Origin of the sequence: Photorhabdus aegyptia (assembly GCF_000612035.1) — a bacterium.
Lineage (GTDB): Bacteria > Pseudomonadota > Gammaproteobacteria > Enterobacterales > Enterobacteriaceae > Photorhabdus > Photorhabdus akhurstii.
The window spans coordinates 1-57,671 of sequence record NZ_JFGV01000030.1; the positions used below are offsets into that span (position 1 = coordinate 1).

The 57,671-nt window shown below is 42.3% G+C and carries 43 protein-coding genes and 2 pseudogenes; 17 read left to right on the plus strand and 28 right to left on the minus strand.

Going from position 1 to position 57,671, the window contains the following annotated elements:
• Positions 1-116: 116 nt before the first annotated feature.
• Entirely contained in the window at positions 117-530 is a 414-nt protein-coding gene (locus BA1DRAFT_RS10915; protein WP_036778840.1) for a CoA-binding protein, read from the minus strand.
• Positions 531-651: 121 nt separating this feature from the next.
• Between BA1DRAFT_RS10915 and BA1DRAFT_RS10920 the strand changes: the two genes are divergently transcribed.
• A complete protein-coding gene (locus BA1DRAFT_RS10920; protein WP_036778843.1) occupies positions 652-1,110 on the plus strand; it encodes a methylglyoxal synthase in 459 nt (152 codons plus the stop codon).
• A gap of 123 nt (positions 1,111-1,233) precedes the next feature.
• Here the strand turns inward: BA1DRAFT_RS10920 and helD are convergent, their stop codons facing one another.
• Positions 1,234-3,288 carry a DNA helicase IV gene (gene helD / locus BA1DRAFT_RS10925; RefSeq protein ID WP_036778846.1) on the minus strand — a complete coding sequence of 685 codons (2,055 nt, stop codon included), beginning with the start codon at positions 3,286-3,288 and terminating at the stop codon, positions 1,234-1,236.
• Between the two features lie 214 nt (positions 3,289-3,502).
• Here helD and BA1DRAFT_RS10930 point away from each other — a divergent pair.
• A pseudogene (locus BA1DRAFT_RS10930) lies at positions 3,503-4,167 on the plus strand (YccS family putative transporter); the annotation flags it as partial.
• 113 nt (positions 4,168-4,280) lie between these two features.
• Here the strand turns inward: BA1DRAFT_RS10930 and BA1DRAFT_RS10935 are convergent.
• On the minus strand, positions 4,281-4,883 hold the full coding sequence (locus tag BA1DRAFT_RS10935; RefSeq protein ID WP_036778848.1) for a TfoX/Sxy family DNA transformation protein: 603 nt from the start codon (positions 4,881-4,883) through the stop codon (positions 4,281-4,283).
• A 247-nt stretch (positions 4,884-5,130) separates the two neighbouring features.
• On the opposite strand from BA1DRAFT_RS10935, the gene sulA reads away from it, so the two are divergent.
• Both sulA and ompA read left to right on the plus strand, forming a co-directional pair.
• Entirely contained in the window at positions 5,131-5,694 is a 564-nt protein-coding gene (gene sulA, locus BA1DRAFT_RS10940; RefSeq protein ID WP_036778850.1) for an SOS-induced cell division inhibitor SulA, read from the plus strand.
• A gap of 562 nt (positions 5,695-6,256) precedes the next feature.
• Positions 6,257-7,357, plus strand: a complete 1,101-nt coding sequence (ompA, locus tag BA1DRAFT_RS10945) for a porin OmpA (protein WP_036778853.1) — start codon at positions 6,257-6,259, stop codon at positions 7,355-7,357.
• A gap of 126 nt (positions 7,358-7,483) precedes the next feature.
• Here ompA and matP read toward each other — a convergent pair whose 3' ends face one another.
• A complete protein-coding gene (gene matP, locus BA1DRAFT_RS10950; RefSeq protein ID WP_036778855.1) occupies positions 7,484-7,939 on the minus strand; it encodes a macrodomain Ter protein MatP in 456 nt (151 codons plus the stop codon).
• A 206-nt stretch (positions 7,940-8,145) separates the two neighbouring features.
• Here matP and BA1DRAFT_RS10955 point away from each other — a divergent pair, with 206 nt between their 5' ends.
• A complete protein-coding gene (locus BA1DRAFT_RS10955) occupies positions 8,146-9,876 on the plus strand; it encodes an AAA family ATPase (RefSeq protein WP_036778936.1) in 1,731 nt (576 codons plus the stop codon).
• 84 nt (positions 9,877-9,960) lie between these two features.
• The gene (gene fabA, locus BA1DRAFT_RS10960) at positions 9,961-10,479 is read left to right on the plus strand and encodes a bifunctional 3-hydroxydecanoyl-ACP dehydratase/trans-2-decenoyl-ACP isomerase (protein WP_036778857.1); all 519 of its coding nucleotides are present in this window, start codon (positions 9,961-9,963) and stop codon (positions 10,477-10,479) included.
• A 1,124-nt stretch (positions 10,480-11,603) separates the two neighbouring features.
• Here the strand turns inward: fabA and rmf are convergent.
• From rmf to rlmKL, 6 genes are all read right to left on the minus strand, one after another.
• Entirely contained in the window at positions 11,604-11,771 is a 168-nt protein-coding gene (rmf, locus tag BA1DRAFT_RS21955; RefSeq protein ID WP_071647033.1) for a ribosome modulation factor, read from the minus strand.
• 248 nt (positions 11,772-12,019) lie between these two features.
• A complete protein-coding gene (pqiC, locus tag BA1DRAFT_RS10970; protein ID WP_036778862.1) occupies positions 12,020-12,586 on the minus strand; it encodes a membrane integrity-associated transporter subunit PqiC in 567 nt (188 codons plus the stop codon).
• Positions 12,583-14,232, minus strand: a complete 1,650-nt coding sequence (gene pqiB, locus BA1DRAFT_RS10975) for an intermembrane transport protein PqiB (RefSeq protein WP_036778864.1) — start codon at positions 14,230-14,232, stop codon at positions 12,583-12,585. Before pqiB ends, pqiC begins: the two co-directional genes overlap by 4 nt.
• 20 nt (positions 14,233-14,252) lie before the next feature.
• Entirely contained in the window at positions 14,253-15,500 is a 1,248-nt protein-coding gene (gene pqiA, locus BA1DRAFT_RS10980) for a membrane integrity-associated transporter subunit PqiA (protein ID WP_036778867.1), read from the minus strand.
• Between the two features lie 85 nt (positions 15,501-15,585).
• A complete protein-coding gene (locus BA1DRAFT_RS10985; RefSeq protein ID WP_036778870.1) occupies positions 15,586-17,499 on the minus strand; it encodes an ABC transporter ATP-binding protein in 1,914 nt (637 codons plus the stop codon).
• A 5-nt stretch (positions 17,500-17,504) separates the two neighbouring features.
• Positions 17,505-19,622 (minus strand): bifunctional 23S rRNA (guanine(2069)-N(7))-methyltransferase RlmK/23S rRNA (guanine(2445)-N(2))-methyltransferase RlmL, encoded by a 2,118-nt coding sequence (rlmKL, locus tag BA1DRAFT_RS10990; protein ID WP_036778873.1) that lies wholly within the window; start codon positions 19,620-19,622, stop codon positions 17,505-17,507.
• A gap of 100 nt (positions 19,623-19,722) precedes the next feature.
• On the opposite strand from rlmKL, the gene BA1DRAFT_RS10995 reads away from it, so the two are divergent.
• From BA1DRAFT_RS10995 to BA1DRAFT_RS11005, 3 genes are all read left to right on the plus strand, one after another.
• On the plus strand, positions 19,723-20,838 hold the full coding sequence (locus BA1DRAFT_RS10995) for a YcbX family protein (protein WP_036778875.1): 1,116 nt from the start codon (positions 19,723-19,725) through the stop codon (positions 20,836-20,838).
• A gap of 273 nt (positions 20,839-21,111) precedes the next feature.
• Positions 21,112-22,395 carry a glycosyltransferase gene (locus tag BA1DRAFT_RS11000; RefSeq protein ID WP_082303669.1) on the plus strand — a complete coding sequence of 428 codons (1,284 nt, stop codon included), beginning with the start codon at positions 21,112-21,114 and terminating at the stop codon, positions 22,393-22,395.
• A gap of 241 nt (positions 22,396-22,636) precedes the next feature.
• Entirely contained in the window at positions 22,637-23,932 is a 1,296-nt protein-coding gene (locus tag BA1DRAFT_RS11005) for a glycosyltransferase (RefSeq protein ID WP_082303670.1), read from the plus strand.
• 393 nt (positions 23,933-24,325) lie between these two features.
• On the opposite strand, the gene BA1DRAFT_RS11010 is transcribed toward BA1DRAFT_RS11005, so the two are convergent.
• The 3 genes from BA1DRAFT_RS11010 to pepN form a co-directional block, all read right to left on the minus strand.
• On the minus strand, positions 24,326-24,871 hold the full coding sequence (locus BA1DRAFT_RS11010; RefSeq protein WP_036778877.1) for a cell division protein ZapC: 546 nt from the start codon (positions 24,869-24,871) through the stop codon (positions 24,326-24,328).
• A gap of 191 nt (positions 24,872-25,062) precedes the next feature.
• Entirely contained in the window at positions 25,063-26,073 is a 1,011-nt protein-coding gene (gene pyrD / locus BA1DRAFT_RS11015; RefSeq protein WP_036778879.1) for a quinone-dependent dihydroorotate dehydrogenase, read from the minus strand.
• 737 nt (positions 26,074-26,810) lie between these two features.
• Positions 26,811-29,423, minus strand: coding sequence for an aminopeptidase N (gene pepN / locus BA1DRAFT_RS11020; protein WP_036778882.1), 2,613 nt, complete (start codon positions 29,421-29,423; stop codon positions 26,811-26,813).
• 346 nt (positions 29,424-29,769) lie between these two features.
• Here pepN and pncB point away from each other — a divergent pair, with 346 nt between their 5' ends.
• The 5 genes from pncB to BA1DRAFT_RS11045 all read left to right on the plus strand — a co-directional run bounded on the left by pncB (position 29,770) and on the right by BA1DRAFT_RS11045 (position 37,144).
• A complete protein-coding gene (gene pncB, locus BA1DRAFT_RS11025) occupies positions 29,770-30,984 on the plus strand; it encodes a nicotinate phosphoribosyltransferase (RefSeq protein WP_036778885.1) in 1,215 nt (404 codons plus the stop codon).
• A 207-nt stretch (positions 30,985-31,191) separates the two neighbouring features.
• Positions 31,192-32,592, plus strand: coding sequence for an asparagine--tRNA ligase (gene asnS, locus BA1DRAFT_RS11030; protein WP_036778887.1), 1,401 nt, complete (start codon positions 31,192-31,194; stop codon positions 32,590-32,592).
• Between the two features lie 337 nt (positions 32,593-32,929).
• Positions 32,930-34,066 carry a porin gene (locus BA1DRAFT_RS11035; protein WP_036778889.1) on the plus strand — a complete coding sequence of 379 codons (1,137 nt, stop codon included), beginning with the start codon at positions 32,930-32,932 and terminating at the stop codon, positions 34,064-34,066.
• Between the two features lie 505 nt (positions 34,067-34,571).
• Positions 34,572-35,732, plus strand: coding sequence for a porin OmpC (ompC, locus tag BA1DRAFT_RS11040; RefSeq protein ID WP_036778892.1), 1,161 nt, complete (start codon positions 34,572-34,574; stop codon positions 35,730-35,732).
• 221 nt (positions 35,733-35,953) lie between these two features.
• Positions 35,954-37,144 carry an amino acid aminotransferase gene (locus BA1DRAFT_RS11045; protein ID WP_036778895.1) on the plus strand — a complete coding sequence of 397 codons (1,191 nt, stop codon included), beginning with the start codon at positions 35,954-35,956 and terminating at the stop codon, positions 37,142-37,144.
• 147 nt (positions 37,145-37,291) lie between these two features.
• Here the strand turns inward: BA1DRAFT_RS11045 and BA1DRAFT_RS11050 are convergent, their stop codons facing one another.
• The 4 genes from BA1DRAFT_RS11050 to BA1DRAFT_RS11065 form a co-directional block, all read right to left on the minus strand.
• Complete coding sequence (locus BA1DRAFT_RS11050) at positions 37,292-37,939, minus strand: MBL fold metallo-hydrolase (protein ID WP_036778897.1); 648 nt, start codon at positions 37,937-37,939, stop codon at positions 37,292-37,294.
• A 45-nt stretch (positions 37,940-37,984) separates the two neighbouring features.
• On the minus strand, positions 37,985-38,533 hold the full coding sequence (gene mepK / locus BA1DRAFT_RS11055) for a peptidoglycan L,D-endopeptidase MepK (RefSeq protein ID WP_036778900.1): 549 nt from the start codon (positions 38,531-38,533) through the stop codon (positions 37,985-37,987).
• Between the two features lie 133 nt (positions 38,534-38,666).
• Complete coding sequence (gene ldtD / locus BA1DRAFT_RS11060) at positions 38,667-40,409, minus strand: L,D-transpeptidase (protein ID WP_036778903.1); 1,743 nt, start codon at positions 40,407-40,409, stop codon at positions 38,667-38,669.
• Between the two features lie 332 nt (positions 40,410-40,741).
• Positions 40,742-41,416, minus strand: coding sequence for a TetR/AcrR family transcriptional regulator (locus BA1DRAFT_RS11065; RefSeq protein WP_036778905.1), 675 nt, complete (start codon positions 41,414-41,416; stop codon positions 40,742-40,744).
• Positions 41,417-41,569: 153 nt separating this feature from the next.
• Between BA1DRAFT_RS11065 and BA1DRAFT_RS11070 the strand changes: the two genes are divergently transcribed.
• Positions 41,570-42,883 (plus strand): FAD-dependent oxidoreductase, encoded by a 1,314-nt coding sequence (locus BA1DRAFT_RS11070; RefSeq protein ID WP_036778908.1) that lies wholly within the window; start codon positions 41,570-41,572, stop codon positions 42,881-42,883.
• Positions 42,884-43,562: 679 nt separating this feature from the next.
• Here the strand turns inward: BA1DRAFT_RS11070 and BA1DRAFT_RS11075 are convergent.
• The 11 genes from BA1DRAFT_RS11075 to BA1DRAFT_RS11125 form a co-directional block, all read right to left on the minus strand.
• Complete coding sequence (locus tag BA1DRAFT_RS11075; protein WP_051560741.1) at positions 43,563-44,678, minus strand: ATPase, T2SS/T4P/T4SS family; 1,116 nt, start codon at positions 44,676-44,678, stop codon at positions 43,563-43,565.
• Positions 44,679-44,691: 13 nt separating this feature from the next.
• Complete coding sequence (locus BA1DRAFT_RS11080; RefSeq protein ID WP_036778911.1) at positions 44,692-45,789, minus strand: type II secretion system F family protein; 1,098 nt, start codon at positions 45,787-45,789, stop codon at positions 44,692-44,694.
• Between the two features lie 6 nt (positions 45,790-45,795).
• The gene (locus tag BA1DRAFT_RS11085) at positions 45,796-47,352 is read right to left on the minus strand and encodes a GspE/PulE family protein (protein ID WP_036778913.1); all 1,557 of its coding nucleotides are present in this window, start codon (positions 47,350-47,352) and stop codon (positions 45,796-45,798) included.
• A 22-nt stretch (positions 47,353-47,374) separates the two neighbouring features.
• Positions 47,375-47,917 (minus strand): type IV pilus biogenesis protein PilP, encoded by a 543-nt coding sequence (gene pilP / locus BA1DRAFT_RS11090; RefSeq protein ID WP_051560742.1) that lies wholly within the window; start codon positions 47,915-47,917, stop codon positions 47,375-47,377.
• Positions 47,904-49,172 carry a type 4b pilus protein PilO2 gene (gene pilO2, locus BA1DRAFT_RS11095; protein WP_235201038.1) on the minus strand — a complete coding sequence of 423 codons (1,269 nt, stop codon included), beginning with the start codon at positions 49,170-49,172 and terminating at the stop codon, positions 47,904-47,906. The genes pilP and pilO2 overlap by 14 nt, the downstream gene beginning before the upstream one ends.
• A 51-nt stretch (positions 49,173-49,223) precedes the next feature.
• Complete coding sequence (gene pilN / locus BA1DRAFT_RS11100) at positions 49,224-50,834, minus strand: PilN family type IVB pilus formation outer membrane protein (RefSeq protein WP_036778918.1); 1,611 nt, start codon at positions 50,832-50,834, stop codon at positions 49,224-49,226.
• 4 nt (positions 50,835-50,838) lie between these two features.
• Complete coding sequence (locus BA1DRAFT_RS11105; protein ID WP_036778921.1) at positions 50,839-51,180, minus strand: toxin co-regulated pilus biosynthesis Q family protein; 342 nt, start codon at positions 51,178-51,180, stop codon at positions 50,839-50,841.
• Between the two features lie 119 nt (positions 51,181-51,299).
• The gene (locus tag BA1DRAFT_RS11110; RefSeq protein ID WP_036778922.1) at positions 51,300-51,824 is read right to left on the minus strand and encodes a hypothetical protein; all 525 of its coding nucleotides are present in this window, start codon (positions 51,822-51,824) and stop codon (positions 51,300-51,302) included.
• Between the two features lie 64 nt (positions 51,825-51,888).
• A complete protein-coding gene (gene pilV / locus BA1DRAFT_RS11115) occupies positions 51,889-53,475 on the minus strand; it encodes a shufflon system plasmid conjugative transfer pilus tip adhesin PilV (RefSeq protein ID WP_036778924.1) in 1,587 nt (528 codons plus the stop codon).
• Positions 53,476-53,583: 108 nt separating this feature from the next.
• Positions 53,584-54,381, minus strand: a complete 798-nt coding sequence (locus tag BA1DRAFT_RS11120; protein WP_036778926.1) for a prepilin peptidase — start codon at positions 54,379-54,381, stop codon at positions 53,584-53,586.
• A gap of 173 nt (positions 54,382-54,554) precedes the next feature.
• The gene (locus BA1DRAFT_RS11125; protein WP_036778928.1) at positions 54,555-55,127 is read right to left on the minus strand and encodes a type 4 pilus major pilin; all 573 of its coding nucleotides are present in this window, start codon (positions 55,125-55,127) and stop codon (positions 54,555-54,557) included.
• A gap of 779 nt (positions 55,128-55,906) precedes the next feature.
• Here BA1DRAFT_RS11125 and BA1DRAFT_RS24650 point away from each other — a divergent pair.
• Both BA1DRAFT_RS24650 and BA1DRAFT_RS11135 read left to right on the plus strand, forming a co-directional pair.
• A pseudogene (locus tag BA1DRAFT_RS24650) lies at positions 55,907-56,326 on the plus strand (IS30 family transposase); the annotation flags it as partial.
• Between the two features lie 343 nt (positions 56,327-56,669).
• Positions 56,670-57,128: a tail fiber protein gene (locus BA1DRAFT_RS11135; protein ID WP_036778931.1), complete on the plus strand. Its 459-nt coding sequence runs from the start codon at positions 56,670-56,672 to the stop codon at positions 57,126-57,128.
• The last annotated feature ends 543 nt before the right edge of the window (positions 57,129-57,671 follow it).

Below are 57,671 nucleotides of genomic sequence, written 5' to 3' on the forward strand. Positions count from 1 at the left end.
ATAGCCTGTTCCTCCCCGGAGCTGTTTCGGCGTGCACCAAAACATTGCTCCTGGAACAGGCTTCATGTCAATTTCTTATCCAGAATTCGGGTTAAGTAACTACAAACTGAAAAATATTATTTTTCGAGTCCCAATCTTGGAATTTCAATTTTTGGGCAGCGATCCATAACAACTTCCAGACCTGCTTCCTCTGCTAATACTTTTGCTTGCTCATTAATAACACCAAGTTGCAACCAGAGCACTTTTGCTTTGATATCTATAGCTTCTTGCGCAATGTCATATGCAGCTTCCGCATTACGAAATACATCAACTATATCAACAGGTTGTGGAATATCTGCCAGTTGTGCATACACTCGTTGCCCAAGCAATGTTTGTCCGGCAAGCTTCGGGCTGACAGGGATCACCTGATAGCCTTGTTCCAGTAAATAAGCCATAACTTTATAACTTGGACGCGTAGTTTTTTCACTTGCTCCTACCAGAGCAATAACTTTTACTCGTTTTAGTATGTCTGCAATTTGCTGGTCACTCATTTACTCTTCCTCAAAATTCGGTGTTTTACTTTGTTTATTTATTACAATGTATATGATAAACATTGTTATCAATTGGACTAACTACGTTCGAAAACACAATAACGATTACTAAAGGCATCTCATGGAATTGACAACTCGCACAATGGCAACCGCTAAAAATATAGCGCTTATTGCACATGACCACTGTAAAATTTCGCTATTAACCTGGTCCAAAAAACATAAGAATTTACTCAAGAAACACCATTTATACGCTACCGGCACAACCGGTAATCTGATTCAGAACGAAACCGGATTACCCGTTACTAATATGCTTAGTGGCCCAATGGGTGGAGATCAACAAATTGGTTCTCTAATCTCAGAAGGGAAAATTGATGTGTTGATATTTTTCTGGGACCCGCTTAATTCCGTACCTCATGATCCTGATGTAAAAGCACTGCTACGCCTTGCTACAGTATGGAATATCCCCGTAGCAACCAATCTGGCGTCTGCGGATTTTATTGTTAGTTCTCCTCTGTTTTCTGAATCAGTAAGTATTCAAGTGCCTGATTATCAGAATTATTTAAATGAACGTCTGAAATAAGTCTTTGCAACATATACCTACAACTACACGTTTTCTCCAAGTCAGACACTAGGAAAAAACAAGAGTGAGATTTCCAGCAAAGGTATCCCATGATAGCCCTGAATATTTCAGCCAGGCAAAACCTCAAGGTTTACGTTGAACAGGCACATTTAGCCGCTCTAATTGACGCACAAACACCGATGGATTCTTCTTATCCTGCATCAACCACACCTGCTTCTTCGCCCGTGTTAATGCAACATACAAAAGGCGACGCTCCTCCGCATCCGGAAAATCTTCCAGCGGCGGCAATAAAACCCGCTCCATCACCGATTCCCTTGCCGGTGCAGGAAAACCATCTTTCCCCTGATGCAAGCCAAGAATAATGACATAATCCGCTTGTCGTCCTTTGGAAGCATGAATAGTCATAAACTCTATTTTCAATTTAGGCCAGCGAGTTGCTGCTTTTTTCAGTAATTCAGGTTTCAAATAGTGATAACGTGCTAGTAATAAAATCGTTTCCTGCTCAGTGACATAGCCACTCATTTTATTCAATAAAGATTCAAGCTGATCTTCTGGCAGAATGACAATTGATTTTTTATTACCCTTAATCAAACTATTTAGTGGCTTACTTAATTGATTTGGGTTTTGTTGCACAAACTCGTTTGCAACCTCACCAATCCTATCATTAAACCGATAAGAGATATCCAATACACATTCAGCATCTTTACCAAAATAATCAGCAAATACGGTAGTCAACATCGGTTCCGCACCACTGAAACGATATATTGCTTGCCAATCATCCCCTACGGCAAGCAGACAGCTTTGGCTGTTTTGTGCTCGCAATGCAGCGAGCAATTTGGCCCCTAATGGTGAAATATCCTGAAACTCATCCACCAGAATATGCTTCCACGGGCTGATAAACCGCCCTTTATCCAGAATATTCACCGCCTGATGGATTAACCCTGAGTAATCAATAGCACCTTCTGTTTTTAATTCAGATTTCCACACTTTTAATAAAGGCCCCATCAGGCGAATACATTTTTGAAACCGATCCAGATACTCTTCCTGAGCTTGCTCTATCATCGCCTTCTGGCTACCACCATGTATACGCATCAAACCCAACCAACGCTCAAGCCGGTCTGACAAACGGTTAGCAAGTTGTTCATCGTGCCAAAATTCACCTTCCGGCACTTCCCATTTCAACTCTTCCGTCAGACATTCTCGCCAACCTTTGGCTTGCGCTTTCTTTTCACTGCATTGTTGTTGCCAGTGTTTAATCAAAAAATCTCTTCTTTTTTGCCCGTCAGTTTCCAGCTCGCTGATTTTGGATACTTTATTACTTCCTTGCTGAATGATATGCAACGCCAGATCATGAAACGTTTTTACTTTAATATCATTCACACCAAGACGGATATGAATCCGTTCATTCATCTCACTTACAGCCTGATTATCAAACGCTAACAATAATATCTGTTCGGGAATCACCTGTTGGCGAAGTAATAACCAACCCGCTCTCGCAACTAACACCGATGTTTTTCCACTCCCTGCGCCAGCAAGAACCAGAATTGAATTTTCACCGTTAACAACAGACAAACTCTGAGAAAGATTTAACGGAGATGTTTCTACCCGCTGAAAAAAGTCACGATGTTGCTCCAACATACGTTCTGTCCATTGCAGATTCATCTTTTCAACAAGCTTCTCGCCATTCTCAAGCCAGCTCAAACATGTTTGATACCCTTCCCTGCAATTATCAAATTGTTCCAGACGTTGTAACGGCAATGGTAAAGCCTGAAACGCTGCCTGAATCCGCTGTTGCAACTGGAATAAATCCGTTTTTTTAAACCAGCGATTCTGTTGGTCAATTCTGTTAATTTCACTAACCTGAGTTGCCAGCACATTAGCACTAATATCACTCATTTCCTGGCTCCATTTCTGCCATTCACCAAGCAGATAATGGTAAAAACGCTGAGTTTGCCGCCATTCAATGCCATGAAGGCGAACTGCTTGTCTATTGGGCAGTTCAAACTCTAACTCCCCCCAGACAATACCTCGTTTACACTGAATATTAATTAGCTGGTTAAATGGGATAAGGTATTGATGCTTTTCACCACTGACTTCAATACCCGCATTCAGCAAACGCACCCGATTATAAGGATGCTGAGCAAGACGTTGGCCAATTTGTGTTGCTTTAAGTTCCATTATTGAGCGCCATACCTAAAAAATAGTTGAATTATGTCTTATAAGCGTTTTTTATCACTAATAAACCTTTTATCATAATGTTACTTATGACCGTTATTATTACCTCAGGGGTATTTTGTGCTAACTGTTTTCCGGTCCGCACCGTTTTCTTTATAACAGTCATTTTCTCTATTATAACCGTATCGTGACTGCTCCCCGCCGTAAAAAACGGCGAGGCTTCCCACTTCTCAGGCCGCAACCGTCTTTACGACGGATTGACGCTGGCCTACGTGGGCAAATTGTTATTTATGGCGTATTATTCTTCACCTTCCGCAATACCCAGTATGCACATGCAACTCTGTTTATCACATTACTGGTACTATTATGCTTCAACTTGTTAGCGGTAAATTTCATCTGGCAAGACTGGAAATTCCGCCAGTTATCACAAGTGATAAATCGGACGATGAACACCAATTGTCGCTACCTTGATGCCATTTTAGTTCAATATTATCAGGGAAAAGATATGGATTGAGCTATCGAATTGCCCACCGTGATGCCCATAATAGTGACGCAGAACTGGCATCCGTTATTTCAAACATGTCTGCCGAGCCGAAAAGTGACCAGACTGTTCAAGAAAGGGCATTCCGGTTATTGTGCCTAAATCACACCATGCTAAGTTACATCTCTGCGCTGGAAGCACACCGAGATAAATTGGATAATAAAGTTATTCTGGACATTCTTAATGATGCTGTTTGTTATGTCGATACAGCATTAAAACCGGCATTAATAGATGATGATAGAATTAAGCAAATACCTGTCAACATAGTGAAAAAAATTGAGCAAGCTCCGGCAGAAAGAAATAGTAAAGAGCAACTGGTATTGCAACAAACCGGTTTATGAATAGAATTGTCACCTGAAACTGTTAATATCATTAAACAAATTAATCAATTATAACCAGATTGATATACTGGGGCAGTTGACTGCCCCTTTCATTAGCTATTCTCGATAAAGATCTAACAAGCTAGTTCCTTGTGCCAACGTAATAAATCATTACGGATCTGTACCGGTAAAACGGCTGAATGACATCCTTCAATTGCACCAGCCAAAGCAAGCAATAAATTAATATTAGATTTTCTTTTATATTGATGCAGTTTTAAATAACTGGCTTTCGCACCTAACAACCGTAAATCTTCAACTTTACATATTCCAACTTTCCATAACTGGCGTTCTAAAGACATTCCAAGATTAGGCAAATCCTTCAAGCGCTCCGGCATTTTCTTTTTACCCGCCATTTCAATAAATGAGTAGTGATAAGCCAAATACGCATATTGAGATAACAACTCTTGATCTTGCCAAAGTGATTCAACCACTTGGTAATAACGCAAAGTTACAGGCACTCCCTTTTTTGAGTAAATATAGTTTTTCATTCCTCTGGCTTTAAATAATACTTCAGCATGTCCATTTCCTCGTAAATATAATTCTCCATCAGCAATAATAGCGAACATAATCCCATCAGATAACAGGCTGTAACCGCCAAACTGTGGCTTCCTTGTCAATGTTCCAAACGACGAAAAACCATTTTTGAGTTGAGTAAAACGCACCTCAGACAAAAACATACAGATCACTCCATGAGTTTTGTGCAAATAAATCTCTTATCCATAGATTTGACCCAGTTATTAGTAAAATAAATAACAGGAACAAGCAATTAAAAACATACGCAATTCAATTTTCTCTGCCAATGGTTAAATGAGTTTACAGCCATTTACAGTCAATATTTGCGAAGCTCTTTGAAAAAATAGACTTGATCTTAGCCTAATATGAAGATACTGTATATTAATACAGTTAATCATGGCGAGGTTCATTATGGGCATTCAATCATCCTGGGTTTCCCCTTCTAAACATCAGTCAACCAAAAAGCAGTTATCACTCTCTTCGCCTACACAAGATAATTCAGCCAAAAGAGAGGGGGTAGTGAAAGAGGGTAAAGAAGGTATAGTGAGTGAATTGATCTATAGTGATAACCAATATAGCGATAACCAAGCTATCATTAATCGTATATTGCTACCTTTGTTACGCCAATCAGGAAATGAGGCTCGCTGGTTGCTATGGGTTAGTCCACATAAGAAACTAAGCCGTCAATGGTTAATTAACTCTGGATTACCTTTAGATAAGATTGTCCAATTAAATCGCATCAGCTCCATTACAACGGTAGAAGCAATGGAAAGAGCACTGGCGAGTGGTAATTACAGCGTGGTACTTGGCTGGTTACCAAAGTTATCGGAAAAAGACACCGTAAAATTACAGGCTGCGGCACAAAAAGGTAATGCACTGGGCTTTATTATGCGCCCACAAGATGTAAATAAAGAAACCAACTGTGCTGAATCGCGAGCAGATTTACTAAAAATCCATTCCATTTACTATCATTGACCAAAACTAGGAATTATCGCAATATTTATAACACAAAATAACCAATCCAGACCGAAAATCACTAATCACAATTAAAATCAATTAATTAAGGCAAGATTAGTTGTAAAGAATAGTAAATTTTTTAAAAAAATTATACATTACCTTTTAAATTTTTTACTCTATTAATCAAGGGGCACTTGTAACTTTTTAACTTCGTTGTAGACTTTACACCATTAAAGGTTACTGCACTTAGTACCCTTGTATTGTTTAGTCTATCGGTTTTATGAAAAAGTGCAGCATTCCTCTAACTGAGTTTTTAATCAATATGGCTCGACAGCCTATCTTAGTAGATATTAAAAGATGCTAAAATTAGTGCAAGCCATTCTTATGGATGAATAGTGAACATAGAAACGCGCAAAATTCAAAGTGTACACACAATAATGGTACCGGAGAATTTGAGCACAATTCAGTGCTCGCTTTTATTACAAAGAATGGCAAATGAAAGCCTAATGGGATAGGCAGTAAGCAAAAAGGCTTCCAAAGCCAATTGCCTATTGGGTGATGATAATAACGAGGCGTTAAAATGAAAAAGACAGCTATCGCGATAGCAGTGGCAGTGGCCGCTTTCACAACTGCAACGCAAGCAGCTCCAAAAGACAACACTTGGTATACCGGTGGTAAGTTGGGTTGGTCCCAATACCATGACGTAAACTTCTACGGCAACGGTTATACCAGTGCAATCGGTAATGGCCCTACTCATAAAAACCAATTGGGTGCGGGTGCTTTCTTAGGTTATCAAGCCAATCCATACCTGGGTTTTGAAATAGGTTATGACTGGTTAGGACGTATGTCTTACAAAGGCAGCGTCAATAATGGCGCCTTCAAAGCCCACGGTTTCCAATTGGCAACCAAACTAAGCTATCCAATTATGGATGACTTGGATATCTATACTCGCTTAGGCGGTATGGTTTGGCGGGCAGATTCCAAAGCAAATTACGGCGCAACCAATACTCATCTGAAAAATCATGACACCGGTGTTTCTCCATTGGCGGCCATCGGTGTTGAGTATGCGATAACTAAAGACTGGGCTACTCGTCTGGACTACCAGTGGGTTAACAATATCGGTGACGCAGGCTCAGTAGGCGCACGTCCTGATAACGGTCTGTTGAGCGTAGGTGTTTCTTACCGTTTCGGCCAAGATGAAGCAGCAGCCCCAGTTGTCGCTCCAGCTCCGGTTGTTGCTCCAACACCAGCTCCAGCACCCGTTGTTGAAAATAAGCGTTTTACCCTGCGTTCTGACGTGCTGTTCGAATTTGCAAGTTCTGAGCTGAAAACCGAAGGTAAACATACTTTGGATCAACTCTATACTGAGCTAGCAAACATCGACCCAAATCAAGGCAAGGTGCTGGTTTTAGGCTACACCGACCGTATCGGTAAAGACGTGTACAATCAGAAACTGTCTCAAAAACGTGCTCAAAGCGTAGTTGACTATCTGGTATCTAAAGGTATCCCTACCGGCAGCATCAGCGCAGAAGGCCACGGTAAAGCAAATCCAGTCACCGGTTCTACCTGTGATAAGGTTCGTAAACCTAACCTAATCAACTGCCTGGCGCCAGATCGTCGCGTAGAGATCGAAATTCAGGGCATTAAAGAAGTTGTTACTCAAGCAAAATCCGCTCAATAATAGCCTTTCTTGGTTATAATTAATCATCAAAAGCGCAGAAAACCTCATTGCCAAATGGGGTTTTCTTTTACTTATGTGAATCTACTTTAAGGAGCTTGTTGCGATATCAATCTATAACAACTGAAATTACTCTTTCTTACCCAAAATAGCTTCCAAATCGTGTTTCAAGCTAGACATCTGATTGGCATATTTTTCTTTCCGTTCAGCGTCTTCAATTAACTGGATGATAGTTTCTGACAGCGTATTACCCCGTCGCTGAGAAAGCGCAGATAAGCGATGCCACACGGGAAAATCTAAATCGATGGATTTCTTACGAGTATGCTGATGTTCCGCATTAAAATGCCGTTTACGCCGAGCGCGGATAGTTTGTTTCATTCGGTTGGATAAATCAGGATTCATATGTTGCTCAATCCATTTCAGTACCCTTACCGGCTCACTCTCAAGTTCAATGAGTTTATCAACTGCTGCATGAGCTGCACTGTTTTCAATATATTTAGTAATTAGCTCGCCTTCTTGATGTTTTTTCATCAGATAAGCCCATTTCCAGCCACATTCCAAATTTTCCAGTTGTTGATATTTCATCTTACTTTCTCAGTGACAGCGTAACTAAAAATAAGCATAACAACTATTTTAGTAAATTGCTTATAGCCAAACTGATTAATCTCTGCTTTTTGATCAAATTATGTTTTACATAAAGTGTCTACGATAGCAAACATTCAAGCATGTTGGTTTATATCTTAATCTTGTATAATCGGCACTTTCCTACTTTACAATATATAGCGATCATTTTGACCACTAACAAACTAGACTGGCAGGCATTACTGCCGAATTGCGCGCCTTATGATGCGCTCTTTCATTCTGCTTCCCAACAGGCACCTGCCAGTATGGAAGCCGTTCAATCACGGCTACATAGTGGTTTACAGCTTTTTTGCCGGATGGATTCCCGCCAGCCTTTTATGCTATTGAAAGCTGAAGAATGTGATACTTATTTGTCAGCATTAGCTGAGTCTATCCATCCATTACTCACGAAAGAACTTCCCCAAATTGGTGGCAATTATCACATCCAGCAACAAAAAATTAGCTGGCAACCATCAACAGAAGGCCATTTCACACCTGAGTTACGCGTGGCCTATCGTGAATGGATAGAAGCAGAGCAATTATTTGGCTGCTTCCACTCTCACAACGGAGAAATTCACTTACAACCCGGTCTGATTCATCAGGTAAATGGCGGTGTACTTATTCTGCCATTACGTACCCTACTTTCTCAGCCATTAATGTGGGTTCGCCTGAAACAGATGATTATTCAGCAACGCTTTGAATGGTTGTCTCCGGATAGCAACAAACCGCTACCATTACCTATCCCCTCGATGCCATTAAAGCTACGTCTGATTCTGGTTGGAGATCGTCTAAACCTTGAAGAGTTTCAGGCAACAGAACCTGAATTAGCCAAAAGCGCTCTGTATGGTGAATTTGATCTGGATATGCCATTTCATAATGAGCAGGATTTAAGCCTGTGGTGCAATTATATCAATGGGCTTATTCAACAATGGCAATTGCCTCCGTTGAATCATAATGCCTGGCCTGAGCTTGTCCAACAAGCAACTCGTTATGTAGAAGATCAATACCGTCTGCCTTTGGATATTCTTTGGCTACAACGGCAACTAGCTACCGCTGCGCTCTATCAGCAAGAAAATCAGATTACAGCTCAATCCATTAAACAAGCAGAGGAGAATCGCCGCTGGCGTCACAACTATCTGCCAGAACGTGGTTTAGAGGAAATTCATCAAGGCCAGATTCTTATCCGCACCCAAGGGATGGTCATTGGCCAAATTAATGGATTATCTGTGCTGGAGTACCCCGGCCACCCTGATTCAGTAGGAGAACCATCCCGCATCACTTGCGTGGCTCATATAGGAGATGGGGAATTTATTGATGTTGAACGCAAAGTCGAGTTAGGTGGCAATATCCATGCGAAAGGCATGATGATTATGCAAGCCTTTTTGATTTCCGAGCTAAAGTTGGATCAACCGCAGCCTTTCTCTGCATCTATTGCATTTGAACAGTCTTATAGTGAAGTTGACGGCGACAGTGCTTCTCTTGCTGAATTATGCGCACTGATAAGCGCGCTTTCCCTGCAACCCATTGATCAACAACTGGCGGTCACAGGTGCAGTAGATCAATTTGGTTACGTTCAACCCATCGGCGGTATTAACGAAAAAATCGAAGGTTTCTTTGAAGTATGCCATCGCAGAGGACTAACTGGTCAACAGGGAGTTATCCTACCAGCGGCGAACATCCGTCATTTATGTCTCAATCAAGCCGTTGTAAATGCGGTAAAAGAGCAAAAATTCCATTTATGGTCAGTAAAACATGTTTCTGAAGCGCTGCCTTTATTAACAGGTATCCCTTATTATGATCAACAAGAAACACACTTGTTAGCTATGATACAAGAACGTATAACACAGGCGAATAATCAAGAACGGCCTAAATTCCCGTGGTTTCTTCGCTGGTTGGGTTAATTCAGAATGTCTGATCGGAGTTGTTCAGCGTACAAGTGTACTCTATTATTTACCCTACATTAAATATAAGGCTATCTGATAATTATGGTTGATAAACGTAAATCCTACACAAAAGAAGATCTTATCGCATCTGGGCGTAGCGAGTTATTTGGAAAAAATGGGCCTCCATTACCATCTGGTAATATGTTAATGATGGATCGCATCATTGAAATGACAGAAAACGGTGGTACCTACGATAAAGGTTACATAGAAGCCGAGCTGGATATTACCCCTGATTTATGGTTTTTCGACTGCCATTTTATTAATGACCCGGTAATGCCCGGCTGCCTTGGCCTTGATGCCATGTGGCAATTGGTTGGATTCTTCCTTGGCTGGTTAGGTGGAGAAGGCAAAGGCCGCGCCCTTGGCGTTGGCGAAGTTAAGTTCACCGGCCAGGTATTACCAACGGCGAAAAAAGTCACTTACCGTATCAACTTTAAACGCGTTATTAACCGTAAATTGATTATGGGACTGGCTGATGGTGAAGTGTTAGTAGATGGTAAAGTCATCTATACAGCAACGGATTTGAAAGTGGGCTTGTTTAAAGATACCAGTGCTTTCTAATCAATAATCAGTAACATATCGAAAAGGAAGGTGACTGGCTAATTGCTTTTCACCTTTTTCGCTAAAAGCACACCACCAAGCAAACAGCACATTATTTGAAAAAAATATTTGCTTGAAAAATACTTGGTATTGTTTTTGCTCTTCAAAGGCAATTCCAGTTATATCTTAGAATATGAGATTCAAAATCTAGCTCCAACCTACCTCGGCTAAGAATAGCACAAAACCACATCTCAATAACCTGCAATATAAGCATCTAGTTTATTGCTGGCTAATTAGCATGCAATTGACAAATTGTGCTATGATCAAATTGACCTGATATATCAAATAAGCTCAAAAAGCATATTAGTAACAGGCAAAAACATCAATAAAATTTATTATTATTAACAAACACAACCAAGGGTAATTTATATGAACATCAGAAAAATACTGCTCATAATCGTAGCATTAACTATTACACCAACTGCCACAGCAATAAATAAGATCGAAGGCACCATCGAAATGATAGAAGCATCTAACAGTAATGGAGATTGCTATGGAAAAATAGTCACTCCTACTCGCGCCCGAGGATTTCGGTGGGTATGTACTTATAGTGCCGGGTCGATACTTTTATCATTGCTTCAAACAGCCTATTCAAGTCATGAGAATGTAGCCATAGCAGTCGGGGAAGATGTGCAATATAGCCCTCTCTATAGGGTTCAAATACGTCATAAATGTTTATCAAACCCTGCTTACTGCAATTATCCCTCTCGTTAGTAGATAAATTACTGAATGGCCGCAATATCAGCCATATTGGAGGTTAAATAGGATGTATGAGCTGGCGGCCATGAATTCTATTTCATCAAATTTCGCAAACGGAATCCCAAAAAGAACAATACAAAGAAATAGGAAACCAACACATTATTCACATTAATTGCTATACATACCCTATTTACTACACTCAGTGCATCAGCATATCCATCATATGATGTTTTATTAAATAGGTTAAATAAATTTACCAACAGGATTCAATCTGACAGATATCTGTAATAAGCAATCAGTCACTGTCAGATTAAATTTGGGATATATACACGTCGATTAAGAAATGGTGGTTTTTTCTCACCTAACCTATACATCAGTTTGGCAGACTAAGCCATCATCGCCCTGTCTTCCATAGCCTGGCGCCATCCTCCTAACCAATGAGAACGGGCATCTAATGAATAATAGGGACAATGCTCCCTTGAGCGCCCCAAAATACCTGCATGGTACCCTCTCGATAACGCACGTGCTAAACGATCTCGTTTCTGTCTCTTCATGCTCTTATTTACCTCATAAGCTAGATCAAAAGAAAACAGTGGTCATCATTCATCCAACCACAATTTAGAAATACCCCTATAAATTTTGAAAATCAAGTCAAGAAATTCATATTAATGTAATATTTGTTATATTAGTACAGAGAAAATCAATAAGGTATTAATAATAAAGAGAAATTTTTATCCCGCTGATATGCCAATTTTCTCCGAACGTAAAGGTTTTACACCCGGAGAATGGCAGAGGGTTACAATTAGGAAGTAAATTGATTGGCAATAGCTTGCGCCAATTGACTCCATCCTTTTGCCAATGTACGAACTAAATCATCATAACCATCCTCTTCCTGTTTTAGTTCTATATTAAAGGGCTGTTTAATGACACTTAACTCACGCTCCTGACAAGTTAATGTCCAGTAACCTTGCAAAATCACCTTACCATCATAACGACCATGAAAACTGGTTACTGTTACATCCAAAGTATCTGGTTTATTAACCAATGGTTGGGCAGACACTAAACGCTGTGGCAGCGCTACGGTTAATTCCGCTACCAACACTTGCTGTAACTGCTGTTCAAGTGGACTTGCCCACAAGTGATTCGCCGCACTGATATAACTAACATCACTACTTTGATATACCACACCGGAGGATGACAGATAATCGGACAACATGACTCGTTGTACCCATAATTGGCGATCATGTTGCACAATAGCACTCTTTTGTGATGCTATTGTGACTACCGGCAATTGATAATAAGTTCTTTCTGGCTGACGGCTACAAGCAGAAATAAAAATCACTAAAATTAATGCCACTCTTCTCATCATTTTTTAGCCCTTTTCGGTTCTGGATCTTCAATTGGCTTAGCCTCAAAAACTAACGCATTGCTCTTATTATTCAGCGTTCTCAGCACAGGCCGCAGTTCACTCAACACTTGATCTAATCGCTGCATATTATCCAACATCTTGTTATAAGCCGGTGAGCCAGGCTGGAAACCTTGCATACTGCGGTTAAACTCCTGCAATGTTTTCTGTATGTCTTTTGGCAGATCTTTGGTTTCAGGATTTGCCAGCACTTTATTCAATTCATCAAGAGTCTGCTGTGCTTTTCTGATAGCTTTCTGACTCTCTTCCAAAGTGCGAATAGCCTGATTAAACATTGGCTCAACCGGCATATTATTAATTTTGTCTAACGCTGCAATAACCTTATGTTGAATTTGAGCAAGGCCACCACTGATTGTTGGTAATAGCGGATAGCCTGCAATTTCATACGGGCCAACCCACCCTTTTTCATTCGGATAAAAATCCAAATCAATAAACAGTGCCCCCGTTAACAAATTACCTGATTTGAGAGAGGCTCTCAGGCCGCGTTTGGTTATGCTATTCAGCTCTTTCTCAACATCAAACCCTTCCCCCAACTCCTTCTCAAAGCGCTCCGGCTCAATGGAGATAAGTACTGGAATACGAAAATCATTATCCAGCCGCTGTCTCATTCCCTCAGAGTAGAACGGTACTTTCGCCACAGTTCCCATACGGATACCACGAAATTCCACCGGCGCACCCGGCTGTAATCCTCGGACAGAATCAGAGAAGAGCAACAGATAATCTTTATGTTTGGTATATAAAGAATCTTGAATGCTTCTTTGGTTATCAAAAAGTTTGTAAGTGGCTTTTTCTTTAATTGGCTCACCCAATTCCCAACCCTTAGGTACATCAAAGCTGACACCACCACCAAATAGCGTTGATAAAGAAGCCATTTCAACACGCACCCCTTGGGAAGACATATCAAGGGTAATACCACTCTCTTTCCAAAAACGCACATTGGTTGTCAGCAAACCATCATAAGGCGCATTAATAAATAGCTGATATCTCATCAGATGCGATTTCGGTTCAAATTCGTTGGTTTCAACAGAACCAACCCGATAACCACGAAACAACACCGGATCGCCCGGATTAAGCTGACCGGCTTTATCACTGATTAGGATGACACGGATACCTTTTGCATCAGGCGAGGCCAATGGGGGTGAGTCCAACAAATTAAATTTATCTTCTTCATCACCATTCTTTCCCGGTTGAAGTTCAATAAAAGCCCCGGACAGAAGAGTACCAAGACCAGATATTCCATCACGACCAATCTGCGGTTTCACGACCCAAAAAGCACTATCACTGCGTAATAGATTTTCCATGCCATCATTTAGCCGGGCCTTAATAATAACTTGACTAAGATTATCACTCAGCATGACCTTCTCAACCACGCCGACATCCACACTACGGCTTTTAATTTTAGTTTTTCCGGCTTCAATGCCTTCCGCGTTAGAAGTAATCAACGTTACTTCCGGCCCTTGGTGGCTGAAATGGTAAAACAATATCCAGGCACCAATAAGCACAGTGACAATCGGTACAATCCAGACTGGCGACCAACTTTTAATTTTATCGATTTTAGCCTGACTCTGGTCTTCAACTTTATCCGTCACCTTGACACTCCTTCATTGCCTTATAACGAATGTTTAACGTTGGTTCTATCCCAAATTAAACGCGGATCAAATGTTATTGCCGCAAACATGGTCAGGATCACAACTAAAGCAAAAATAACTGACCCCATAGCAGGGTAGACACTCATTAATTTCCCCATACGTACCAATGATGACAATATTGCGATAACAAATACATCAATCATTGACCAACGGCCAACAAATTCAACAACTTCATAAATAAAATGCATTCGGGCGGAATCTCGTTTACCGTGACCTTTGGCATCCCAACATAACCAACCAATTGCCAGCATTTTCAGTGATGGCACCATAATACTGGCAATAAAAATGACTAAAGCTACCGGATATGAACCTACACTCCACAGTAGTATCACTCCAGCCATAATCGTGGAATCACTCTGATTACCTAATGATTCGGTCACCATCATTGGCATGACATTAGCAGGAATATAAAGCATTAAAGCCGTCGCTATCAGTGCCATTGTCCATTGCAGACTGTTACGGCGGCGGGCATATCCACGAGTATGACAACGTGAACAAACTAACTGATCTGCCGGTAAAATAGCTGTACAGCACTGACATAATCGAACCCCCTGCACTAACCCCGCTTTTCCTGCCTGTAACGATATATTCACCTTAGGTGCGAGCGCTATCTGATTCCATAACCAGTGGCGATCCAAACATTGAAATGCTCTCACCTGGAGAAGGCAGAACAGGCAATATGGCAAAAAACTTAAACCTAACCCAATATCACCATAAGCCATTAATTTAACAAAGCTGACTAATACCCCTGCCAGAAAGATTTCAACCATACACCAGCTTTTCATCTGAAATAAAACCCTAGCCAACCAGATTTTTATCTTCTGAGAAATAACAACACTCTGGCATAAGAGAATAATCGCTACCATACAAAACGCAGGCACCAGTTGAACACAGAGTAAAAAGAATGTTCCCACACTGACGTAATTTTCATTAAACATCACCTGAGGGATTTGAGATAAGGTAATTTCACTGCCAATTCCCGCCACACTCATCCTAACAAACGGAAACAAGCAAGCCATTAACAGCATAAATAATGCACTGACTGCATAACCTGTTGGCTGATGTTTAGGTTCTTTCCACCATGTAACTAATGTCGTCTTACAACGAGGACAAACCGCCTTCGTTCCCTGAACCTCTTCTGGCAATGTCACCAGCAAATCACATTGAGGGCACAATACCATTTCATGATGATGGCTACTGGAACACAAGGTTTTTCTCCTGTAAGGAAATTGGGAATATCCACAGAATCATACTCGGAAAAATTCCGCGGTATGATTCTGCTAATTATGTTAACTATTGGTTATTTTTCAATGTTTCCAATTCATGCCAACGATCAAAAGCAGCTTCTAATGCTCGCTCTTTGTCAGACAACTCAGTCAGTATTTTTTGGGTTACTACATGAGGCTGACTAAAAAAGTCAGGATCACTCACTTGAGACTGTAACTGATCAAGCTCTTCTTCCAATTTCTCCAGCAATGATGGTAATCGCTCTAACTCTCGTAATAAATGGTGGCTCATTTTGTTACGAGAATTTTTTGGCGGTTCCTTAATCTTTTCTACTTTAACTTCCGTTTGCAGTTTTTTCCCATTTTGCTGGCGCAACGATACAACCTGTTCGCGCTGTTGCTGAGCATCGTAATAACCACCAACATAATTATTGATCACACCATTACCTTCAAAAATCCAACATTCAGTCACAGAGTTATCAACAAATTGACGATCATGACTGACCAGCAATACAGTACCTGTATAATTGTCTACCAGCTCCTCCAGCAACTCTAATGTTTCCACATCCAGATCATTGGTTGGCTCATCAAGTACCAACAGATTACTGGGTTTTAGGAACAGACGCGCCAGTAATAACCGGTTCCTTTCACCACCAGAAAGCGCTTTAACCGGTGTCATTGCCCGCTTCGGATGAAACAGAAAGTCCTGCAAATAACCCAGAACATGACGAGGACGACCATTCACCATCACTTCTTGTTTACCTTCAGCCAGGTTATCCATTACAGTTCTTTCCGGATCAAGTGCTATCCGATGCTGATCAAAATAAGCAACTTCTAGTTTAGTACCACAATGAACACGGCCGCCATTAGATTGCAGCTCACCTAACATCAGTTTCAGTAAAGTTGTTTTGCCACAACCATTTGGTCCCACCAGTGCAATTTTATCCCCACGCTGAATTTGCGCACTGAAATTATTGACCAGCTTCTTTTCACCAATTTGATAGTTAACATTTTCCAGCTCAAAGACAATTTTGCCGGAACGACTCGCTTCTTCCATCTGTATTTTAGCGGTTCCCATGACTTCACGACGTTGTGAACGCTCAATACGTAATGCTTTCAATGCCCTGACGCGCCCTTCATTACGAGTACGACGCGCTTTAATCCCCTGACGAATCCACACTTCTTCCTGAGCCAACTTACGATCAAATTCAGCATTTTGCATCTCTTCCACACGCAATGCTTCTTCTTTGCCTTCTAGAAACTTATCGTAATTACCCGGCCACGACACTAACTTACCGCGATCTAAATCGACAATACGGGTTGCCATATTGCGAATAAATGAACGGTCATGGGAAATGAAAACAAGACTACCCTGAAAATCTTTCAGGAAATTTTCCAGCCATTCAATCGTATCGATATCCAGGTGGTTAGTTGGTTCATCAAGCAGCAAGACTTTTGGTGAACTAACCAACGCCCTCCCCAATGCCGCCTTACGCAACCAACCACCTGAAAGAGAAGAGAGCTTCGCTTCCGCAGGTAAAGAGAGCTGTTTCAATACGTCATTAATCCGGCTGTCCAGTGACCATAGCCCGCGGATATCCAGCACTTCCTGCAATTCTGCCAAGCGGTTGAGGTTTTTCTGATTCGGTTCTTGCTCCACCAGACGGGAAACCTGATGAAAAGATTTAATATATTCGGCCTGCTCCTGAACACCTTCAGCAACAAAATCAAAGACCGTCCCTTCCACATCGCGAGGAGGGTCCTGTTGTAAACGAGAAACAATCAGATCCTGTTCGTAAATAACTTGACCATCATCCAACGGCTGCTCTTTTGCCAATACCCGTAACAAAGTCGATTTTCCAGCACCATTACGACCAACCAGACAAACTCTTTCATTTTCTTCTATATGCAATTCTGCATTATCAAGTAATGGCGCATCACTGAACGCCAACCACGCACCAGATAAATTGATCAACGACATAGTAATTATTTTTCCTCACCAGCATGGCGTAATAGCCAGCAGTTGTGAATCTGACGGTTACGGGCAAAATCCTGCGACTGGGTTTTACTGGTGATCTCTTCTGCCACCAAGCCAACTTTCTCCAGCTCAGCAAAATCCATTTTAAAACCTCGTTTATTATTGGAGAACATCAGCGTTCCCCCACGACGCAACAAGCGTTTCAGCTGTTTCATCAAGATGATATGGTCGCGTTGTACATCAAATGCATCTTCCATTCGTTTAGAATTGGAGAAAGTCGGCGGATCAATAAAAATCAAATCAAACTGTTCACCGGCCCGAGCCAACCAAGCGAGACAATCGGCCTGAATCAACCGATGCTGACGCCCTGTTAATCCATTAGCCTGTAAGTTCCGCTCAGCCCATTCAAGATAAGTGCGAGACATATCAACCGTCGTTGTTGAACGCGCGCCTCCCAATCCAGCATGTACTGTCGCAGATCCGGTATAAGCAAACAGGTTCAGAAAATCTTTTCCTTCACTCATTTCACCTAGCATTTTCCGAGCAATACGATGATCAAGGAACAAGCCAGTGTCCAAATAGTCAGTTAAATTAACCCAAAATTTTGCGTCATACTCATTTACCAGAAAGAATTCCCGTTTTTCTGCCATTCTTTCATATTGGCTTTTTCCTTTCTGACGTTGACGAGTTTTAAGTATTAATTGATTCGATGTGAGCCCAAGAACTTGCATCGTTGCACTGATAACATCGAATAAACGCTGACGTGCTTTATTAGCATCAATACTTTTCGGCGGAGCATATTCCTGAATCACCACTTTATCCGCATAACGGTCAACAGCCACATTGTATTCTGGCAAATCAGCATCATACAGACGATAGCAATTAATCCCTTGCCGTTTCGCCCAGTTAGTTAATTTCTTTTCATTTTTGCGCAGGCGATTGGCATAATCTTCCGCCACATTCATCTCTGATGAGTGCGGTTTATCTGACAACTGATAATTTTTCTGCACGCAATCCAGTGGGCCGTTTTTAGCTTTAAACTCACGTTCAGCCCGTAATTGCAAACAACTCAGCAACTCAGGCGACGCACTGAATAGAGACAGACGCCAGCTAGGGAAACGGCTTTTCATTATCCGCCCAAACAAACTGTGTAGTGCAACCAATGCAGGTTCACTTTCCAAGCGCTCACCATAAGGTGGATTACTTAACACTGTTCCGACTGGGCCTTCTGGTAACGGATTTTCCAGACGACTAGCATCACCTTGCTGGAAAGTTATCAACTGTGCAACCCCTGCTCTACGAGCATTTGACCGAGCCATATCCAGCACTCTGCGATCAATATCAGAACCAACAAAACGAGAAGCTGTCTCCTGAAGACCTTTACGAAAGCGGATCTGCGCTTCTGTAGTCACCTCACGCCAAATCTCTTCATCATGTTGCAACCAGGCAATAAAGCCCCAGTGGTTACGATGCAGCCCAGGAGCACGATCAGCCGCCATCATTGCGGCTTCAATCAATAATGTGCCGGAACCACACATAGGATCGACCATCGGAGTACCAATCCGCCAGCCTGAACGTAGAATAATCGCAGCGGCCAGATTTTCTTTCAGTGGGGCTTGACCAGCAAGATCGCGATAACCTCGGATATGCAAACCATCACCACTCAAATCCAATGCAACACTGGCTTTCTCTTTATTCAAAAAAACATTAATGCGAATATCCGGTTGTTGCTTTGCCACATTAGGGCGTTGATCCAACTTACGAATAAAGCTATCGACAATGGCGTCTTTAACCTTGAGTGCGCCATATTGAGTATTCCGTATCTCTTCATTTGCGCCACTGAAATGCACAGAGAAAGTACTGCCTACCGAGAAAATCTGGCTCCAATCGATAGACTGAACGCCAAGATAGAGATCTAAATCGCTATAAACATTAAATTCGTTTAGCGGTAGCAAAATACGTGATGCCAGCCTGCTCCACATCAGACTTTTATACATCACTCTGCCATCACCTTGAAAATGAACTCCGCCTTGCACAATTTTGCATGATTGCGCTCCCAGCATTTCCAGTTCGTTCTTCAATAATTCTTCTAATCCACGCGCCGTGCTGGCAAACAGAGAGTTCATGTTACATATCACCAAAAAGAAAATTGTTACGCATTATAGCTAATCCAGGTGACATGTCATAAAGTTGAGCATGTAAAAAATGTTTCATGGAGATTAACGGATGATCACTCTGTCTCGCTTGTATACCCACCCGGTAAAGTCTATGCGTGGTTTGCAACTCTCCCATGCATTAGTCAGTGAAAGCGGCCTTATCTTTGATCGCAATTTTATGGTCACAACGACAGACGGGACTTTTATTACCGCCCGTAAATATCCTCAGATGTTGTTATTTACTCCAGCTATGTTCAATAACGGTATTTATCTGCGTGCGCCCAACGGAGAAAATGCCACCGTACTTTACAGTGATTTCCTACCTGAACAGCAGCCTACGGAAGTATGGGGCAACCATTTTACGGCCCTAATTGCACCAGAAACAATTAATCAATGGTTAAGTCGTTTCTTTGATATTCCAGTGCAATTACGCTGGTTAAGCCATAAATTAAGCCGCAGAGTAAAAAAACACCCTGACATTCCATTATCATTTGCTGATGGTTATCCATTTCTACTCATTAATGAAGCTTCATTTCATTTATTACAACAACGTTGTCCGGCCAGTATTAAATTAGAGCAATTTCGTCCAAATATTGTTATTACTGGTACTGAAGCATTTGCAGAAGACAATTGGCAATCAATTCAGATTGGCGATGTTATTTTTGATTTGCCCAAACCCTGTAGCCGCTGTATTCTGACAACCGTCAGCATTGATAAAGGCATTAAAAATTCCAACGGAGAGCCATTAGCGACATTGCAATCATTCCGTACAGCAGAAAATGGTGATGTCGATTTTGGTCAGAATCTCACTGCCCGTTCGAGTGGTATTATTAGAATCGGAGATAATGTCACTATATTAGCTAAAAAAGATCCGCGTAAATATGGCAGTGGCGAAAAAGCTGAAGATATTGATTTACCAAAAATAAATGAGCAATCTGTCACTATTGAATATAATGGGAAAACCTTTACAGGTAATAATCAACAAATCATTTTAGAACAACTGGAACAACAAGGAATTAAAGTACCCTACTCATGTCGGGCGGGAATATGTGGATGCTGTAAACTTTCTTTAATTAAGGGCGAGGTTTCTCCTTTAAAAGCCACGGCGATTAAAAACGACGGTCATATTTTAGCTTGCTGTTGTATTCCAAAGAGCAACCTTATTCTTAATAATAGCGAAGAATAGATCTTTAAATTAAAATCAAACTAACGTGCCATAAATTGGCACGTTGAACGCCAATTCCTCTATCCTTCCTTCCCATTGTGGCGCTAACACCGCTTAAAAGGGGAGGAAATCAATAAATTTTATAAATCAATCACAACGGTGATTGTTATAACGAATTTATTATTACAATAATGAATTAATTATTACCATAATGAATTTATAACTACTGTCATAAAATGATTACACTCTAACAGGAGCTTAAGTCACTCAGAAAAAACACCAAAGGAGTAAGTCATGGCACGTATTGTCATTGCAGCGGTCGCAACCCCTGGACATGTCTATCCAATGTTAAAGGTCGCTCAATCACTAATAGCACAAGGACATCAGGTAACCGTATTTACCGGTGCATTATTTCGCCAACAGGTAGAAACTTTAAGCGCGCAATTTGTCCCTTTTGATGAACAGATAGACTTTGACTATCGTCATTTAGAACAGCGTTTCCCCGACCGTGCCCAACTTCCTCCGGGAAATGTACAAATGGCACTGGCATTCAAAAATTTCTTCTCAGCTCCAATCCCAGTTCTTGACCGCCAATTACGGCAGATTATCCGTGAACAACAAGCAGATCTGCTTATAGCCGAGAACTGCTTTTATGGCATATTACCCTTGCTACAAGAAGAAAAAACCCATCGTCTTCCAGTGATAGTCATTGGCATAACACCTTTGGCTTACTCTTCGAAAGATTCAATTTTCTGGGGGCCACGTATCCCACCTGCGGTATTACCACCAGAATTGACACATGAACAACTCGTAGATGAAACCAACCAGCAACTCATAGCCGAAGTACAAGATAGCTTCAATGACGCATTAGTTCAGTCAGGAAGCTCTGCGTTAACCAGACCTTTCAACGATGAAGTGATTATCAGTGCTGATCGCTTTTTGCAACTCTCAACCCTGGCATTTGAATACCCACGAGAAGGGTTGCCTGATACAGTCCATTTTATTGGCCCCCTTCCTAATCCTGCACCGACAACAACATCACCTCAATTATGGGAGGAAGATGATCCACGTCCATTGGTTATAGTTACTCAGGGTACTATCTCCAATACCGATTTAAATCAGTTGATTCTCCCCACATTGCACGCACTGGCTACATTACCAATACGTATATTGGCAACCACCGGTGGCAGATCGGTAGAAACACTGAGTAAAGATCTACCCGAAAATGCACGCATTGAAGAATTTATTTCATTTGAGCACTGGCTGCCAAAAGCTTCATTACTAATATCCAACGGAGGTTATGGAACCATCAATTATGCTCTCAGCCACGGGACTCCGTTACTCATTGCAGATGCAGGAGAAGGCAAGCAGGAAGCAGCTTTTCGTGTTGTATGGGCTGGATGCGGAACTAATCTGGATACAGCACACCCCACTGAATTTCAACTTAAGCAAACAGTGGAAAATATGCTGAGTACAGACTTGTTTAAACAACGTGCGCAAATTGTCCAAAAAGATTACGCAAGACATGATGCATTAGCAGCAATATCCCGTCACGTAGAACAATTAATTCTTGAATAAAGCCGCAGTAACCAAACCCTAGATACCTTCGTCTTTCCTCTCCATTTTAGTGCTAACACAGACTAAAAGGGGGAGGAAATCGGCATATGTCATAACTTCATAAAAAATAAATTACAGTGATTATTGTCATGATAAATTATTATTACTACAATGAATTTGTAACAGTAATCATGAAATGATCACACCCTGAGTCAGGAGCTAACTAGCGTAATTAAATCAAAACAGTACAAAGGAGTAAGTTATGGCACGAATTGTCATTGCAGCGGTCGCAACGCCCGGGCATGTCTATCCGATGTTAAAAGTAACTCAATCACTGATAGCACAAGGACATCAGGTAACTGTATTCACCGGCGCATTATTTCGCCAACAGGTAGAAGATTTAAATGCAACATTTATCCCCTTCGATGAGCAGATAGACTTTGATTACCGCCACTTAAAACAACGTTTTCCTGATCGAGCGCACCTTCCTCCAGGAAATCTACAAATGGCGCTAGCGTTTAAAGATTTCTTCTGTACCCCAATCCCATTCCTTGACCGCCAACTACAACAAATCATCCATGAACAGCAAGCAGAACTCCTTATAGCCGAGAACTGTTTCTATGGCATATTGCCACTGCTGCAAAAAGAAAAAACTCATCGCCTTCCAGTGATCATAATTGGCATAACGCCTCTGGCTTACTCTTCGAAAGATTCAATTTTCTGGGGACCACGTATTCCCCCCGCATTACTACCATCAGAGTTGACACATGAACAACTCGTGGATGAGGAAACACGACAACTAATAACCGAAGTTCAGAATAGCTTCAATGACGCATTAACTCAGGCGGGATGCGCTACGTTAACCAGATTTTTCAATGATGAAGTCATTTTGGGTTCTGATCGCTTTTTGCAACTTTCAACCCTGGCATTTGAGTACCCACGAGAAGAATTGCCTGATACAGTCCATTTTATTGGCCCTCTCCCCAACCCCGCTCCGATAACAGAATCACCGCAATTATGGGAAGAAGATGATCCACGCCCATTGGTTATAGTCACTCAGGGCACCATGTCTAATACTGATCTAAACCAGTTAATTCTCCCCACATTGCGTGCACTGGCTACATTACCTGTGCGTGTATTAGCAACCACCGGTGGTAGTTCAATAGAAATACGGCCAGAAAACATACCTGACAACGCATATATCGAAGAATTTATCTCATTTGAGCACTGGCTGCCAAAAGCTTCATTGCTAATATCCAACGGGGGTTATGGAACCATTAATTACGCCCTCAACCACGGTACACCAGTACTCATTGCCGATACGGGAGAAGGTAAACAGGAAACAGCGTTTCGCGTCGTATGGGCTGGATGCGGTATTAATCTGGATACAGCACAACCAACGGAATCTCAGCTTAAGCAGACAGTGGAAAATATGCTGCGTACAAATTTGTTTAAACAGCGGGCACAAATCATCCAAGATGATTACGCCAGTCACGACGCATTGGCAGCAATATCCCATCACGCAGAACAATTAATCTTCGAAAATCGTGCTAATTAACTTCATTATATCTCCTCCCCATCTCAAAGCTAATGCTATCCAGAGGGGAGGGAATTATTAAAATACTTCTTATCTATTTTTCACACCAACTTCAAACGAGTAAGCTATAGCTATTACTATAACGAACAAGTTTCTGTGATAATAGCCAACAGGAAACAGGAAACAGGAAACAGGAAACAGGAAACAGGAAACAGGAAACAGGAAACAGGAAACAGGAAAAGAATAACTTACTCATAATCAGATGAGAAGATGTGAATGCGGTAAAATTTCCTCAGATGATAAAGAACAATTTTCTCAATTAAAAACAGTGATTATCTTCTGGCTTGTCGTTCTATTTTCAAAAAATGATTTTACTCTTTGGAAATCACGGAACAATGGGATCTTAAACCTAGATCAAACCGCGGTGCCATAAATTGGCATACAAACAGGTTCTACAAATGGCATCAATCGATCATTCATAATCTTAATTGGATCGCAAAAACTCATTACCCGATCGGATAACGTTAATTGTGGTTGAGCTAACAGACAAAGGCTCGCGCTATCTCCAGCTTCTACGACCAAGAATACAGCATCTGTCCCGCAATCCTGGAGCCGTACCTGAATTAGCTCGCCTTGTACCGGCTTTTCTATCATGGCAAAACGGGAAAAATACCAGCTTCTTGGCATCTGCGGCTTAATAAAGCGGAAAGCCACTAACGCATTAAGAATTAATTCAGCCCTGGATTCATCTGAAATATTAATTTGGCGTGTCTGTTCTTCAAAACAATAATAAAGCGTCGCATCTTCTACAGAGAACGAAGTTTCTCCCATTGCATAGGGTGTCAGCATCTTCGCAGGAAAACAGGAACGAAAAACCATACCATTAGACAGGTCGAGCATTACACGGTCATGGTCAGTATCAAAATACCAGCGCCATTGGTCATCGGGTTTAATGTTCATGAGTTATCCTTTTATGCCAGAAAAACTTACATCGCCAAACAGATTGTAAATAACTTGCCCGCTATTCAGTGAAATAAGCCCTGCCATAATTAAAAGACACGTGAAGATACAGATAAAATTTAGATGTTCAGAGCAAATATAGATGAGTTGGGGGCAAAAATAAACCCCCAATGATAAATTAACAGCAAGATTTAGATATGATTGACGATATCTTTGATTAATTTTGGACCATAATAGATAAATCCAGAGAAAATCTGTATCAAAGAAGCCCCCGCCGCTATTTTTTCTCTGGCAGAGACAAGTGAATCTATTCCACCAACACCGATAATGGGAATTTTACCGCTTAATTCCTGAGAGAGCTGATGAATAATCTCTGTACTACGCAACTGGACCGGCCGACCACTTAACCCACCAACTTGTTGGCAATAGTTAAGTCCTTCAACTAATCTCTTGTCTAACGTTGTATTAGTTGCAATAGCACCATCGATATTATGACGAATTAAACTATCTGCAATTTGAATCAACTCTTCTTGAGAAAGGTCTGGCGCAATTTTTACCGCAACAGGGACATATTTCTGGTATTTTTGTTGAAGTTCACTCTGTTTATTTTTAATCGCCGATAATAGATCATCCAACGCTTCGCCGTATTGAAGCGTTCTTAAGCCAGGTGTGTTAGGTGAAGAGATATTAATTGTGATATAGCCAGCATGAGGATAAACTTTATCCATGCAGATTAAATAATCATCTTTCCCATGCTCTACTGGCGTATCTTTATTTTTGCCAATATTGATCCCAATAACTCCGCCATATTTTGCCTTTTTGACATTCTCTACCAGGTTATCAACACCAAGATTATTGAAGCCCATACGGTTAATTAACCCTTCTGCTTCAACGATACGGAATAATCTCGGCTTATCATTTCCTGCCTGAGCGCGTGGGGTTACGGTGCCAATTTCAATAAAACCAAATCCCATTGCGCCAAATGCATCAATACAATCGCCATCTTTATCAAGGCCCGCGGCCAGACCGAGGGGATTTTTAAATGACAGGCCCATACAAGTAACAGGCTTCGTCGCAACTGACTGGCGGATCAGGAACTCAAAAGGACTACCGGTAATACGCTTAAGCTGGCGGAAGGTTAATTCGTGCGCCCGTTCCGGATCAAGTTGGAACAACGCTTTCCTGACTAGTGGGTAGCACATAATTCTGAACCTATTAATTAATTTATAAACATTAAATTATAAAAGTAAAACTATACACATTCATGTGCCACTTAGAAATTTTTGAACTAAAAAACGCTCATTTTTAATCCTAAAAATATTTCGGCAGGTAGAGTAACCGAATAATATGGGATGAATCTACAGAAATATGCTAATTAGGCGCAAATCTCTCCTAGATGTTGCGCGTGAAAGTCGGGAAAATGCATTGATATAACAAGAATACACTGGTGACTACAATCGTTGACTTTTACTTTGCTTCTCTCGAACAACTCAAAGGGGGGTAAACCAATGGATGCTCTTTAATATCTTGAGCAATTTTCATACTACAAGTATCAAGCATCAACCAATAAAAATGTATTTCAATGCCGCAATAACAACAGCAATACCAACTGCTAATGTCAGTTTCTTAATCCAATCTAAATCTGTTTTTATAGTACCAATATCGGTTTTAATGCTCTCAGTGGCAACTGTTAGATCTGCTTTGGCGACAACTACTTATGTTTTGCAGTTCTGTAATAACTTCAACGATTTTTTCAGACTGCTCATCGTTAAAACCAGACGCTTTGAGTGCCTTAACTGCTGTATGTGTATCCATTGTAAGTATTTACTTCCAACCCAATGCTTGCAACAAGAAATTGATTATCCAGAGGATAAATTGGAAAAAATATCGGGCTAAATAACCATTAGCCCGATAACTTGATAATCCAATAAAATAGTTATCAGCTTTCTAATGCCTTGGTAATTTTTTCAAACAGATCACCAGACAAATTTTCCAATGCTTTCAACTGTTCCAACGCACTACGCATCATGTTTTGACGTTTTTCATCATAACGTTTCAGGCGAATCAGCGGTTCAATCAAACGAGAAGCAACCTGTGGGTTACGGCTGTTAAGATCAGTCAAAATTTCTACCAGGAATTGATAACCACTGCCATCTTCAGCATGGAATGCAACTGGATTATTAACAAATGTTCCAATCAGAGCACGCACCCGGTTTGGGTTACTGATACTAAATGAACGATGATTCAGAAGATTACGCACATTAGCCAGCACATCTGCCGCCGGGCTACTTGCCTGTAAGCTAAACCATTTATCCATCACCAGACCATCCTGATGCCATCGATCATCAAATTCCGCCATGAGTTGATCACAGCAAGGCAACTCTGCCAGCACCGAGCCAGATAATGCCGCCAGTGCATCAGTCATATTGTCAGATTGATGATATTGATTTGATACCACTTTATCGGCCTGCTCTTGATGACCAAAAGCCAGATAATATAGACAAATATTACGCAGAGAGCGCTGAGCAATATCCTGATGAGCGACACGGTATGCACCGATATTGATAGCGTTATAAACCACCGCAAACTCATCAGCCATTTCCTGAGCCAAAGTACGAGTGATTACATCCAGAACTTCATGAATCGCTTTAGGATCGATAATCGCAAACAGCTCCGCCATCTCACTTTCTGATGGTAAAGTCAGAATATGAGCCGCCAGAGCCGGATCAATTTCTTCATCCAATAATACCGCTCGGAAAGCATCCACCACATGCATTGGCAATTCGATCGGCTGCTTCTGCTGATAACGGATAACGTTCAATTTGATATAGTTTGCCATCAGCGACTGAGCCGCATCCCAACGTGAAAACGCATTGCGAGCGTGTTTCATCAGGAATGCCAATTGCTGATCACTGAATGTGTAATCCAGTTTCACCGGCGCTGAGAATTCCCGTAATAAAGAGGGAACCGGCAGTGACGGCACATCATCAAATACAAACGTCTGCTCTGCATTAGTCACATTCAATACATGGTGAACCGGTTGACCATCATAACGTAGCGGAATAACATGACCTTTACTGTCATATAACTCAATATCCAGAGGAATATGCAGAGGCAGTTTCTCTTTTTGATCAGCGGTAGGTGGTGTCATCTGACTGACATACAACTTATATTGCTGCTTTTCTGCATCATATTCGTCGCGAACTGTCAGTACGGGAGTACCAGACTGGCTATACCAACGACGGAAAAGTGACAAATCCACATTTGACGCATCCTCCATTGCCTGAACAAAATCATCACATGTTGCAGCACTGCCATCATGGCGATGAATATAAAGCTGCATCCCTGCCTGGAATCGCTCTTCACCTAGCAAGGTATGAATCATACGAATAACTTCCGCGCCCTTCTCATACACAGTCAGGGTATAGAAATTATTCATCTCAATCACTTTATCCGGGCGAATTGGATGGGCCATTGGGCTGGCGTCTTCCGCAAACTGTGCCGAACGCATCACTCGCACATTATTAATACGATTAACAGAGCGAGAGCCAAGATCAGAGCTAAATTCCTGATCACGGAATACCGTCAACCCCTCTTTTAAGCTCAATTGGAACCAATCGCGGCAAGTAATGCGATTCCCAGTCCAGTTATGGAAATATTCGTGGCCGATCACAGCTTCTATATTAAGGTAATCTCTATCAGTCGCAGTTTCAGACTTCGCCAGCACATATTTGGAGTTAAAGACATTCAGCCCTTTATTCTCCATAGCGCCCATGTTAAAGAAATCCACCGCGACAATCATATAAATATCGAGGTCATACTCAAGGCCAAAACGGGTTTCATCCCACTTCATAGAATTTTTCAGGGAAGTCATCGCCCAATCAGCTCGATCGAGATTGCCACGATCAACAAACAGCTCCAATGCAACTTCACGGCCGCTACGCGTCGTAAAAGTATCGCGCAACACATCAAAATCACCCGCGACCAGAGCAAACAGATAACATGGTTTCGGGAATGGATCTTGCCATTTCACCCAATGACGCCCATCATCGGTTTCTCCCTGCTCAACCCGATTACCGTTTGAAAGCAGATACGGATACTTGGCTTTATCGGCTGTGATACGCGTGGTAAAACGAGCCAATACATCAGGACGATCGAGATAGTAAGTAATATGGCGGAACCCTTCTGCTTCACACTGGGTACAAAGCGCATCACCAGAAACATACAGACCTTCCAGCGCCGTATTGTTCGATGGATGGATCTCATTAACAATTTTCAAAGTAAACTGAGCCGGCAACTGTTCAATGACCAGCGTCCCCTCCTGTTCACGATAATGCGCCCACGGTTGACCGTTCACATGAAGACTTTTCAGTGTCAAGTCTTCACCATCCAACACTAATGGCGTTATTTCGTGACTCAGACGTTTTATTTGGCTGATTGCAGTGATTTCCGTGTTATCGGCATCAAGATTAAAATCGAGTTCAATATCAGAAATCGTATAGTCGGGAGCGCGATAATCCCGGCGGTACTTAGCTTGTCGCTGTTGTGTCATAAGAAACCTTTTTATTTCATGCCTGATGGAATTAATTCAATACCAAGCCTTACGCTGCCATAGAAAGAGGTTGAATTTCAAGAGTGAATAACGCACCTTCTGACGTTAAACATTCATTAAGAACGAGTATGATGTTGTGTAAGGAATATGTTTATTCTTTGGTGCTTGTCATCACCTAATGATCAAATAACATGATAATATTTGACCAAAGGCCCTGTTTAGCTTCGATATTTTGGTGAACTATATGATGTTATGTGACTTCAATAACAAAATAATCTCGGTATACTCTTCCCACTTTATCGATTTAGCTAATACGAATACGCTCCGTGAGGATGCATAACGCGCTATGACACTAGACGCTACCCCAATTATAAAATCACTGCTTGATACTGACGCTTATAAACTTCATATGCAACAAGCAGTGTATCACCGCTACAGCCACATGCCTGTTGTTGCAGAGTTTCGCTGCCGCGGCGATGAATTGCTAGGTGAATATGCCACAGAATTACGCTATCAAGTTAATACGATGGCTGATTTGGCATTAACCGATGCTGAATTTAATTACCTTTCCAGTCTGCCTTTTTTCAAGGCTGATTATCTGGATTGGTTAAAAACTTTTCGTTTTAACCCACAACAAGTCAATATTTCTGTTACAGAGGGTGGCCAATTAGCTATCCGTATTTCAGGATTATGGCATGAAGTCATTATGTGGGAAGTTCCACTACTGGCGCTAATTAGTGAATTAGTTCATCGCTATCACTCACCAGATAATGCAGTGGAAAACGCAGTTAATCAGCTACGCAAGTTGATCAAACTGTTCTATCAAAATGCTGAAAATGAAGGAATCGATCTCTCCAGTTTCAAACTGATGGATTTCGGTACACGCCGCCGTTTCTCACACTGTGTTCAACACGCTATCGTCAGTGAGCTGCAACAGCATTTCCCTTATTTGATTGGCACTAGCAATTATCAACTTGCACAACAGCTTGGACTCCCTCCGGTTGGTACGCAGGCTCATGAGTGGTTTCAAGCTCATCAGCAAATCAGCCCGGATCTGGCTAGCAGTCAACGAGAAGCATTACAGAGTTGGCTGAAAGAATATCCTAACCAGTTAGGTATTGCCTTGACCGACTGTATTACAATGGACGCTTTCCTACGGGACTTTGATGCCCAGTTTGCCAAAAGTTATCAAGGCTTACGCCATGATTCGGGCGATCCCGTTCAATGGGGTGAGAAAGCGATCGCCCATTATCAAAAACTGGGTATCGACCCAATGACAAAAACGCTGGTGTTCTCTGACAGCTTGGATTTCCAAAAAGCGCTAGCGCTCTATCGTCATTTCCACAACAGAATAAACCTGATTTTCGGTATCGGTACGCAACTCACCTGTAATATTCCAGGGGTTAAGCCACTGAATATCGTCATAAAACTTGTTGAATGTAATGGCAAACCAGTCGCAAAGCTTTCAGATAGCCCCGGCAAAACCATTTGTGAAGATAACGAGTTTGTTAACAGGCTACGTGCAGCTTTTGATATACCTCAGGTTAAACAAGCTTGTTAACCCAAGTTTCATGCCAAAATACCCCTGTGCTGCTGGCAGATAACGCAGCAGCACATCTGAAAAGGGCCTTTCCCCTCTATTTCACCGTTTAAATTGATGATTTCCTCTTGTTTCCTGAAACAGGGCAAGTAACATAGAACAAGTTGCCCCTTGTGGGGATATTCAATTTCACAAACCTGAACTGATATATAAAGAAGAGAGAAATCTATGAGCGTAGCGCCTGTAGTCGACGTACTGCAAGGCCGGGTTGCGGTTGATAGTGAAGTCACCGTTCGCGGCTGGATACGTACAAGGAGAGATTCTAAAGCTGGCATCTCTTTCCTCGCCGTCTATGACGGTTCCTGCTTTAATCCATTACAGGCCGTCGTTAATAATAATTTGCCTAATTATCAGGATGAAATTCTGCATTTAACTACCGGCTGTTCTGTCGAAGTAACAGGGACAGTCGTTGCTTCCCCAGGCCAAGGGCAGAATTTTGAACTACAAGCGACCCAAGTCGTGGTGATCGGCATGGTTGAAGATCCTGATACCTACCCAATGGCCGCGAAACGCCACAGTATTGAATACCTGCGTGATGTCGCTCACCTGCGCCCACGCACCAACCTGATTGGCGCCGTTGCTCGTATGCGCCATACTCTTGCTCAAGCATTACACCGTTTCTTCCATGAAAATGGTTACTTCTGGGTTTCCACCCCGTTGATTACGGCTGCTGATACAGAAGGCGCCGGCGAAATGTTCCGCGTCTCTACGCTGGATCTGCAAAATCTGCCGTTAACTGACAAAGGTGAAGTGGATTTCAACCAAGATTTTTTTGGCCGCGAAGCTTTTCTGACCGTATCCGGGCAATTGAACGGTGAAGCATATGCTTGTGCATTAAGCAAAGTTTACACATTTGGTCCGACCTTCCGTGCTGAAAACTCTAATACCAGCCGCCATCTGGCGGAATTCTGGATGCTTGAACCGGAAATCGCCTTCGCCAGCCTTAACGATGCCGCTTCACTGGCTGAAAATATGCTGAAATATGTTTTCAAAGCCGCATTGGCAGAGCGCGCTGATGATCTACAATTCTTTGCTGAACGCGTAGATAAAGATGTTATCACCCGCCTGGAAAAGTTTGTCAATTCTGACTTTGCTCAGATTGATTACACCGATGCCATTGAAATTCTGCAAAACTGCGGCCAAAAATTTGAAAACCCAGTCTTCTGGGGAGTTGACCTCTCTTCAGAACACGAACGTTATCTGGCCGAGAAACATTTCCAAGCTCCGGTTGTCGTGAAAAACTATCCAAAAGATATTAAAGCCTTCTATATGCGAATGAACGACGACGGTAAGACTGTCGCGGCAATGGATGTACTTGCACCGGGCATTGGTGAGATTATCGGCGGCTCACAACGTGAAGAGCGTCTGGATATGCTGGATAAACGTATGGAAGAGATGGGGCTTAATAAAGAAGATTACTGGTGGTACCGTGATCTGCGCCGTTATGGTACCGTACCTCACTCAGGGTTCGGACTGGGCTTTGAACGCTTGGTTGCTTACGTGACTGGTGTGCCAAATGTACGCGATGTCATCCCATTCCCGCGCACGCCAAGAAGCGCAAACTTCTAATGATTGCGTAAAACAAATATTAAGAAATTATTATGTATAAAGCCAGCAAAAGCTGGCTTTTTTTATTCTTCAAATTCAAGATACGATCAAAAATCCTATTCCATTTACATTTTGCAATATATTATTTTCACTTTATTACAAAAATCGTCAATTTGTATCAATTAAATGATAGATAAAGTCCACGGCTAATGAAAAACTGTGCCCCGACTCGGACATCACGGTATTTTCATAAATAATTTCAACGAGTTTCTTAAAGGAATTATTTCTGTCAGTAACAGATGTCCGAATAACACCAATGACGGTAATTAACGATAGTAATTAAATGAAGGTAACAATAATGAAGGGTAGTATCTTTTCCGTGGTCATCCCAGCACTGTTGACTGCTGGTGTAGCAAATGCCGCTGAAATTTATAATAAAAATGGTAATAAACTGGATATCTATGGCAAAGTTGATGCGCGTCATCAATTCTCTAAAATTACCCAAAGCTCAGATAAATCCCCTATCTATAGTGAAGATGGTGATGCAAGCTACATTCGTTTGGGCTTCAGAGGTGAAACTCAAATCAATGACCAACTAACGGGTTATGGCCGTTGGGAATACAATATTCAGGCTAACAAAGCTGAGGAAAACAATTCCGAAGGCAATCAAACCCGTCTGGGCTTCGCTGGTCTGAAATTGGCTAAATACGGTTCCCTAGACTACGGTCGTAATTATGGTGTTCTCTATGACGTCAATGCCTGGACTGACGTACTGCCAGTATTCGGCGCTGATTCCATGTCGCAGGCTGACACCTACATGACTAATCGTGCTACTGGTGTCTTGACTTATCGCAATACAGATTTCTTTGGTCTGGTTGATGGTCTGAACTTCGCCCTGCAATACCAAGGTAAGAACGACGAAGACAGCAACAACGGCCGCAATTCGAACCGTAAGCGCAGTAAGCCCAATGGTGGTAGCAACGGCGACGGCTTCGGCCTCTCTGTTACTTATGATATCGGCAATGGTATCAGCGTAGGAGGAGCCTACTCCAATGCTGACCGACCTATTACACATGAAAGGCTCGTTACCTCTGTCGCTCGCGGTGAAAGGGCTGAGGCATGGAACGTTGGCGCCAAATATGATGCAAAAAACCTATATCTGGCCGCCATGTATGGCGAAACTCACAATATGACTTCTTTCGGCTACCAAGATTTCGTCTCCGCAAAAACCCGCAATATTGAATTAACGGCCCAATATCAGTTTGATTCTGGCCTGCGTCCATCTCTGGCATATGTTCAATCCAGAGGAACAACTTTTTTCACTCATCAGGACTGGGTAAAATATATCTCTATTGGTTCTTATTATAACTTTAACAAAAATTTATCCACTTATGTGGATTATAAAATCAACTTAGTACATGACAACTTCTACACCAAACATCTCGATGTCAACACAAATAACGCGGTAGGTGTAGGTTTGGTATATCAATTCTAGCCGTCTGATATAAATTAGACAGGTTAATAGGAGAGCCAATTAACATGTTATGGTGCTCACTTAAAGTGAGCACTACTTTTTTCAAGAATAATCATTATTAGGTATCTGTTAAAAAATGGTATATAACACATCGACAAGCATATCAGTAAGTTACATATAAGAGATATGACTGATGAAATAAACATCATATTTTACTCTTTTTATTAAGATAAACAGGTAATTTTCTTCCGCCACTGACTGCTCTCCATTTTTCTCTTTTTTAATAAACTGGACCGACCAGAGTTCAAAAAACAACCTCTCATTTACATTTTGAAACACTTTGTTTCACATTTTTACCAAATTTTCTTTTTTATCGCATTTTGTGAGTGGATAAAAATAACAACCAATGAAACACTTGACAGTGAAACAGACGACACTAAACTCTCACAAATAGTTCCGTAAATTTTTAAAGAATTATTTTTGGCAGTGGCAGGTGTCCGAATAACACCAATGAGGGTAATAATAAATGATGAAACGCAATGTTCTTGCAGTAGTAATCCCAGCTCTGTTAGCTGCTGGCGCAGCAAATGCAGCTGAAATTTATAACAAAGACGGCAACAAACTGGATCTGTATGGTAAAGTTGAAGTCCAGCACAAATTCGCTAACAACAAAAGCGGCGAAGATGGCGATAACTCCTTTGCTCGTCTGGGTATCAAAGGCGAAACTCAAGTTAATGACCAACTGACCGGTTTTGGCCGTTGGGAATACAACATCAAAGGCAACCGTGCAGAAGGTGTTAGCGAAGAAACTAAAACTCGTCTGGCTTTCGCTGGTTTGAAACTATCCGACTACGGTTCAATGAACTATGGCCGTAACTACGGTGTGGTTTATGAAGTCAACGCTTGGACCGACGTGTTACCAGTATTCGGTGGCGACTCAATGGCGCAGACTGATAACTTCATGACTGGCCGTTCTACTGGTCTGTTGACTTACCGTAATACCGATTTCTTCGGTCTGGTTGATGGTCTGAATTTTGCTCTGCAATATCAGGGTGAAAATAGCGAAAACACTGCTAATGGCCGTGTCGACCGTAAAGACAACGGCGATGGTTACGGTTTCGCTGCAACCTATGACGTAGGTTACGGTATCAGCGTCGGTGGTGCATACTCTAATTCTGCTCGTACTGCTGCGCAAAAAACTGCCTTTGATGACTCTAAAGGTAAACCTACCGGCTCTACTGCCTTAGGTGATCGCGCTGAAGCATGGAACATCGGTGTTAAATACGATGCTAACAACATCTACTTGGCTGCCATGTACGGTGAAACCCGTAACATGACCCGTTTCGGTGGAAAAGTTGATGGTGTAAACTGGGAAAGCGTCGCTAACAAAACCCAGAACATCGAATTGACCGCCCAATATCAGTTCGACTTCGGTTTACGTCCATCTCTGGCATACGTTCAGTCCAGAGGTAAAAACCTGTTCGGTGACCTCGGTAATGACGAGAAAGAATCTGACAGCTACGATCTAGTTAAATATATCTCAGTCGGTAGTTACTACTACCTCAACAAAAACTTGACTACCTATGTTGATTACAAAATCAACCTGCTGGATAGCAATGACCTCACCAAAGCAACAGGTATCAGCACTGACAACGTTGTTGGCGTAGGTATGATTTACCAATTCTAATTACCGTTGGTAAATAGATTTAGCTGAACAAGTTAAACATCATTAAGAGAAAGCAGCGCTTATGTGCTGCTTTTTTAGTCTTATGTTTTCCTTCTTTTTCTCACTCCGCAAACTGCTTCACAAGATTATCTTCTTTTTGCGACAAATAGTTGGCAAACCGTTTTAGCAGCGTTAACCTGACTACCCTTTTGGGCTTAACCCTGAGCTTTGGAATTACAAACATGTTTGAGAAAATTACCGCAGCGCCTGCCGACCCTATTCTTGGCTTAGCCGATAGTTTCCGTTCTGATCCTCGTACAAATAAAATCAACCTTGGTATCGGTGTCTATAAAGATGAAACAGGAGAAACCCCTGTTCTGACCAGTGTTAAAAAAGCTGAACAATATTTACTGGAAAACGAAACAACAAAGAATTATCTGCCGATTAGCGGTTTAGCCGAATTTGGCCGCGTAACTCAAGAATTACTGTTTGGCAAAGATCACCCAGTCGTCACAGATAAACGCGCCCGCACAGCACAAAGCCCTGGCGGTACAGGTGCTTTACGTATTGCTGCGGATTTCATTGCCAAACAGACTAATGCTAAACGGGTTTGGATCAGCAACCCAACCTGGCCAAACCATAAAAACGTTTTTTCCGCCGCTGGCCTGGAAGTCTGTGAATATAAATACTATGACGCTGAAAAACACGCGCTGAATTTCGAAGGCATGCTAGCAAGCCTGTCTGAAACTCAGGCTGGTGATGTTGTTCTGTTCCACGGTTGCTGCCACAATCCGACTGGCATCGATCCCACCCCGGCACAATGGGCTAAGCTGGCAGAAATGTCTGCGGAAAAAGGTTGGTTGCCTATTTTTGATTTCGCTTATCAAGGATTTGCCAAGGGCCTGAATGAAGATGCAGAAGGCTTGCGTATTTTTGCGAAAAATCACAATGAACTGATTGTTGCCAGCTCTTACTCCAAAAACTTTGGCCTGTACAATGAACGTGTCGGCGCCTGTACCATTGTTGCTAGTGACAGCGATACAGCCGAAAGAGCGTTCAGTCAGGCTAAAGCGATTATTCGAGCGAACTATTCCAACCCACCTGCTCATGGTGCATCTGTTGTCACTACCATTTTGTCAAATGAAGATCTGAAAGCAGCTTGGGAACAGGAGCTGACCACCATGCGCGAACGTATCCAGCGTATGCGTCAACTGTTTGTCAATACCTTGCAGGAAAAAGGGGCAAAACAGGATTTCAGCTTTATTAGTAGCCAAAATGGTATGTTTTCATTCAGTGGTCTGACAAAAGAACAAGTAGAACGTCTGCGTGAGGAATTTGGCATATACGCTGTCAGTTCCGGTCGTATTAACGTCGCTGGTTTGACGTTGGAAAACATGGTTCCACTATGTGAAGCCATTGTTGCAGTACTCTAAATTAACATTTGCCTTACTATATTTACCTTACTCTGAAAAAGTCGCTGAATTTCAGCGGCTTTTATCATTCAGAAGATTCGACACTCGACACAATTGCGATATTAATCTCATTGAGTACATCAAAATGAAAATAGAACGGGTTGATCATCACCAACCTGGTACTTCATCCTGTAAAAATGGATTAGTCTGACGCTCATAACCTAGCGTCGACATTGGCCCGTGCCCTGGAATAAATTCATAATCATCACCAAGTGGCAGAAGTTTATCTTTAATTGAGTTAATTAACTGCTGGTGATTACCGCGTGGGAAGTCACTACGCCCAACCCCCCCTTTAAACAGAACATCTCCCATATAAATCAGCTTATCTTCATGATTTACAAACACAACATGCCCTGGCGTATGCCCCGGACAGTGCAACACAGATAAATCAACGCCCCCTACTCGTAGTTCATCACCTTCATTTAACCAGCGATCAGGTTCAAATGATGGGCATTCTTCAATGCCAAACATCCGACTCTGAGCTTGCAAACCTTCAATCCAGAAAGCATCTTCCTGCTGCGGTCCGTAGACCGGCACATTAAAATGTTTAGCGACTGCCGCTGTTGCACCAACATGGTCAAAGTGACCATGAGTCAACAAAATCTGGGTCAATTTCAAACCACGGCGTTCTATCTCGGCGATCAGCTTCTCTGCTTCTCCCCCCGGATCAACAATTGCCGCCTCCTTACTCTCTTCATTCCAAATAAGGGTACAATTCTGCATAAAAGCAGTAACAGGAATAATTTGGTATTTCATTATTTCATTTACTCCATAGTCAAAACAAAATAGTTACTCACCAGATTACCATGTCCTGACGGGACCTGTATCAATATGAACGAAATTACTGTGTGGATAGTATCCTACCCCTCCCGCTTTCATTTTCAGAGCAGCCTTACAGATACGACTAAGCTCAATACCTTCAATATGAAAATCCATCGCCCGCCCGCGAGTATGGTAACTCTGTCTAGCCACGCCTTTACTTTGCTTGCGCAACTGATTGTTGGTTACTAGTGAACGGTAACCAGAAATAAGTTGTACAGGTTTATTAATCCCCATCATCATTTGCAGCAAATAAATCTGATCAAATAATTTAGGATCGATAGTCTTAACTCTATTTTGACGATAATCTCGAAACAGATGATCCAAGCGGGCCAGCTCTTCTTTGTTGTAACGATAGCCGTCAAAAAATTCGGCTTTAATCGTTTCACCCGTATGTAAGTTGTCAAAACGTAAAATCCGTGGGCGTGGAGTTGCCAGAGTCGCAAAAGCATGCCCCGGCAAAAAACTCAAACCTAAAGCAGCAGCCCCCACACAAAGCCACTTACGGCGATTATGATCAATTATATCCATGAAGAAACATCTACTCAGATTATGGAAAAAATAAACCACCAGGCAACTGGTCACTGGTCACTGGTCACTGGTCACTGGTCACTGGTCACTGGTCTATGAGACAACTAATAACAAAAATTAGTTGCATTTAGTTTTATAAAGGTAACAACTTTGACAAAAACTGGGAACCTTGTCTCACACTATTATCGTAATCATAAATATCGGTACGGTACTGAGGAATCCCCTGTTCATCTATCCAGGCAGTTAAATAATACAAATAAACAGGAATACGCTGTGGAATGTTAACATAAACGGTATTGCCCTGTTTCACGGTATTAGCCACCTTGTTTTGAGTCCACCCCACATCTCCCAATAACATATTCGCTAATTCTGAAGCCTTGTTAATCCGTACACAACCAGAGCTGATCGCCCGAATGTCTTTGTTAAACAGGTTATGGTTCGGCGTATCATGCAAATAGATAGCATCCGAATTTGGCATATTAAATTTATAGCGGCCTAATGAGTTAGTCGGCCCCGGAGCTTGCCATATTCGATAAGGAAAGTTAGCAGGCGTAATCACACTCCAATCAATCGTGTAAGGGTCGATGACACTGGCATCAGCACGCCAATTTGAAAAGATAACGTATCCTCCACGTTGAAAATATCCGGGATCATCAAGCCCTCGTGGCGCGATATCTTTTCTTGCCAGGCTAGTCGGCACACTCCAGGGAGGATTAATCACCACATTATTCAGCACACTACTCATAATGGGTGTTTTACGGCTTGGACGACCAACGATCACTTTCGAGTCCAACACTTCCTGATCATTAAGATAATAATGCAATGAATAATCTGGAATATTGACCATAATTCCTGTAGACACATGGCTTGGGATAATACGCAAGCGTTGAATATTAAGCGCTATCAAACCCGCTCTGGTTTGAGGTGAAGTATTTAGCCAATCTCTTGTGCGTTTACCAATTACGCCATCCGGCGCCAACCCTTGCCAATGCTGAAAATCTTTTACCGCAGTCACCAGTTCAGGATCGTAGACATGATCTGCTTGAGCTGTCAGTTCACTCAACATCCCAAGGCGAATAAGTATTTCTCTCAACACAGCGACATCAGAACTACTCTGTCCCGGTTTTAACGCACTTTTATCAGAAAGCTGTGGCCACGGTTTACTATCAGCCAGTTGTTTCATCATCTCCTTGCGCATATTTTCATATTGAGGATGTTGTGGCGCCAATGCGGCAACATAAGCGGCCACATTGTGATCAATAATAGCTTGCTGCCACTGATCCACAACTTCTGATGAAGGTAATACAATTTTGTATGCTGTAATGCTTTTGTACGGTGTAGTGCTGTTATATAACATAGTGCGATAGAGCCAGCTTTGGCCCTGCTGACCGACATCTGAAACAAATTGTAAATAACCTAGCATAGCATCCGATAAGATGAGATCACGTCCCATCTGACTCAATTGAGCATCATTGAGTTCAGTCAGCCATTGACCAAATTGCGGCTGAAAGCCAGCCAATGCGAGTTCTGAAAGTTGTTGTTCAAAGCGTTGAACCGCGATTTTATCTTGCCACAAAGGTTGCATCTGATTGGAAGAGTACAAACTAACCAATTGGCCAAAGAAAACAGGCTTAACTTGCGCTGGTAACCAGCTTCGCACTATTTTACGACGCTCTGTTTCTGAAATTGCAGCAGTTTGAATTTGTACCTGTTCGGGTATGGTTGTCTCAGATATCTTTTCAACCTGCATTTTTGGCAGATTTTGCATATCACCTTCAATAATCCTACTCTGATGATTAGCTAAAGCATATCCAGCTACTATCGATGTGCTACAAATAACCGAAATACACAGTGGCTTTATCGCTCTTTTTACCATATCAACATACCCACCTTCAGAACATTCTCATGAGTTAATTTTAATTATGACAAATTCAGACTCTAATCAAAGAAAAACAACAAGTTATTTACATTGTAAACTATTTATCTGCAAAGGAAATATAATAAGCCATCGCCAGCCAACCCAGCATACAAGAGCAAAAAAGACGCCAAAGCGTCCCGTCTATAATTCAAGGTATGCAAATCGCTTTCTTAATTCAGCAGAGAGACCTACCTGATAACAGGCAGGCCCTCAATTCAACGCCATTCCTACAATAATTTCTGGTTTACTACATCTGTTTACTACATCTGTTTACTACAACAACGCGACTATCATGATGAAGAAGCGCTATCACATGAAGCTATACCATATGCAGCGAGAAATGACTGAACAGCGATGGCAATTCGCTGAGATTTCTCCTCTGGAGTCGGTAAACCAATACCCAAAGTAGCCTTAAGCCTTGGCGTTCCAATGATGCCATCGATAAACACCTCTGCGGAGATTTTCGGGTCTACTATGTTCAATTTTCCCTCCTTCATCTTTCGTACCAGATATTCGACAAGAAAATCTACGATCTTTTTGACTCCCTTTTCATAATAGATCTTACCTAACTGCGGAAAACGTTGAGACTCCAACGTTACCACCCGGTAGTTTGCGATCATTGTCTCAGAGAGAATTGCCGTGAGAACTTCCTCTGCAAAAATGGTTAACGCTTTCCCAATATCTGGTTCGCGGTTCATCGTCTTGTCCAGACCGACTTCAACTTCTTCTATTCTTTGCCTGACGACAGCGACTAACAACTCTTCTTTAGAAGGGAATCGGCTATAATAGGTTCCCTTCGAAGCATTAGCACGTTTCGCCATCTCATTGATACTGGCACCATCAAAACCCCGTTCTGCAAATACTTGAGCAGCAATTTTTAACAGCTCGTTAACTCGTTCTCCTGAAATTCTAGAGTACGAACGGGTTCTTTTGTGATCTGTTTGGGCTTTAGGTGTACTTGTCATGTAAAAAAACCTAAATTTTTATTGGTACCGAACGGTACGGTATACTATTATTAAGACTATAGCAGTAACACGACTGATGGCTGTGATCCTAACCAGCTATAGTCACCATGATTCTTTCAGAATCACATCGTACTACTTATGGAGAAAAAAGAAATGAACGTTGGAATAATCGGCTCAGGGATTGGTGGTGCATGCCTGGCACATGGCCTGCGTAAAAATGGAATAAAAGTGAAAGTTTATGAACGAGGCTCTGCTACGTCATCCATACTTCCCGGTTATGGCATTTACGTCGATACGTTCGGCCAGCAGGCTATGCAGGAATGCCTACCGGAAACTAACTGGTCAACCTTTAAAAAGATTTCAAAACCTGTTGGTGGACAGACAAGATTCTATGATGAACATCTACATCTTCTTCTCGAAGCACAGAGAAATATTCATAGGGAGGATGGACAAATTATTACCGAAGATCGGATGTCAATCAGCAGATCCGAACTTATAGAAGTATTAAATGAGGGGCTGTCAGATACCGTTCAATGGAACAAAACGTTCGAGCGCTATGAACACATGCAAAACGGTAAAGTCAGGCTTTTTTTCACAGATAAAAGTCACGAAGATGTTGATGTTCTTATCGGCGCAGATGGAAGCAATTCAAGAGTACGCAAGCAGTACCTCCCCGCGATAAAAAGGCTTGATATTGGCGTCACACTCACCGTTGGACGTGTGCGCCTTACCCAAGCTCTTGCTGCCTCATTGCCTCCATATTTGCTGGATGGGTCGCCCAACAATATCGTGCCTAAAAGCTCTGGTGGATTGTTTGTCTCTCTATGGCGTGCTCCGATCAATACCCAAGTAAAGGCCACATCGACAGAAATTGGTGATTTTGTCATGTGGGCCTACGCAGCAGCAACGAATAGCTACCCGAATACGATTACCGATTTTCCCGCGGAATCTCTGTGTGATCTGATCTGTACCCGTATTGCTGGATGGGACCCAAATCTGCATACCCTAATTAAGCAGAGTGATATGGAAAACATCTCTGTGATTCCGTTACGCAGTATGGATCACCTCTTACCCTGGCGTTCCAGCGCTGTCACACTCCTTGGCGACGCTATTCACAACATGACGCCAATGGTAGGAATGGGGGCAAACACAGCGCTTCGAGACGCACTTTTGCTCACACAGACGCTGACTCAGGTAGCATCCGGTCATGAAGATTTAATCAAAGCGATTTCAGATTATGAACAACAAATGCGAACATATGCTAATGAGGCCGTTGAAATTTCGTTACGTACCGCGTTAAATGCAGCCGATCGTTCGATGATCAAGCGAATACTGTTTCGAACTGTACTTCGGGTTGCACAAACTTTACCGCCAATAAAGCGAGTGCTATTCCCGATAACAAAATCTGCGCAACACCAGGGAAAAATAAAATTAGGTACTACACACTCTTTGAGTAGTACGCAATAAGAGGCTTTCACTTTACCTCCAGATAACTTGAATAAACGATTAGCAAAGAATTTGCGGTAATATTGCGTCGGCTCAAGAATAGAGTCTGGTTTTGGTAAACCAGTGATAACTTCTTTTTGAAAAATAAAGACTTGATAAGGTAGAATCGATTATTTACTATCGTATCGGCCAGAATATCTTGTCTAAAAAATATAATAAAAATCCATGCCCGGATTATCTGGTAGGTTTTTGCCAAATTTACAATGGCTTAAATCTATATTTTCCGGGCTACAAAAAATTAAAGAAGCTATGTATTTTTAAATCTATTAATTTTTTCATTTATAATATCCAGATAATTCATTAGCAATTAATGAAAATAATAAAAACAAATATAATCATATTAATCAACCATTTAGACAGGTAAAACAGAACAGAAAACTTTATTCTCTTCATATCATTACATTTAATTATCCGAGAGTCTGTACATAATTCACAGTATTTTTACATTTAAAATTCAATTACCATTCTTAACCACAAACATCAATATTCAGCAGCATTTAATTATTTAACTTGTAATATCATTATTTTAAAAACAACAAACATTTAATTAATAGAAGAAAATAATAAATTATAGATAAATTTGTTATTATTATTTTTATATTCTCATCATCATTTTCAGAATTATTTGTAACATCGCACTTTAAATACGTGGTTTAAACTCACAATATCCATTACTTTGTAAGCACAAAACATTCATATTGTAACGATCATTCATAAACCCGGAAACTTCACAAATTTCTGACACCATTCTTCCCGGTTCCATTGCGATTTTTTCTATTACCACCACCAAATTCACACTTTTGGCAATCATCCAACCGATAGTCTCAGGCGTAAAACCCTGCGCCGCTTCATTTTCATAAATGTAATGCGCCAGTTTTTGTAACCCCTCTTCAGATGAATTGGCATGCATGGTTGCTACTCCTCCAGGATGGCCGGAATTCCAACTCTTGAGCAAAGTATAAGCTTCACCGCCGCGAATCTCACCCACTACAATCCGGTCTGGACGCAAACGCATTGTCGTTCGCAGCAAGCGACGCATATCCACATCCTTACTAGTGCGTAACAGCGCCCGGTTAGCATTATTAAGCTGTAATTCCATCGTATCCTCAATCGCCACAATACGGTCACTCGGGCATTGCAGGCTGATTTCGTACAAAATAGTATTAGCCAGCGTCGTTTTCCCACTGCCGGTACCCCCAACGATTAGAATATTCTTGCGCATCATCACAGCTTCACGAATTGCCTCAATTGGGTGTTCAAAACTGCGTTTATAACTCGCTATTCCAGATGCCAACCGCATGGCAGCAGCGCCTATCGGCTTAATAATGCCGCTTTTGCGGTAATCAGACAGCGATAATACCACCGGAGAGTGTTTACGAATGGCAATAGTCGGCGCATTTGCCAGCGGAGGCAAAACACCGGCAATCCGAGCGCTCCCCAATGGAAATTCACCTTCAATCAGACCCACATCAACACCAACATCTGACTTTTGCAACGAAGCTGAAATCAGTAAAATCCGCTCTGCCGCATCCGCCGGAAAATGAGATTGCGCTTCATTCATGCCTTGGTTATGCAATTCAATCCACAGTTTTCCATCAGGATTAATTATGATTTCCACCACGTCTTTGTCATCAAGCGCTCGGAGGACAATCGGCCCGCAAGCTTCTCTCAGCTCATTCAATGCTTTCTCACGACATACGCCGCCTGTTCCTTGAATTTCACTGGTTCCAGTTTCAATATTCTGCCTGATTTTCATCGTTAATCTCGAATTAAACAGATGGCATAGATAACGACTGTTCAATGGCGTTTTCAATGCCCGATACCGCCGTCACCACCAGCATCAACATGCCGCCAATCATAAGAATTGAAGCCAACAGAAAGCCACGCGTCACTATCTGAACCTTAACTATCGTTTCATCCAACCAGTGCCGTGCAAACTTCGCCATTGATTGATCAAAACCCTGCAATCGTGACAACAACCTCAGATAACTGATCGCCTCGTCATCCGGGAAACGGTAACCGGTATCGCGCAATGCCTCACCAAAACCAGCCCCCATTGAAATATGTTCGAGCGTAGCCGCGATACGCACATACAGCCAGCGGGAACCCGCCTGTTCCAGCAGCAATTCCAACGCCGATTGCAACATCATCCCTGAACGAATCAGCAACGACACATTCAATATGAACATACTGCCATGAATGGTTCTGTACAGTGACCACGGCGGAAACCGGTCAAGCACTGTTCGCAGTCGCCCCCCCAGAAAAGATAGCGATAACAACAATAAAATGATCAATATCACCAGCAATATCAGCGAATAAAATCCATAATCGTTGACAAATGTTCCCATTAAATAAAGAGTATAAGCCGCACCATCCCAGGTTTCCGGCTTAGAAACAGCAGCCAGTTTGGGCACCAAACTCCCAGCCACAATATGCAGCAAGACACATATCATCCCGATGAGTATAAGTGGATAAATAGATGTGCCAATAACAGCACTGCGGATCTTGCTACCCGCTTCGATCATGGCGATCGCATCCATAAAAGCGCTACGTATGTCGCCGGAACGCTCACCCGCAGCAATCACCGCGACTTCATTGGGACCAATCCATCGCTGTAAACTCTCCGCCAAGGTACTGCCCTGACTGACAGATTCATAGCAACTACTTAACACCAACGCACAACCATTGTTGGGTTTATGGCCTTCGTTGCTGGCGATATTATACATTTCACGTAATGCATCAATCAGCATGATACGATTTTCCAGCATCATGATCAGATGCCCGTAAAAACGAATCCGCGCTTTATTACCAAACTGGATCTTCGCAAATCGATAGTTCAGTCTTTCAACAAAATCGGTCATGGACATAGCGTTTCACTCTATTTGATGGATCGCAGGAATAATCGGCCCCATCACACGTTCTGCGGCACGGGGATCGATTATTCCGTCATTTATTTTGCGAATAAGTGCGTCGATCTTGCTTAATCCCGCCATCTCCGAGATCCAATATCGAGTCGCTTCGTGATGATGACCCATTCGATAAGCTTGCATTAAGCCGGGGGAGGTGCGTATCACTTCAGCGACTACTGTTCGGCCCAAGGTGCCGCACTGTTTGCAATAGTCACAACCTTCCCCCTGTAGGCAAACCGACTCCGGCTGACAATAAAGATTGAGTCGTTTCAACAGACGCTCGGAGACTTCTTGCTCATGCCCTTGCAGGGGAACTTTACAATGAGGACATAACACCTGAATCAGCGCTTGGCTGACTAGACCAATCACCAGACGCGAATCCATTAATAGCGACTCCATCACAGCCTCATCCTGCAAGCGGGGCAAGATCGCTAAAGCATCGTTTGCATGTATCGTGGTCCAAATAAGATGGCCGGTCATTGCGGCACGAAATGCCATCTTTGCCGTCACTGCGTCGCGTATCTCACCGACCATAATCACATCAGGATCGAGCCGCATTGCATCAGCAATTGCCATCGCCCATTCCTGTTCGACAATCATGCTATCACCTCGATCTCCGGTTATAGGCGATTGATTAGCGCCTTCAATTTCATATTCGGGTGGATCTTCAAGCGTAAGCAGATGGATGCCGGCTTGCTCGGTTATCATCTTCTGCATCACAACTTTCAGGGTGGTGCTCTTTCCGCTACCGGTCGCACCAGACAAGAGAACCACACCAGCCCGATGCTCCATAAGTTCTTCCAGTATCTGACACTGTTCCGGCAAATAGCCGAGATCACTTAAAGTGCACACCGTACCGGGGCTGTCCGCATACAACAATCGCAGCACCATCAACATGCCGCGATCAAGCGGGCGGGTATTAATACGCGCCCCGGAAAGTCCGCACTCAGCCAGAAACTCATCTTTCATTCGCGCGCGCTGCGCCTGCATCGGTTTAAACGTCGGCTCTGCCACATCACACATACTTTGATAGATAGTCGCGCATAATCGCAACCCTTCTTCCGGCCGCAGTTGGCCTATTGAGCGCAAATAACCATCGATACGGCAACGGATTTCACAATAATTACGGCGAGCAACGATATGCAAATCTGACGCCCGTTCCTCAGTCGCTTCGCCGATTAAGCGAATGATATAACGCTGAACATCCGATTCACTCCCTCCCAGTCCATGACTCTCGCTCTTACTGAGACGGTACAATTCCAATATGCTCCCCATGCCACAAGTGACAGTCTGATAGATAAGGCCATGTCTTTTAACCGTCTCTTCATAGGCCAGCACATGGGGATCAAGCCGGTGGGAGGCAGACACGGCAAGTACGCATTGCCCCTTCTGCTGAGGTAACTCAACAAGACATATCAAACTGCGGTTAGCTAACTCTATTTCAAGTACGCCGCTCAAGGCAGATAAAACTTTTGCACCCTGCCTGACCATACACAACAGATCGGAGCATGTTATTTCCATAAATATCGCCACCCATCAGTAACTAACGGCTTAACGGCAGCGGCGGCGCAACCATCAAGTCAAGGCTATCCAGCAATGATGCATCATTAGTAGCCGTAAGACCTACCTCATAGAATCGCCCCTGTTTGGAGAAAGTCACTCCCCCGGTATCAATGCGGACCACTTTATAACCATTCGGCAACTGTTCACCTGCTTTCACATCCATGATGCCGCCTGAACGAAGCCGGAGCGTAGCGGTCAGAGCCCCATTGCGCCCGAAGATTGACTTAACCAGAGGCAGGCCATTATTAACGGCATCTCTTTTATTCACCATTCTGGAAATTTTATCGAATTCAGCCTGAGCATTTGCCCTTGCAGTTTCAGCTTTAAGTAACATCAAATCCGTCTGTAACTTTTCCAGTTGCGCAGCAACGCTATCAGCCGTTGCCGCTGGCAATGCAGGCTTCTGTGCAACATGGCGCTTCGTCTGAGCTGCCGGTAACTCAGTAGATAATGTTTGCGCATATGTCAGGGAAAATACCGACACCACAAATAGACTGATTATAAGCTGGCTAATTTTTTGCATAGAAAACTCCACTCAGCTTCCACTCAGGAAAACCATCAGATAACACAATTCTGGCGCTGGTCACTCTCAATCCTGGGAGCGGCTTACCTGAAAACAGTGCATCTGGCGCTAATTGAGAAGTCAGTGTCCAGTTATAAGTCTGCCAATCAGGATTGGCCCACACGCGTGTTTCGCCTTCCGGTAAAGGGGGCGGAGGCGGTGGTAAAACGGAAGCTCCCTCAGTCAACGTTAGCGGCGGCAAACCTAGCGCCTGAAAATAAGACATCAGCTCAACCAGCGCCTGATCTGACGACTGCAACACATCGTCGTTGTTTTCCTGATCATGACTCTGCGACTGCTCAAACGGTATCAATACCTGTGCCTGCTCCCCACCATTGGAAATCACCGGGCCAGCCCGGAAAATATTGATAGCAGCAACCTGGAAAACATTGATCGGCATCCCATCATGGCGCTGATAACTCACAGAAATCGCATTAGCATCCAACATAATGACTTCAATCTGCCAACCCGCGAGTGATAAGGGAACCTTGGCTAAAGCTTTATTCCATGCAGAAAACTGCGACGCCATTGTCGGTTGCGCAAGCCACGGATGCGGCGGTGGAACTTCCACCACCTCATTGGATAAATCCGGTACCCTTATTTCTGTATTCTGCTTATAGATGTGCCACATCCACCAACCGCCAACTAACAAGAACGCAGTACCTGCGGTCATGGCAAAGACCTTAATTTGGTGCTTCGACATTTCGCCGGTTAAACTCTCAAGCTGACCAACAGACTTTCTCAACGCGGACTGCGGCAACAGTTGCGCCAATGGCACCTCCAACCACGGCGATTCAAACTCCTTCGGCGCATAAATCGCATTCCACACCCCATTGGCGCCCTCTACCAACTGCACCGTATCACGCAATTTCGCTTCGATCTCTTCACGAGTGCCGATCAAATCACGTCCAGCCATTATCGCGCCCTGATGTACCGCTACCAATGCATAATGTCCATCAGGCAAATGAAACGCACCTATCCAATTAGGTTTATCCACCGCTTTAGCAAGAACAGCCGCCAATGAATAACAACCCGGTACTCCTGCCTCCTTTGGTACATACCCGACCTGTATACTTCGTCCAACACGATGCCGGACAGCCAAAGTAAATCCTGCGGCAATCCCATTTCTGCGTATGTGAGAACGTGTTAACACAGTGACAGGCGGTCGCCAGATGATGCCTGCGACCAACGTCTTACCATATAGTTTGATTTGCATAGCGCGCTCCGCGCCTGTTTCAGTCTGGGTCATTTTTCAATCTACCACCATTCAATCTACCACTATAGGAGTAATCATGACTACGATCACATTATGGTTTCTTTTGCCCTGACGGCTCCCACCCAAGAATTGATTATCCGGGCTACCCAAACCACTACGATCACTGGTATCTGACTGCTGTTCAAATCCTGATAGCACCAGTGTTTCACCTGAATGTAGTCTCACCTTCTGACTGAATGCGCGTAAATCTATTGTCGGCAACTGCACCTGACCGGTCGCTTTCTCACCAAACTTCTCCAGCCTCTTTAAATCGCTCAAACTAATGTTGTACTGCAACAATATTTGCTTGTCGGCCATTGCATAAGGCAGCATCAACATATTAAAACCCGTCGTCACTGTCGCTGGCTCAATCCCTACTGAAATGCCAACTTGTGGCGTTGAAGTACTAGAAGTTGATGAAACATAACCGGTCTGGGTTGCAACCTGCATCGGTACCGCTTGCAAATTCAGTGTAGTCACCGAAGGTTGAGTCACTATAGAGACTTTACCTTGGGTCGATAATGCCTTGATCAGTAAATTACTGTCACTAAATGGCCCCTTAAGAATATGAATATTGGTACTGATATCCCCCCCCTCGGTAACACCGCTGCCCGCGCCACCCACTCCGATATGAGCGTCTTTATAGGCCAGTGACCAATCAACGCCATACTGATCAGCCCGATCGAACGTCAGGTTAAGGATCTTGACATTAAGCACCACCTGCGTTGTCAATAATTTGTTCTGCTGATCAATATAATCCTTAATTCTATCAAGTACTTCGGGTGAATCAGTTACCACCAATGATGCCGTCGCCATCGACAAAGTTAACTTACCTTCGCCAGGCGTTAGCATATTTGCCACTGCTTTTTGGATCTCATCCATAACCGAACGGGTCAAAGAAGTCGCGAGAGTTTGGGAACTACCGCTGTTACCGTTACCGCTATCACTTCCATTTAAGCCCCCGCCGAACGTGGCATTGGTCGTCGCTGTCACGCTGGAAGATAATGCATCCGTACCGGGCAATGCATATATTTGAAACACTCGCGTCTCTGTTTTGAAAATATGCACTGCTCCATTGTGTACTTTCCAATGCAATCCTGATGACAAAATGACCGAATCAAGCAAACCTGCCAAGGAGCCATGCCAATGCACGTTTATTTTCATCTCTTCTGGTTGATCGCCCTCAGATATTGACTGCGCGTTCGAATTGACAACAACCTCCTCCTGACCACTCTCTTTCACCTCCGATGCCGAACTGGGAGGAGACACTGTAAACCGTGCATCAGCACTGATCAGCACCGGCACGCCACAGATACGCTTGATCTTTTCCGCAAACTGACTCAACGTCATCGGCTCCGCTTCCTCCAGCGTCAACGTGCAAGAAACAGTTTCACCCTCCTTCTTTGATGGAATCTCCTTAGTTGATACCCAATAACCATGCTCGTGAACATGCACAGCCGTCATGGCGGCAGTATTGCGTAACTCCTTAATAATACTGTTAGCATTTGCCATCTCAGCATCTGCCTGCCGATCAACATTAGAGATTGCTGCACAACTTGCCAGACCAGTCGCTATACAGGGCAACAATATCAATCTGGAAAACGTCAAAAACTGGATATGCATGTTATTACCCCTGAGCCTGTACATGAACAAGCCGCTGTTCCTGATAAATATCGACAACAAAAGGACGATTCGCCATCGTATAGGCTTCGAACAGCTCGCTTACCGCATGGATAAACGTGCCATTAAAACGCAGACCTGCTCGGATAGGGAAATCATAGGAAGCATCCCATACCACTTGGTAGCCAGACCTACTCGCCCATTCTTGTGTAACATCGCGCAGAGTTTGCCCCGGAGTTGCTGTCCACACCGTCGCCACAGGAACGGGTGTACGCATCGGTGCTGCATAAACGGCGACACTTGACATACAGACAAGTACCGTAAAAACATATGTGATTATTTTGTTCATCGATCTTTCCAAAAAGAAAAAAAGTAAGCCAAACAACCTGTTAACCAAGACTAGCGACCCAAAGAAAGCCCGCTTGCGAAACAACAACGAGTATTTCCAACAACTAATATTTCCAACAACTACAGTATTTCCACCAACGCACCGTCAGATACAAACTTCCGAACATCATCCGGTAATCGTCTGGCAAGCAGACTCTCTACCCGTTTTCCTCTACCGTCGATGAGTCTGAAACCCTGCTTAAAACCAATCTGATCGGGTTCAGCACTCCATTTAAGTAATTCTCCGAAAGCGCCATGCAACAACCCATTGTCCCCGGAGAGGATATTTTTGCGGAAAATATAGACATGAGTCCCTGAAATAAATCCCCCCCAGAGACACTGGCTGGCAACGTTGTCACACCAGGCATCGGTATTCACCCACGTCATATGTAGGGTGGTCAATGCCTGTTGCATCTTGCGACTCTTGATCACGCCAACGGAATGATGATTAAGCAATTGCACACCGGCTGAAGCATAGCTACGAAACAGCGCGGCTACATCAGTCTTGGCACGCACTGACTGCACACGCACTTCATACAACAACTCACCAAAAATCAGTTGCATGATAAATACAACGGCAATCCCAACAATCGCTAATGGCCACATTTATGTTCTCCTATTACTCTAGATTGGTTAACGCCAAATCATCAGATGCACAAGATGCTGCTTATCAGTTATGAATTTTCAAAATATGGGAACTGTTTTTGGAAGAATGGAACACGCTGGCAATGTTATATTTGCGATGTGGTCCAGCAATGAATGACACTATGCAAGTTTTTGCATTCTTTAGATTTACCTTGGAACTCGCTTCTGGATAATCCCCCAGTCCAGATCGTTGGAAAACAAGCGGTAAATCAGATTCTTGGTTGTTGCCATTTTTATCCGCTTCATACACCGCCAACACGCAACGCATACGATGGTTATTAGCAATCGGAGGAGTAGAGACGGTGACTAACACAGGGGCATTTGAATTGTTAAAAAAAGGCTGACGCCGACTGTTTACTTTGCCGTCACCGCTAACATAATAGGCATCTCTCTTACTTGTTATTCCTGACGACATTCCCGACGCAAGCCAATAACCACTGCTGATTACCGCTTGATTTGCCAATAACCGCCTGCCTCCACTAGCATCTCTCCATTCCAAATCTGACTTATCAACATTAATCCCCTGACACACCAACAGTTCTCCCTGTTTACTCATGGAGAGGTTACCTAACGCAGGACACTTGCCACCGACAAGATTTCCAGTTTGAGTGTTGATCACTAAATTATTGCCAACAACGACGTTATTATCTGCATGAATATCACCGGCAGCCAAAGTCCCTTTATTACCGGGATTAGCATTACCATCAAGGATAAACAACGTGCCATGTTCTGGATTGACAACCACTTCACCATCGCTATTTTGTTCAATATAGGAGGGGTTTCCCTGAGAGCGGGCAGAAAAGGCGATCTTATTCACACCATTAACCATACCGGGGCCTTGCATCGACAGAGTATTCACCTGCTCAAGACTATGACCGCCCATGTTGATGCTGGTTTCCATCCTATTCCACTCTGGATGCCCGCCTATTTTTTGTCGATGAAGCAAGTCGCCCGCCAATGTTCCCGGGCCATAGATTGACGCATCCCGCATGAACGGAGCATAAAAAATACGGCCAATTTCCTTGGGTTGATCATTGAAAAAACCAGAAAAAGATCCAGGCGCATTGACTTGACCATAACTATTCCAATAAGTGGCCGGATTACGATGATCCCGATTTTTATAATCCAAATACAGGCCGCCAACCCCAATCAACTGCGCAATCTTCATCGAATGTTTAGCAACATCGGGCTGTTTTCCATTAGCCATTGCTGGAACGGTATAAATCAACGGATCAATGCGTTTTTTGCCATTAGGCAACATGACAACGCGTAATACGCCATCATATTTCTGACCAAGCGGATTGACCGTATTCTGGTCAAGCCCCGGAGGTAAATAGGAGGGCAGCTCTGCCCAATTAATTGGTGCTGGAGTGGGTCCACGACTTAGAGCGACATAATTATCATTAACATAATCCACCACCGCATCACCAAGATGTTGGATCTGCCCGGCGATAACCTGATTCACCAGCATGTCACTCTGTCTGTTGAGATAAACCACACCAACCACCATCATTGATGCCAGTACTATCAGTGCAACAGTCACTTCCAGCAAAGTGAAACCTGCATCATGGCGGCTTATCATCAATATAGATACAGACTCATCATCATGCATAAATAGTCCTTCTTAATAGTAAGTAAGAAAATCTACTCCATCCGATAAACTATTTACCCCAAAAGCGATCCCGCCAAGGGAACGACACTGCGGCCCACTTATGCCTGGCTACCTATTGAAAAGCGCCATAATCAATCCCGCGACTGCCAGACCCGGGCCGAAAGGTATCTGTGGCGCCGTTTTCATGCTGCATAGTCGCCAAATCGCCAGATAACTTATTAATGTGAAACTTGCTGCCAGCAAAATCATGAATGGAAGCGCTTCCACCCCCAACCAGGCGCCAAGCGCCGCCAGAAATTTAGCATCTCCCATTCCCAACGCATCACGCTGGACCCATTGCAGGGCAATCCACGCCACCAGCCTGAAAAACAGATATCCACAAACCGCGCCACTGACGGCCAAAGGTAATGCCACAAATCCGGCAGAATGCAGATTGAACAACAACCCTAGCCACAGCAAAGAAAGCGTCAGTTGATCGGGCAGCAGCATATGTTCGAAATCAATGATCGCCAGTGCGATCAACATCGAACTCAACACTAACAACCCCAACAACCCGTAACTCCACCCCAGATACAAAGCCAGTAAAGAAAAAAGTAACGCTACCGCGCCTTCAACCAGTGGATAGCGTATAGAAATCGTACCGTTACAGTATCGACAAAGCCCTTTCTGGTACAAATAGCTCAGCAGGGGAATGTTATCGCGGGCCGCTAACACGTGGCTGCAATGTGGACAATGGGAACGGGGAAAACAGAGATTAAAGTCGGCAGACTCGCTATTGATTTCGGAGAAAATCATCATCGGCAAGCGGCAGATCACCACATTAAGAAAACTTCCGACACACAACCCTAACAACCCGGATGCCAGAACCAAGCACCCGGTAGAAGATTGCAACCACCCTATCATCATGATGATCTCCCGGCAGATTCAGCACACAACGAACCGCATTGGATAAGAGAACAACAACAAAACCAGCGAAACCGGCTGTTTCCATCACTAAGAAAATGCAGCTTGAAAAGCCTTCACCAAGCCTGCCAAGCCACATATCACATCAAGACAATCCATGTCTTAAAATCCATGTCCTAACTGGCAGAAACAAGCGTCACGGTATTTGCATCATTGGCATTACATGCCGATTCAATTTGCGCCAAAGTCGAATCTGGTTTAATTTCCGTAGCTGACTGCTGCCCTTTCCCGCTTCCACCACCTACGGTCATTTTCGACCAACCTGCAACCCGCAATTTCAGCGAAAGTTGCTGGCAAGCCTCATCAGGCACATTTTGATACTCAATCTTAAAGGTTTGAGCGGTGGCATCGCCCGGAGAAATGATTACCTTGCCATTCCAACTATTAAAAATAATCCCGGTCTTACCATCCTGAGTCATATTGGCGGGAACGACTTTGTAATTAATGGCGATCTTATTATCCAAACTGTCATAGCCTTTGGCGCCATTTTTAATTGACTTCAAATTTGCGGCCATCTGAGTAATATTCGACGATTCAGTTGAGATTTCCGAAGCCCGGAACAACTTACCAATCCCGGCTGCGGCTGCGGCCAATATCACAATGCCGACAATCATCACAACCAATGCTTCAATCAGCGTAAAACCCGATTGACGCCTGGCGCCACGCAGTACATTGACTTTCTTATTCATGCTAATCACTCCAAAATCAAAATAAGAGACGCATTACCACTCACATACTCACCAAATGAAACAAAATATTAACTCAATAATAACACACATAAAAACATTTAAAACACTTTAGTGTTTCATATTGAAATTAATCCTATAGATTACAATTTGAAAAATAAAATTGTTTAAAACGTTCAAAAATCATACAAACGATCGTCAAAAACTATCAAATATTTTAATTTCAATCGTGAGTATCGATTAAAATTGATGATATAGCCTATTAAAAAATCAATGAATTTTATTCAGTCAATTAGCTGCAAACAATAAAATATAAGTATTTTTTATATATAAAATTAATTTGTTGTTAAGACTTCCTGTTGTACCGGGCCTGTCACAGATCACATTTTTGTAAAAATGGGACATACAACAGTGTTCAACACTGAGTGCTCTTTGTTAAAGAAAAAAGCCTTTCATTAACCAAGGTTTTTTAAATGCAGATAGCGAATTTTTGCTCGCTATTTATTGCTAGAAGAATCGGTAAAAAAGGAATAGGGAATTTACTACTCAATTAAAGCACAATAATACCAATCTCATGTTTTAAATAACAGAACGAAATACATATAATGATCATAAGTTGATCAGATAAAAATATAAAATTAAGTCATTAATACAGATAAATAGAAAACAACTCTATTAATTACCTTGTCTGAATTACAAGAACAATATAAATATGTAGATATGTAACATCGTTAATAAATTCATCTTGCATCCCATATCAATTAATGATAACTATAAAATAAAAAAGTGCCTTATTAACCTTGGTTGACCACAAGGCGTTGTATACAATTATTATTAAACTTGATAACAGGCAGGCATTAGAAGTATCTAAAACGGCAGTAAAAATATTATACCTATTAAAACAACGGGTTAAGATCATAAAATTCGATAATAGTTTGGAATTCACAAATCATGAAATCATTGGTAAAAAATTAGCAACCAAAATATACTTTTCCATCCTTACTCGCCTTGGAAAAGAGGGATCTATGAGAATATCAATGGGTTAATTAGGCAATACTTTCCAAAGGGAACCGATTTTAATGAGTCCTCTACTATGGAAATAAATTTTGTGGCAAACCGATTAAATAATATCCCCGAAAAACACAGGAGAAACACCGAATGAATTATTTAAGGGAGTACGAACATATTTACTTATGGATTAACGATATTGCACTTATTATGTGAATCCAAGTGATAATTTAATTTCAACATAAAATCCTTATGCATATTAGACTAATAAGTTAAACTTTTTCAGCAAATTATAAAAAAATGAAAAGATCATTATATGCACTGATAGTTATCTCAAAAAAATATTTTTTTAATAATAATTAAGAAACACGAATTAATGATATTCAACTGCAATCCATAAATGACAAATATAGAGGAAAGATTATCTATAAACAACTGGCGGATTAATATATTATAAAAGTTAATAAACACTTACCTCATTATTAAATTAACCATAAGTTATTATATAATAACTCAATACTATATATGGTGATAAATATGAAAAGAAAACATAACCAATCCGATATAGAAGACACTAATATTAAACCAGAAAATATTTTAACAGATACAAACAATGTCAATATTGACCCCAACAAAATATTTCCCAGAGGAATAATTGTGATGTTCTCTGGTGATAGCGCTCCTTCTGGATGGGCTTTTTGTGATGGTAATAATGGAACACCAGATTTAAGAAGCCGTTTTGTAATGTGCGGGGATAGTTTTTATGATAAAGGATATAGTAGTAAAGCCAGTGGCAGCTTCGATGAAAAAACCTTTTTCAAAAGCACAACACCAATTACAGTTTCAGTCAATGTCATGGTACAAGACACAGTATTAACAGAGTCACAAATACCTAGTCACAAACATATTGGCGGTATGTCTTATTGGAACTCGTATGGAATGAACTATGGTAACGCCAGTGATACCAAAACCAAATATCAAATATCAAATAAATAATCCCTACGATATCTCAGATAGTCCAATATGGAAGAATCCTTCACAAGGACTTAATTATTATGCCTACACATCATATACAGGAGGAGGACAGGGGCATAATCACCAAGCAACAGCATCATCTCCTGAACATTATCATAACATTGATGTAATTCCACCTTATTATTTATTGGCCTTTATTATGAAGCTTTAACTCTATTCCACAAATATAGATTTAAATCATCTATTAATTAACAACCAGAGAGGAGCTTGCCTCCTCTAAATCTTCATAACCATACCTCTTTAACGGAAATATAAGTAATCGATATTTTGATGAGGAGGGATTATTATTATGCGAATGCAAGTTAAAAACTGATTGAAATGAATGGCTTTCATAAATTAATTGTTGTAAATATAATGTTTTTTATCGTTTTTCCTTTTCTGATATTTTATTCTTTAGGCTCTTCTATTAATTCATTCGGTAAAGATTTGCCTGAGGAAATCTGAGACAATGTTTTTTGTAACTTGGTAGAAACACTATACCTTGGCAATGAGTGGTAATGACTA

Excerpts from the sequence above, each read along its gene's own strand:
- BA1DRAFT_RS11000 (WP_082303669.1), top strand. The coding sequence starts at position 21,112 with ATGGCACGTATTGTCATTGCAGCGGTCGCAACCCCTGGACATGTCTAT.
- BA1DRAFT_RS10920 (WP_036778843.1), top strand. The coding sequence starts at position 652 with ATGGAATTGACAACTCGCACAATGGCAACCGCTAAAAATATAGCGCTT.
- pilV (WP_036778924.1), bottom strand. The coding sequence starts at position 53,475 with ATGCATGATGATGAGTCTGTATCTATATTGATGATAAGCCGCCATGAT.
- BA1DRAFT_RS11070 (WP_036778908.1), top strand. The coding sequence starts at position 41,570 with ATGAACGTTGGAATAATCGGCTCAGGGATTGGTGGTGCATGCCTGGCA.
- BA1DRAFT_RS11010 (WP_036778877.1), bottom strand. The coding sequence starts at position 24,871 with ATGAACATTAAACCCGATGACCAATGGCGCTGGTATTTTGATACTGAC.
- BA1DRAFT_RS11125 (WP_036778928.1), bottom strand. The coding sequence starts at position 55,127 with ATGAATAAGAAAGTCAATGTACTGCGTGGCGCCAGGCGTCAATCGGGT.
- BA1DRAFT_RS10915 (WP_036778840.1), bottom strand. The coding sequence starts at position 530 with ATGAGTGACCAGCAAATTGCAGACATACTAAAACGAGTAAAAGTTATT.
- BA1DRAFT_RS11085 (WP_036778913.1), bottom strand. The coding sequence starts at position 47,352 with ATGGAAATAACATGCTCCGATCTGTTGTGTATGGTCAGGCAGGGTGCA.
- rlmKL (WP_036778873.1), bottom strand. The coding sequence starts at position 19,622 with ATGAACTCTCTGTTTGCCAGCACGGCGCGTGGATTAGAAGAATTATTG.
- BA1DRAFT_RS11050 (WP_036778897.1), bottom strand. The coding sequence starts at position 37,939 with ATGAAATACCAAATTATTCCTGTTACTGCTTTTATGCAGAATTGTACC.
- pilN (WP_036778918.1), bottom strand. The coding sequence starts at position 50,834 with ATGCATATCCAGTTTTTGACGTTTTCCAGATTGATATTGTTGCCCTGT.
- BA1DRAFT_RS11135 (WP_036778931.1), top strand. The coding sequence starts at position 56,670 with ATGAAAAGAAAACATAACCAATCCGATATAGAAGACACTAATATTAAA.
- BA1DRAFT_RS11045 (WP_036778895.1), top strand. The coding sequence starts at position 35,954 with ATGTTTGAGAAAATTACCGCAGCGCCTGCCGACCCTATTCTTGGCTTA.
- matP (WP_036778855.1), bottom strand. The coding sequence starts at position 7,939 with ATGAAATATCAACAACTGGAAAATTTGGAATGTGGCTGGAAATGGGCT.
- ompA (WP_036778853.1), top strand. The coding sequence starts at position 6,257 with ATGAAAAAGACAGCTATCGCGATAGCAGTGGCAGTGGCCGCTTTCACA.
- BA1DRAFT_RS10985 (WP_036778870.1), bottom strand. The coding sequence starts at position 17,499 with ATGTCGTTGATCAATTTATCTGGTGCGTGGTTGGCGTTCAGTGATGCG.
- ompC (WP_036778892.1), top strand. The coding sequence starts at position 34,572 with ATGATGAAACGCAATGTTCTTGCAGTAGTAATCCCAGCTCTGTTAGCT.
- helD (WP_036778846.1), bottom strand. The coding sequence starts at position 3,288 with ATGGAACTTAAAGCAACACAAATTGGCCAACGTCTTGCTCAGCATCCT.
- BA1DRAFT_RS11005 (WP_082303670.1), top strand. The coding sequence starts at position 22,637 with ATGGCACGAATTGTCATTGCAGCGGTCGCAACGCCCGGGCATGTCTAT.
- BA1DRAFT_RS11035 (WP_036778889.1), top strand. The coding sequence starts at position 32,930 with ATGAAGGGTAGTATCTTTTCCGTGGTCATCCCAGCACTGTTGACTGCT.
- sulA (WP_036778850.1), top strand. The coding sequence starts at position 5,131 with ATGGGCATTCAATCATCCTGGGTTTCCCCTTCTAAACATCAGTCAACC.
- pilO2 (WP_235201038.1), bottom strand. The coding sequence starts at position 49,172 with ATGCAAATCAAACTATATGGTAAGACGTTGGTCGCAGGCATCATCTGG.
- pqiC (WP_036778862.1), bottom strand. The coding sequence starts at position 12,586 with ATGATGAGAAGAGTGGCATTAATTTTAGTGATTTTTATTTCTGCTTGT.
- BA1DRAFT_RS11075 (WP_051560741.1), bottom strand. The coding sequence starts at position 44,678 with ATGAAAATCAGGCAGAATATTGAAACTGGAACCAGTGAAATTCAAGGA.
- BA1DRAFT_RS11105 (WP_036778921.1), bottom strand. The coding sequence starts at position 51,180 with ATGAACAAAATAATCACATATGTTTTTACGGTACTTGTCTGTATGTCA.
- pepN (WP_036778882.1), bottom strand. The coding sequence starts at position 29,423 with ATGACACAACAGCGACAAGCTAAGTACCGCCGGGATTATCGCGCTCCC.
- fabA (WP_036778857.1), top strand. The coding sequence starts at position 9,961 with ATGGTTGATAAACGTAAATCCTACACAAAAGAAGATCTTATCGCATCT.
- rmf (WP_071647033.1), bottom strand. The coding sequence starts at position 11,771 with ATGAAGAGACAGAAACGAGATCGTTTAGCACGTGCGTTATCGAGAGGG.
- BA1DRAFT_RS10995 (WP_036778875.1), top strand. The coding sequence starts at position 19,723 with ATGATCACTCTGTCTCGCTTGTATACCCACCCGGTAAAGTCTATGCGT.
- mepK (WP_036778900.1), bottom strand. The coding sequence starts at position 38,533 with ATGGATATAATTGATCATAATCGCCGTAAGTGGCTTTGTGTGGGGGCT.
- pncB (WP_036778885.1), top strand. The coding sequence starts at position 29,770 with ATGACACTAGACGCTACCCCAATTATAAAATCACTGCTTGATACTGAC.
- pyrD (WP_036778879.1), bottom strand. The coding sequence starts at position 26,073 with ATGTGCTACCCACTAGTCAGGAAAGCGTTGTTCCAACTTGATCCGGAA.
- BA1DRAFT_RS11120 (WP_036778926.1), bottom strand. The coding sequence starts at position 54,381 with ATGATGATAGGGTGGTTGCAATCTTCTACCGGGTGCTTGGTTCTGGCA.
- pilP (WP_051560742.1), bottom strand. The coding sequence starts at position 47,917 with ATGCAAAAAATTAGCCAGCTTATAATCAGTCTATTTGTGGTGTCGGTA.
- BA1DRAFT_RS10935 (WP_036778848.1), bottom strand. The coding sequence starts at position 4,883 with ATGTTTTTGTCTGAGGTGCGTTTTACTCAACTCAAAAATGGTTTTTCG.
- BA1DRAFT_RS11065 (WP_036778905.1), bottom strand. The coding sequence starts at position 41,416 with ATGACAAGTACACCTAAAGCCCAAACAGATCACAAAAGAACCCGTTCG.
- ldtD (WP_036778903.1), bottom strand. The coding sequence starts at position 40,409 with ATGGTAAAAAGAGCGATAAAGCCACTGTGTATTTCGGTTATTTGTAGC.
- BA1DRAFT_RS11080 (WP_036778911.1), bottom strand. The coding sequence starts at position 45,789 with ATGTCCATGACCGATTTTGTTGAAAGACTGAACTATCGATTTGCGAAG.
- BA1DRAFT_RS11110 (WP_036778922.1), bottom strand. The coding sequence starts at position 51,824 with ATGTGGCCATTAGCGATTGTTGGGATTGCCGTTGTATTTATCATGCAA.
- asnS (WP_036778887.1), top strand. The coding sequence starts at position 31,192 with ATGAGCGTAGCGCCTGTAGTCGACGTACTGCAAGGCCGGGTTGCGGTT.